Raw genomic sequence first — 41663 nt, 5'->3', positions numbered from 1 at the left:
AGCCCAGCCTTGGGACACGCGTAGCCACGCGCTGCTGTGTTCGTCATTCTTTGAATAGCGGTCCCACGGGAATCGCGCTTTTACCCGACCATATTGGTCGCAGTGAATCTCCTCGCCTTCCGGGCCGGTGACTATGGCTATCTGTGGCCCGTCCATCATGGGCTTGTGTTCACAGAGGGGGCGCCAGGTCTTATCGGCGGGAATGGCGGTGAATTCGTTGGTATAGCTGGTCGGTTCACTACCGCCCTCTTCTTCCAGTGCTTGCGGTTGTTTGCCGGTGTGGGTGATGGCGGTAAGCAACCATTCCCGGTTTAGGTTTAGGCTTTGGCTGTCGTGTTCTTGCAGTTCCACTTTGGCACCGGCGGCAAAGTCCGGGCGGTTGCTTTTACCTTTGGCGACGGAAGCGTCGTTTCTGAGTGCGTCTAATCGGGCGAGGGCAAACGGCTGGCCGCTGGCGTCGGCTTTGTAGCGACCGGGGTAGTCGTAATGTTGGTAGTCGTCGCGGTGGTTTACACCGCCGGCACTCTGCTCATGCATCAAGGCATAGGCAGGGTTCTTGAAGGTGTAATCTTTCATCGCCACCGATGAAGCCCGCACCCGTTCTTCGTAGGCGAAGCTGAACACGCAGGCGTGCTGGGTGCTGCCGCCGGCTTTGGTGTTGCATTCTACCGGGTCTAATTTGGGCGCATCACCGTGATGGTCGGCGATGACTAACGCGGGCTGCTCTTCACCGTCCACGCTGCCATGTTGGTAGCGGTAGTGCCAGCCTTCTTCCGCAGCCAGTCGTTCCATGAATTTCAGATCGCTTTCGCGGTGCTGGACGCAGTATTCCCGCTCTTCGGGGGAACGCTTTAAATCAAACACCGTATCCACAATACCCCGCTCCTCCAGCAGCGTGCGCACAATGGCATCGGTGGTCTGGGCCTGGAAAATCCGGCTATTGTGCATCATCCCCAAACGCCACACCGGGGGTTGGATCACCACTTCGTAATGGGTGCGGCGGTGGCCGGTGTTGCCCCGAACAAATTCGTTCACCACGCCAGTAAAGCGGCGCAAGGGCTGGCCGTCTTGCCACACCACCAAATCAACCGGCTGTTCCAGAACATCTGCAGCTTGCACGTCCGGGTCGGTGCTGGCCAGTTTCAAGCGGCCATGGGAAAGCGTGGATAAACCTTCGGTGAGTACAAAGCTGGCAACCACGAAGTGGTCTGAGGGGAATTCGCCAACTCGGGCGGTAAATTGCAATCCGCTTGCCTGGGGCATGACTTCGATCCCTGAAGTTTAAAAGTGAAAACCGACTCCTCCTGAGTCTGCGCCGATTATAACGGCCCTATTTTCGAATACAAACGCCGGTATATGCACCACATCTCAAACTCCAAACTTTTAACGCCAGTTGCATTTAACCACCCCGCTCTGCAATCTGTGGGGTCAGCCCCCCGATACATTTCACGCTACCATATGCACGGGGGTCTGACCCCATCATTGAATCAAGAGCCGAGTTATGAGCACGAATGCTTTCAACGTGGAACACCGCTATCTGGAGTTGCCGGACAGCTTCTATACCCGGGTGATGCCCAAGCCGCTCTCCGGGGCACAGATGGTGTGTTTTAACCACGCCCTTGCCGAGCAGATGGGTTTCCACGCCCGGAATGAAGAGGACTGGACCAACATCGGCGCGGGCGCAGAATTGCTGGAAGGCATGGATCCGGTCGCGATGAAATACACCGGCCACCAGTTCGGCGTCTATAACCCGGAACTTGGGGATGGTCGGGGCTTACTGCTCTGGGAAACCGTAGCCCCAGACGGCACTCGTTGGGACTGGCACCTCAAAGGCGCCGGCACTACGCCCTACTCCCGTTTTGGAGATGGCCGCGCGGTATTGCGCTCCACCATTCGGGAATACCTGTGCTCAGAAGCCATGCACGGCCTAGGCATACCCACTACCCGCGCGCTGTTTATGGTCAGCGCGAAAGATCCGGTGCGAAGGGAATCCATTGAAACCGCTGCCAGCCTCATGCGAGTGGCTCAAAGCCACATTCGCTTCGGCCACTTCGAATTCGCCGCACATCACGAAGGCCCAGAAGCAGTGAAAACGTTATTGGAACACGTGATCAGCCTGCACTTCCCGCACCTGATCAACCTACCGGAAGAACAACGCCATGCTCGCTGGCTGGATGAAGTGGTGGAACGCACGGCCCGGCTCATTGCCGACTGGCAAGCGGTCGGCTTCTGCCACGGCGTGATGAACAGCGACAATATGTCGATCATAGGCGACACCTTTGATTACGGCCCGTACGCCTTCCTGGACGATTTCGACGCCGGCTACATCTGCAACCACACCGACCAAGGTGGCCGATACGCCTACAACCGCCAGCCACAAATAGGGTTCACCAACTGCCAATATCTGGCCAGTGCGCTGCTGCCGATCATGGAAGAAGACACCATTCGCCAGTGTCTAAGCCGTTATGAAAGCGCCTACAACGAGCGCTTCAAACACAACATGTGCGGAAAACTCGGTTTGGAAGAAAAGGACGAAGGCGACCTCAGCGTAATCATGGAAACCTTCAGCATGCTGAACGAACACAAAGTAGACTACACCCACTTCTTCCGCGGCCTTTCCAATTTGAATCGCCATGGCCATGCACCGGTTCGGGACCTGTTCGTCGACCGCAGCATCGCAGACGAATGGCTGGAGCGTTACGAAGCGCGCCTGCAAAAAGAAACCCGCGCCCACGATGAGCGGGAATACGCCATGCGCCAGGTGAACCCGAAATACATCCTGCGCAACTACCTGGCCCAGCAAGTGATTCTGGAAGCCCAAAACGGCGATTACGGCCCAATGAAAGAATTACTGAAGGTCTTAGAAAACCCGTTCGACGAACACCCCGACCACGAACACTACGCCGCCCTGCCCCCGGATTGGGGCAAGCACATGAACATCAGCTGCTCATCCTGAGGGTGGGGTCTGACCCCGGATTATTTGGCGGGAGCCAAGGCGTCCAGGCGGGCGCCGTGCTTGAACAGGTATAGCACCAGAAGAATGGCCGGAATACCCATGGCGGCGGCCACGGCGAAGAATTCTGCGTAGCCGAAGTTCGCCACCACAATGCCAGAGAAGCCGCCGAGGAACTTGCCCGGCAAGGTCATTAGCGAGCTGAAGAGTGCGTATTGAGTCGCCGTGAACGAAGCACTGGTCATACTGGACAGCCAAGCAATCAACGCCACGTTGGCAATGCCGCCGCTGAGGTTATCCGCACTTACGACCACCGCCAAAGTCACTAGATCAGGTGGGTTCTGGGCCAGCCAAACAAATAGCAAGTTGGTCGCGGCCGTCAGCACGGCACCGGCCAGCAATATCCGTCGAACGCCGTAACGCATTACCAACACGCCGCCCACCAGCGAGCCGACAATGGTCATCAGGAAGCCAAACACTTTGGTCACATCCGCCACTTCGGTTTTGCTGAAGCCCATAAAGTTCAGGTAAAACGGATTAGCCATCACACCCATGGCGATGTCGGAAATCCGGTAAACCGCCACCAGTACCAAAATTGCAATCGCCAATTCCTTGTAGCGGCGAAAGAAGTCTACAAACGGGCCGGCAATGGCGGCATAGAACCAGCCGACGAAACGGGCAACTCGCGGTGGCAAATGAGTGCGTTTGCTCGCCTCTTCTTCAATCTTGTGGGCAATATCCTGTGCGGCGGCGTAGTGATTCACCTCGGGCTCACGGGCCAACAACACGGTTAACGCACCCACGCCCACCAGCGCAGCCATCACCAAATACGACACTTCCCACGACCAAAACGCGGCCAGGTAGAGCGCCCCGGCACCGGCGACCAACAGCGCCAGCCGATAACCAAAAATGTAAGTTCCCGCTAAGGCCGCCTGCAACCGCTCTTCCGCAATCTCGATACGGTAGGCATCAATGGCCACATCCTGTGTTGCCGACGAAAACGCCACCAGCAAGCCACACAGCGCCATCAGTTCCGGCGCTTTCACCGGGTCTACGGTGGCCATCAGGAACAAGCCCAGCGCAATGCCGGCCTGCGCTAATAGAATCCAACTCCGGCGTTTCCCCAGCAGCCTATCCAGCAACGGCAACTTCAGCCGGTCCACCACCGGCGCCCAAATCACCTTGATGGAATAGGTAATACCCAGCCAGCTGAAAAACCCGATGGTCGCCGTCTCAACGCCCACATCCGCCAGCCGCGCATTCAGCGTTGAAAACACCAGCAGAAAAGGCAGTCCGGCCGAGAAGCCGAGGAACAGCATGACAATCGCCTGCCAACGGGTATAGGTGTAGATGCTTTGCTGCAGCAGGGTCAGAAAGGAGCCGAGTTGGATAGGTTAATCTCCTGGGTGGTAGAACGAAGGCCGAGTGACAATCACCCGGCCCCCGCAATCATCAATCGCGGAAGTTATTAAACTGCAGCGGAATATCCAGCTCTGCCTCGCGCAGCATGGCGATAGCTTCCTGCAAGTCGTCACGCTTCTTGCCGGTCACCCGCACTTTGTCGCCCTGGATGCTGGCCTGCACCTTCATTTTCTTGTCCTTGATCATCTTCACGATCTTCTTGGCCATATCCGTTTCAATGCCTTGCTTCAGCGCAAAGTGCTGTTTCACCAGCTTGCCGGCTTTGCTCTCGCCGTCTTCCGCCAGCGCACGGCTATCAATGTTGCGCTTGGCGAACGCCATCCGCATCATTTCCACCAACTGCTCCAGCTGGAACTCCTGCTCGGCGCTCAACGTCAGGCGCTTGTCTTCCAGCTCAATCCCGGCTTCTACGTTTTTGAAGTCCCAACGGTTACCCAAATCACGCTTGGCCTGGTCTACCGCGTTGGTCACTTCGTGCATTTCAATTTCTGAAACAATATCAAAAGATGGCATAGTCGTTATTCTCCAAAGGCCGCCGAGGGTATACTAGGGCGACATTTTAAATTCTGGATGATAGAAACCGCCAAAGCATACCAAGAGCGGCGACTAATCGCATCTGACAATGGCCTGGTAACAAGTAGATACACAATGCCCAATCTCGACCTACCCATTCTCGTAGTAGATGACGCCAAATTCAGCAGTATGGTGGTCGGCCGCACCTTGCGAAATGCCGGTTACCGCGACATACGCGTAGCCAACAACGCGCCAGCCGCTCTGAAGCTTATGGAAGAACGCGCCGTGAGCGTGCTCATTGCCGACTGGCTAATGCCTGAAATGGACGGCTTGGAACTGGCCGACCGCGTTCGCCAGCAAGATGAACACGACAACCACTACACCTACATCATTCTGCTGACCGCCAAAGAAAGTGTAGAAGCCTTGTCGGAAGCCTTTGACAGAGGCGTGGACGACTTCATTTACAAGTCAGACATGACCAAACAGCTGATTCCCCGGATCTTTGCCGCCGACCGCATGGCCGATCGCCAGAACACCCTGTTGCGCGCCAACGCCCTGCTGGTCGAGAACAACCGGGAACTGGAAAACAGCAACATCATTGATCTGGAAACCGGCCTGTGTAACGCCAAATACGCCCGCGAGCGTTTGCAGAAAACCCTGCGCCATGCCGAATCCCGAGGTGGTGCCACCGCTTATGTGATGTGCGGCATCCGCAACTGGCAGGAACTGAAACGCAAGCACCCGCCCAGCATAATGAGCGAACTGTGCGTGGGCATTGCCCGCCGCCTGAACACTTTGATTCGCCCGATCGATGCCCTGTGCCGAGTCGGCGATAACCAGTTTGCGACCGTGTCTTACTTCCCGAACAGCGACCACTGCACCACCACCGCCTTTCGCCGTATCTTTGATGGCATCAACCACAAGGCACTGAAAACCTCAGCGGGCTATATTTCTGTGGAAGCCGGCATGGTGCTCTGCCGCGCCAGCGCAGAAGACGGCACACCAACGGTACAAGATGTCGAACGAGCGGCCGTGCAAGGATTGGTAGACGCTTACGAGACTCGGCGCTTTACCGAAACCAAACCGGAATTACGGGAAGGTGTGTAGCCAATACATTCAGTAACACTGCGACACAGTTCACAAACAGACTGACCGTTCGAAAAACCCTATTCTAAATTTGTGGGATCAAGCAGTACCCACCCATGGCGGAGGAGCCGTGTAGTACCTCCGCCGCCGTATGGGTGCTCTCCCTCAGGATAAACGAATTTTTCAGGCACTTTCGTTCTTTCCGAATACTATTTAGCCAGCTCCGATGAGCTGGCTTTCTTTTTATTGAGCCACACCTTTTCGATATTCACCCGGCGTCTGCCCTGTCGCTGCCTTGAACTTCCGGTGAAACGACGTAGTTTCGTTATACCCAAGCCGCAAAGCAATGTCCGGTATGCTCATCTGCGTATCGCGAAGATAATCTTCCGCCATCTGCTGGCGTACCTCATCCAACAACTTCTGATAAGAAGCACCCTCTTGGCTTAACTTACGCTGCAAGGTCCGGCTGGTCATTCCCAGATCTTCGGCAATCATATCCTGCCGGGTGATGCCTCGCGCCAGTTGCCGCTGAATCCCCTGCTTCACCTTGGTGGTCAGGTCCGTATCGGTTTCCAGTTCAGCCAATTGCGACAGCGCGTGCGCTTCCAGCGTCTTCCTAAGCAAGGGGTCTGGCTGCCGTAACCGTTCAGACAACAGCTCTTTGCTCAGCGACAGGGTATTTTCCTCTGCTCCGAACTCAATCGGGCAGCCCCAGCGTTTCTGGTATTCGCTTTCGAGCTCTGGCCCGGGCGCTTGCCGCTGCAAGGTCACCCGTAGTGGCGAAGCCTCGTTCGTATCGGCCAGCCACCGGGCGTAATTCACCCAAGAGGCAAACACGTTATCCACCACATGCGGCTGAACCATGGGGTCGGTGTAATTGCAGCGCCACACCAACGTCACGGTATCACCCGCCATCTGCATGCGAGTGGTCCCCATATCGCCCACCAGCTTTTCATAGGGTGCGATGCGGGTAACGGCCTCGCCCAAGGTGGCGCAGCTCATGGTGATGTAACCTAGCACACTATAAGAGCCCGGCTGTACGAAATCGCCGGTTTCCAGGCCTAGAATGGGATTGTTCGAACGCTCCGCCAGCAAGTGCAGGAAGGTTTGAAACTGCTCGCCGTCGATGCGGCCCTCGTCGCTGTCCAGAATGTCCTCAGACAGCCCGGACTGGCGCAGCAAATCGGCCACGGCAATCGAGTTGGCATCAGCGAAACGAACGTATTGACGAAGTGCGGCTACAGAAGCGGTTCCCAACGGGGTCATGGCGCATGCTTTGGTTGTTAGAGTTTTCAGCAGAGTATAACCAAAAACGCCCGGCATTGTGCCGGGCGTTTTTGATTCAGTAAGGCTGCTCTCAGAGCTTGCGGCCTTTACCGGCTGCAATGCGCAACCGCAGTGCGTTCAGCTTGATGAAGCCTTCCGCGTCTTTCTGATCGTAAGCACCGTGATCTTCTTCGAAGGTCGCGATGGTTTCATCGAACAGAGAGTCGTCAGACTTACGGCCAACAACGTCTACGTTGCCCTTGTACAGCTTCAGGCGAACGGTACCGTTTACGTATTCCTGAGTCTGGTCGATCAGCGCCTGCAGGGCTTCACGCTCAGGCGACCACCAGTAACCGTTGTAGATCACTTCGGCGTAACGCGGCATCAGGCTGTCTTTCAGATGCGCCACTTCGCGGTCCAGAGTGATGGACTCAATCGCACGATGCGCACGCAGCATAATGGTGCCGCCCGGTGTTTCGTAGCAGCCACGGGACTTCATTCCCACGTAGCGGTTCTCGACGATGTCCAAACGACCAATGCCGTTGGCACCCGCCAGCTTGTTCAGGTTTTCGAGAACTTCGTGAGCCTTCAGCTCCTGACCATCGATGGCAACAATGTCACCCTTACGGTAAGTCAGCTCAACGTAAGTCGGCTCGTTCGGAGCGTCTTCCGGAGACACACTCCAACGCCACATGTCTTCCTCGGCTTCCGCCCAAGGATCTTCCAGATTCATGCCTTCGTACGAGATGTGCAGCAGGTTGGCATCCATGGAGTACGGGCTCTTGCCCTTCTTCATCTCAACCGGAATGTTGCGCTCTTCACAATACTTCAGCAGCTTCTCGCGGGAGTTCAGATCCCACTCACGCCACGGTGCAATCACCTTCACACCCGGCTTCAGTGCGTAGGCACCCAGCTCAAAACGTACCTGGTCGTTACCCTTACCGGTCGCGCCGTGAGAAATGGCATCGGCGCCGGTTTCATTGGCAATCTCGATCAAACGACGGGAGATCAGCGGGCGGGCAATGGAGGTACCCAGCAGATACTCGCCTTCATAGATGGTGTTCGCGCGGAACATCGGGAACACGTAATCGCGCACAAACTCTTCGCGCAGGTCCTCGATGTAAATTTCCTTAACGCCCAAGGCTTCTGCCTTCGCACGCGCCGGCTCTACTTCCTCGCCTTGGCCGATGTCGGCGGTAAAGGTAACCACCTCACAGTTGTAAGTATCCTGCAACCACCGAACAATAACGGAAGTATCCAGGCCGCCGGAATAGGCCAGAACCACCTTTTTAATATCAGACATGTCTGTGCTCCAGACTGAACAGAATGGATGTAACAAAAAGAAGGGGCATATTGTACGGGATGGCGGGGGAGTTGGCTATTGGGAGGTGTACCCACCCTCTCGCTACAGGAGAGGGTGAAGCGGATCTAAAAGCTCAACCAATCTGGGCTGATTCGGCCAAGGCTTCTTCGCGGATGCCGTCCCAGCCTTCTTTGATGGAGCGGAGAAGGCTAATCACCTCGTCCAGCTTGGCCATGTCGTTCTTGGCGCTGGCTTCAAGAAGCGTTCGCTCCATGTAGTCGTACAACGCTTCGAGACGGGTTGCTAGCTCGCCGCCCTTTTCAAAGTCCAGAAAGCTTTTTAGCCCACCAATGATTTCGATGGCCTTACCGATCAGTTTGCCTTTACCCTCGTAATCTTTGGCCTGCATGCGGGCTTTGGCCATGTTGATGCGTTCGATGGCCCCGTTGTACAGCAGCTGGATCAGCTTGTGGGGGTCCGCATCGGTGATGCTGGTTTGGGTGTTAACACGTTGGTACGCTTGCAAACCGTTCATAACTAACCTCTTTATCTCTAACCGGGTTCAGCCGATCAATTGTTCTGGTTGTTCTGTTGAGCCAGCGCGGCAAGCTGTTGAGCAACATAATTGCCGGTACTCTGAAGCTGCGCGATTAACGAGTCAGCAGCGGAAAACTGCTTTACCAAACGGGCTCTCAAAGACTCGATTTTATCATCCAAACGAATGCGCTGATCTTGAATATCGTCGAGCCTTCGATTTAACCCCTCAGTTCGGTTATCGAGCCGACCGCTAGACTTCACATACTCATCTACCGCATTGAGCGCGCTAGATGCTATGCCGGAATCACCCGAAAAAAGCGCCTTCACGCCTTCCGGGTGGTCAGCAAGCTGCGTTTTGAATTCGCTCGCATCGAAGTCCAGCTTTCCGGTATCCGGGTTGGTTGAAATACCGAGATCGGCCAGCATCCGGACCGGTGAATTCTGGAGGTCTCCCGGAATGCTAGTTAGCAAGCCCCGCAATTCATTTTGAAGGCTACGAATGGTGGAGTCACCTGTGAGCACTCCCCCACGATCAGTGGCCGCATTGTACCCAGACGCGTTTTTGATCACGCCTTGCAGAGCATTGTACTTGTCAACAAATTCCTGGACCCGCTCTGTCACCGCATCCGGGTCTGAGTTGATGGCAACCGTAGACGTGCCCATCGACTTCAAATCAAACGTCACACCCTCTACGACACCCTCAACCGTATTCGAAGAGCGCGTGATCGCAATGCCGTTCACTTCCAGTTCCGCATTCAGAGCAGCAACGGTTTCACTCATACCCGTACCGCCGCCGTACGCAAACTGCGACAGCCCCGCATCACCAGAAGCCGTTACGCTAATTGCATTCGCCGTACCGCTCTCATCTGAAGTCATCACTAACCGATAGCCAGAACCAGTATCAACCACTCCAGCTGACACACCCGCACCGGCATCATTGATGGCATTCGCGATGCCCTGAAGGGTGTTATTGCTGTCATCGATGGTTACTTCAGTCGTCACACCACCCACCTCGAAGGTAAGCGTACCGTTGCCAAAGGTTGTTGTATCTTTATCTGCTTGGCTCGCAGAGGCCAATGACTGGCGCTGCGCCAACTGAGTGACATTCAGTGTATAGGATCCGCGTGAGACACTACCCTCATCAAGGGTGGCACCGGCAACCGCCTCGTTTGAGATACTCGAAGTGTAAGCGTCAAACGCCGTACCTGACTTCAACCCATCCAAAGGCGACTTCATTTCTTCGAGCGCATTCTTCAATGCGCCGAACGCCGAAATTTTCGCCTGTATCGCCTTTTCTTTACTATTCAGGCGCTCTTCCGTAGGGACACGCTCAGCCGCGACAAGCTTGTCGACCAGATCAGCACTAAAAATGCCTGAACCTACTCCGAGTGAAGAAATCGATGCCATGGTGCGCCTCCATAGGGGCTAAACTGCAAGTATGTCTACCGGTATATAAGAGTTATCGGCAGCAAGCGGAAAAACTTTGCCGCTTTTTTACACTTTTTATACATACATTATGGACCGAAACGAAAAACACCGCCGGCCCTTGCGAGTGCGACGGTGTTAGCAGCTTGCTCTCAGCCCCAAAGCCGAAGCGCTCCGAGCTAAAATGACTAGCCTCAAACCTTGATATCAAACAACGTCAGCGGCTCGTCATGCTGCAAGTTTTTTGCCAACCTTAACGCAACCTCATCCGGAATTTGACGAATCACTTCTTGGGTCTCATTGTCGACAACTCGAACGATCGTCTCGCCACGCTCCATATCGACTTCAAACTGCAAGTCTCGTTGAACATTTTGAACGTAATCATTGAGCCGCGTAACTGCGTCTCCCAACTCTTCCGCTTGAACCACAGAACGAGCCGGCTGAATGCGCTCCAAAGCTGAAGGGTCCGCTATGGAGTCGCGATTGACAGGCCGTGCCTGTTGTGTACCGGGAACCTGATCGCCAGCCTCCACAAACTTGATGCTTGGGCCGTACAACTTCATGTCATTCATAGACCACCCCGCTAACACAAAAGCCAGCCTTTCTTATGAAAGGCTGGCTTTATTATCTATCAACCGGCCCCAATTACTGAAGCAGGGACAGAACCTGGTTTGGACGGGCGTTAGCCTGTGCCAATACAGAGATGCCAGCCTGCTGCAACACGTTGGCCTTGGCCATTTTGGCGGATTCGGCGGCAAAGTCGGCGTCCAAAATTCGACTGTTTGAAGCGCTCAGATTCTCAAGGTTTGTCGAAAGGTTGTTGATTGTGCTCTCAAACCGGTTTTGTACAGCACCCAGATCAGCTCGGAATGCATTCACTTCCGAGAGCGCACCGTCAATGGTAGCCAACGCAGCGCTCGCACCACCTGCAGAAGAAATCGAAATTCCACTGATACCTAGGCCAGTAGCGTTCATGGTTGAATCGAAAGCAATATCAATGGTTTGCCCGGCGTTTGCACCAACCTGGAACGAAACTGCCGACCCCAAACTACCATCCAGAACATTCAAACCATTAAACTGGGTATCAGTGGATATACGACCGATCTCCTCTACGCGCTGATTAACCTCAGCCTGCAGTAAAGCACGATCGTCATCGGTGTTTGAGCCGTTAGCAGCCTGAACAGCCAGTTCACGGATACGCTGGAGGTTAGCAACCGTTTCGTCGAGACCGCCCTCTGCAGTCTGCACCATTGAAATACCGTCGTTAGCATTTCTTTGCGCAACTGTCAGGCCACGAATCTGAGTATCAAAACGTGTAGAAATGGCCAAACCAGCAGCGTCGTCTTTAGCCGAGTTAATGCGCAAACCTGAAGACAACCGCTCCATTGCCTGATTCGCCATACCCTGCGACTTAGAAAGCTGATTCTGAGCGTTCAATGAGGCAATGTTGGTGTTGATTCCGAGAGCCATAATGCTTCCCCTTCGATATTGTGTAGAGACACTTTAGAATGGCCAGCTCCCAGTTGATATTTAGGGAAAGCTGCCCTGATACCCTTCTTAACGGCAGCTGTTCCGATCGCTTTAGAATTCTTTTAATTATTCGTGTAACAAAATGTTATTGTGCAGACTCTGGCAGACTAGGTTCGGCATTCATAAGCCGAGTTGTCACCCAAGGATCGTCCTCAGGAGGTTGATTCGAAAGAATAACTGACGAAAAATGCACGGGCAGTTTTTCAAGAAAGGATTTAAACATCGCGACCCAATGATCTAAAAAGGGTTGCAAGTCCTTATCTTGGTGCGCAAGCCCATGACAAAGCCCGGTCTGCAGAAAGCGCTGCACTGTTCCCTTCAGAATTTGCCAGCCCATTAACTGGATAACAACGGGAGATTGCCGATCACTACCAGGCCCGACTCTATTGAGGTGATCCCGAACCTCGTTACACACAACAATGAGATCCTTACGCCCCCGAAGCCGACTGTTCTTAAGCACTAACAAAAATTCTCGAGCCCTCTCCGCAATCTCTTTAGAAACAGCCCCGAACAACTGTTGTGTATCAAACGCCGGCATACCTTCGAAGCAAGCTTCTAGCGCATCCAGTTCTCGGGTTAGATCTACCGCCTCAGGCTCGAGTCGCTTATTCAGTTCCTCGGCTGACAGCCACTCTGCCCCCTCGATTAGAGCTCCATCCGAACAATTCCTCACCGAAAAGTTAAGCCTTTGGTTCTTACGGTCGAGCAAAAAATTTTCCACGGCTCGCTTAGCCGTAAAGTAATCGCCTTGGGTTATTATCGTGGTTCCGTTAACACCTTGAGTTTCAAATTTTGGCCGAGCTTCCGTGCCTCTCGCCGTTTCTTTCTGGAATCGAGAAGCAAAGTCGGTTCGGGACTCCTGTCCATACACAGAGAATCGCGAGTGATGCTGTGACTTGTCCTGATACCCATAATCAGTTCCGAACAGGAATAAATTCCGAAATCCAAAGGCAAACGCCAGCGCAAGCGCCGCATTGGTGCAAGTTGGAGAGCAGCCAGGAATGGCGTCGGCATTCAGCCCCAAAAACGCTGGAATGTAGTACTCATTGGAGAGATAAAACTGATAGCGCTCAAACAAGGACGGAACAAGTGGATTCACACTGATCGTGCATAGCAGGGTGATGCCTTTCAGGCCATATTGCTCCTCAATATCTTTAAGCATTTCATAGATCATATAGTCGGCATCCAGCTCGACATGGAAGTCCGGCCGGATGCCATGACTAAGAAGCGCCCGAAGCCCAGTGCCTGCGCTAATGACGATCATTTTTCCCCTATTCGCTTTCAGCCCGTCGATACGCGCATCAAGCGACGGCCCACTACCAACTACCGCGACTGGCACCTGCGATTCATCTAATTGATAGGGCTTAACCTGTCCTCCTCCCATTCTCAAGTTATGAAACACATTCCGAAAGCCTCTCAGCTCAAAATCGTAGTTACCCCAGTTTGCACCCACAACCGGCAGATCCTTCTCCAAATCCTTGGCGATTCGATACAAATCGACATTGGCTAAGTGGTTGTAGTAGCAAGTCAAATAAGGGTAAAGCGGTACGATTTCTGCAAGTTTGGCACCAAGCACACGTCTAATATTTTCTTCATCGTGCTTAGTCGCTATACAAAAAGAGATAGACCGCCCTTTTTCTCGGAAACGAGCACAAATCTCTTCCCAATCGACCGTGAATAACGTCAAATAAAAACGGTCAGGGTCAGGCTCAAAAACAACGGCATCAATCACTTCCATTTGGGCCGTCAGGCTGTCTATGTGATACCCAAGACCACACCCCAGAAATACGACCGATGGCAATACCGTGCCTCGATAATAGCCTTGGAATGTAGACGGAGTCAGTCGACTCTTTACCAGGCTCTCCCGCACATATTTAGAAGCAAACCGTGCGCTCTCATTCACCTCTAGGTACAAAGGCGGAACAGTATGCATAGGTTTTTCGGGCGAATTGTTATTTATAAATTCCTGCACTTCTGCATGAGAATATTCTCGCGCAAGATGCCGATAAACAGACCGCCCGCGATCAACAAGATCAACGTCATCTCTACCTGGCGTGATGCTTAGCTCGCAATGACGCGGTTCGTAGTTAGCAAAAAACCCGAAAATCTCAGGACGGTATCTCTGAAAGTACAGTAGATTCTTTTGCTTACGTCTTAAGAACGGCGCGGCAATATCTTCATCGTTAACAGACATCAAGTATTCCTCGTTAGAGATTCCGTCACTCGGCACTGACTTGCATGCAAACACCTAAACAGCGCCTAACTTATGAGAGATCAGCATTTAATTCCCGACTCATCAAATGCATTGTCATGATGAAAATAGTCAAAGGTGACCGGCTGAACGAGCCCTTTACGCTACATATAAGGAATCAAAGACTCCCCATACAAATGCAGATCTTCCAATATCTGCCGGTTCCTGGGCGTCAGCTCCGGGTCACTCGCCAGCCGCTGCAATTCCAGCCCGTAGGCTTCCAGTGAACGCCAGCCTTTTTTCGGGTTCATCAGGCGTTCCGTTCTAAAGGCTTCCCAGCGTTCCATTTCTTCACCGCTTAGGGTGTTCGGGTAATTGCGGGCACGGTAGCGGAAGAGCATCTCGCTTAAACGCTCGTCATCAAACCGAACCTCTTGCTCGCCTAGCGTCTCTGCAGGCTGGGCGATTAGGTCTTTGAGTCGCTCTCGGTCGGCGTTACTGATGAAGCCTCCGGCGTAGATCTGCTCGTCTGGGTCGGTTAGATCACTGCTTTCAAAGCCGCGGTCGAAGGCTTGGGCAATGCGGGCTGGCAAGTCCGGGGCGTTTCGCAGTTTTGCGAGATTAGCGCGCAGCACGTCACCATCCAGCTCCAACTCCGCCAAGCGTTCTTTGGAAAGAGTAGAAAGCATGTTCGCCGGGGCCAGCACGGGGCATTTGTTCACCTGAATGCCTTTCAGGGGGAAACGCTTCACACCCTCACCCAATTCAGCCTGTGAAGTAAACACTCGCTCCTGAATCTGCTCCGGCGTGGCGTTGATGAGTTCGGTTGGGTCTTCTCGCAGGTCGTAGACGATGACCTGATTCTTATTGGTGGGGTGTTCCGCCAATGGCGCGACTAAGGCACAACAGCCGCGGCTGGCTGGGAATTTGGCGGAGATGTGGAACACCGGCTTCATGGTGACGGTATCCAGCATTTGGCGGGCTGCGTGTTTATCTTTGTTCTTCAGAACAAAATCAAACAGCTTGGGTTGTTTCTCTTTTATCAGCTTGGCCACGGCGATGGTCGCCCAAACATCCGACATCGCATCGTGGGCCGCCTCGTGGGCAATGCCGTTGGCCACCGTCAGCTCTTCCAAACGAAAGCTGGGGCTGCCGTCTTCTTTGCGGGGCCAGTTGATTCCTTCCGGGCGCAGCGCGTAAGTCAGCCGCACCATGTCGATAATGTCCCAACGGGAATTGCCGTTCTGCCACTCACGAGCGTAGGGGTCCCGCAGGTTGCGGTACAAAGTATTACGAGTGACTTCGTCATCAAAGCGCAGGCTGTTATAACCCACCACGCAGGTGCCGGGTTGGCTGAAGGCTTCGTTGATCTGCGCAATAAATTCCGCTTCGGGGAAACCGTCTTCGAGGGCTTTCTGCGGTGTGATGCCGGTAATCAAACAGGCTTCAGGAGAAGGCAGGTAGTCATCCGTTGGTTTACAATAAATCACCAACGGATCTTCGATCACGTTCAAGTCCGCATCGGTGCGAACCCCGGCAAACTGTGAGGGCCGGTCGTGCAGCGGGTCTACACCAAAGGTTTCGTAATCGTGCCAGTAAAAAGAGCGGATCAAAGGAAGACTCCCACCTTGTGAATTAATAGCAGGAGTCTAACAAAATCAAAACAACTTAGTCCCCATATCCACCTGATGGGTGCGGCGGCGGTCGATGCCGGGGCCGATCAGTTGTTGAACATCAACCGTCATGTTCGTAGGCAGGTTAAGGTACACACCTTTGCCAACACTGATTGAACTCATGCCATCCAGCGATTGCCAGGCCACACTGTCATCCCGCTGAAAGCCGATAAAGAAGCCATCTGTAAAACCAGCCACACCGACCTGCCCGGAATCTTCGCCGATATCGATCGAGCGGAGCTGAGTTAGCGGCGCACAATTGGTCGCCACATCACAACTGGCCACGGCATTCGGATCATTAGGCTTCAAGCCAATATGCGTGGCGCGGTAATCGGTTGCCGCACCTCCGGCACCGTCAAACAACTGAGCGTCATACACCTGGCCACCGGATTCAATCTTCATTCCGATGTTGCCGCTAAAACTGGTGGTGTTGGAGGAAACCGAGCCACGGGCTTCATGAAAGCCCATGCGAAAGCCAGCCAAACCGGCAGCATCTTCAGCCAGTTCGATATAAGGGCGGTGAGCTTCAAAGGGAACGTCGTCTCCTGCATTGTAGGTAACGCCGTTATAGACCTCCCCATCCACACGCGCGATGTGCCCAAGAGCAAGGTGAGTGGCCGCGAAGTCTGTGCCAGCATTGATTTCGCCGACTTTTACTTCATCCACGTTCGCACGGGTTACTACATCCATACCCAACGTCATCCGGGTAAAGTTGTGGTTCTGGCCGGGGATATTTTCAATTTGCATAAACGCCTGCCCGGTCACCTCACCCATTGCATGATCAGAAATGGGTGCCAATTCCGCTTGGGAAACGGGCGACATACCCAAGCAAAATAGAGTAAGGGCAGCGTATCCGTACGCATACTTAGTCATAGATTGTGTCTCTGAATTATTTTTTGTGAGCCAGTTTCGACGCCCAATGAACCCACTATAGCCGAGAGCCGGAGGAGAATAGAGTGAGACACCTCACAATCCAGCCCTCTCCCTCCAAACGTAGTGTATATCTACACATTTAATTAAGTTACTGTTGCCACTTCACGATTCGGGCACCAAACTACCCACCATGAGCACCAAAATCCTAATATGCGACGACTCCGCACTGGCCCGAAAACAAATGGCCCGCGCACTGCCCGCTGGCTTAGCTGACCAAGTGTTATTCGCCCAAGACGGCGAAGAAGCCCTTACCATTCTGCGTAAAGGCGAAGCGGAGCTGCTGTTTCTGGACCTAAACATGCCGGGCCTAGACGGCTACCAGGTACTGGAACATATCCGCAAAGAAGACCTTCCCGTGCTTACCATCGTGGTATCCGGTGACATACAGCCCGAAGCGCGAGAACGAGTGCGCAAACTCGGCGCCATCGACTTCATCAAAAAGCCTACGAGCACCGAACTGGTCGAAGATTTACTGCAGGAATACGGTTTTTTCCGGCCCGAAGAGCTCTCCGCTCTCGCTACGCAAAATAGCTCATTTCTAGAGCCGAGCCGCACGCCGGAGATTTCGATCAGTTTGGCAGAATACCTTCAAGAAACCGCCAACGTCGCCATGGGCCGGTCGTCTGACCTTCTTGCCCGGCTGCTGCGTGTGTTCGTCAAACAGCCCATCCCGAAAGTTGCCTTTATTGCCAGCTCAGAACTGCACATGGCGATCTCGTCGGCAGACGCTGGCAACACTTTCTCAGCCGTATGCCAAGGCTTTACAGGTGCGGGCTTAGCCGGTGAGGCACTGCTTCTATTCGACGATGCCTGTTTTAAAGAAATGGCGGAGCTGCTGCATTACGAAGGCGTAGAAGGCGATGCCATCAATGTTGAAGTGTTAATGGACATGTCCAGCATACTGTTTGGCGCCTTCCTGAACGGCGTGAGCGATCAGCTCGACATCAAATTGGGGCTTGGCCACCCGACCGTGCTGGGCCAACACCGCCCTATCAACGAATTATTGGAACATCACAGCAGCCGGGAAGAGCAGTTACTGTGCCTGGAAATTTGCTACACCATCGAAAACCGGGATATTCGCTGTGACATGCTGGTGCTGTTTACCGAAGACTCTGTACCCTTTCTGGAAAAACGTCTCGAATATCTGGTGGACTGACCATGGCTTTTGAATCGCAAAACGCAGACGCCTTCCATTGGTTGGCTGACATGATCGAAACCGTGGAGGTCGGCCTGGTGGTGCTAGATCTCGATTTTCGCGTGCAAGCGTGGAATGGCTTTATGGAAAATCATAGCGGCATCACCGCCACACAAATTCGTGGCCAACAGATTTTTAACGTCTTCCCCGATATCCCGAAAGCCTGGCTCACGCGGAAGGTGGATTCCGTCACCACACTGAAAACCCGAGCCTTCACCTCATGGGAGCAGCGCCCTTACCTGTTCAAGTTTCGCAATTCCCGCCCTATAACGGGCACCGAAGAATTCATGTTTCAAAACCTGACCATCAGCCCACTCACCAACTCGGCAGGGAAGGTCGACAAGGTCTGCCTGCTGATTTACGACGTCACCGAATTCGCCAGCAGCAGGCGCGCCTTGGAACGCGCGAACGAACAGCTGGCCAAACTGAGCATGACCGACCGGCTCACGGGGCTGCTCAACCGGGGCACCTGGGAAAACCTGGTGGATGCAGAATTCGAACGCTACGGCCGATATGGCCAAACCACCACCTTAGTGATGTTCGACATCGACCACTTCAAAGCCGTAAACGATACATACGGCCACCTCGCCGGCGACGATGTGATTCGCCACACCGCACAAGTTACTCGCGACAGCATTCGCCAATCCGATTCCGCAGGCCGTTACGGCGGGGAAGAGTTCGGCATTATCCTGCCTGAAACCGATGCAGAGAACGCACGCATTCTGTGCGAGCGTATACGGGAAACCATTGCACAGAGCACGGTCAACACCACCGCGGGTGATGTCCAATACACCATCAGCATGGGTATAGCGCAATTAACGGGTGAGCCGGAGAATTATATGCAATGGATGCAAGAGGCGGACAAGGCTTTGTATAGGGGTAAAAAAGGGGGGCGGAATAAGGTAGTGATTTATTCATAACCCCTTCCCCATTGCGGGAAAGGGGTTTATTAAAGCGATTTAGTCCTGCTGCTGCCAGCTCTGAACCGCTTCTTTACCGTACTTTTCACGCCACTCGTTCAGAGTTTTGTGGTTACCGCCACGGGTTTTAACCACTTCACCGGTATGCGGGTTTTTATAGGTCTTCATCGGGCGCTTAGCACGAGTACCTGTTGCAGTTTCTGCTTTAGTACCGGCAATAGAAGGATCAATCGCTGCCAGAATCTGCAATACATGCTTTGGTGACTTGTCGTATTCAGTCATTAACTCACGAACTTTATTTTCAAACTCCAACTCACGCTTCAGCGCTTGGTCGTTTTCGAGCTGCTCCAGCTCTGCCGCAAGCTTTTCCATAAGCTGTTTTTTCTGATAGTAATCGTTGATCTTCGCCATGAAAATAAGACCTTATATCTGATGATTTAAACAAAAAAAACATGACCGGAAAGTCAGGCTGCATATTAATAAATAAATTGGGCACTCGTAAAGAAGTTTAATTAAAGATTATAAAAAAAGCCGACACTATGGTCGGCTTTTAAAATGATATCTGACTCGGTTATTACAATCGGATATCAGCTTCACCCAAGGGCAAAACGCCTTTCAGATCGAAAAGAATACCCTTATCTTTCGCATAGGCCCTCAACTGCTGCGCACTCATTGCCGAATACTCGTTATGAGGTACCGCGAGGAACACCGCGTCGTAATATCCGTTTTCAGGATTATCCACCAACGAAATACCGTATTCCTCCTCTGCCTCAGCATTGTCTGCCCAGCAATCGGTTACGTGCACTTCGCAGTTATAATCTTTTAGCTCTTCGATTACGTCAACAACCCGGGTATTCCGCAAATCCGGGCAGTTTTCTTTAAACGTAAGGCCCATCACCAACACTTTCGCGCCGGAAACCGCTTGGCCATTCTTAATCATCGCCTTAACCAACTCAGAAGCCGCATAAGGCCCCATATTGTCGTTTACCCGGCGGCCAGCCAGAATGATTTCCGGATGATAACCAATCGCCTGAGCTTTATGGGTCAAATAATACGGGTCGACGCCAATACAATGGCCACCTACCAAACCTGGCTTAAACGGCAGAAAGTTCCATTTAGTACCGGCCGCTGCCAATACTTCATGAGTATCAATACCCAGCTTGGCGAAAATCATAGACAACTCATTCATCAACGCAATGTTCAAATCGCGCTGAGTGTTTTCAATCACCTTCGCGGCTTCTGCTACTTTAATGGAACTGGCCTTATGAGTGCCGGCGGTAATAATATCGGCGTACAGCGCATCCACTTCATCGGCAATTTCCGGCGTGGAGCCAGAAGTCACTTTCATAATGGTCGTAACACGGTGCGCTTTATCACCCGGGTTAATACGCTCAGGGCTATAACCGGCGAAGAAGTCTTTATTGAATGTAAGGCCAGACACCTTCTCCAAGACAGGCACACACACTTCTTCGGTAGCACCTGGGTACACGGTGGATTCGTAAATGACGATATCGCCCTGCTTCAGCGCCTTGCCTACGGTTTCGCTGGCTTTGACGAGTGGGGTCAGGTCTGGAGTTTTAAATTCATCAATCGGAGTCGGTACGGTCACGATATAAACCTGGCAATCCGCAATACCTTCTACCGAATCCGTGAACGACAACTGAGTTGCGGTTGCCAACTCCTCGCTGGACAGCTCGCGGGTGAAATCCACGCCATCTTTCAGCTCTTCGATGCGCTTGGTGTTGATATCAAAACCCACCACCTCGCGTTTTTCACCAAACGCCGCTGCCAGTGGCAAACCCACATAGCCCAAACCCACAACTGCAATTTTCTTCATCACTCCTCCAAACCATGGAATGGGGTCAGACCCCAAATACATTTTAATTGGTCAAATGCCCGGGGGTCTGACCCCAGGTATCAAAATCTGTGTATTGGGCAACCGAGCTTCTAGTTCTCGTTTAAACGTTGCCTTTGCGTCGTCGTCACCGTGAACGATACGAATTTCTTTGGGCGGTACAGGAATACCTTCAATAAACCGCAACAAATCTTCCTGCCCGGCGTGAGCGGAATAACCGCTTACCTGATGAATCTTGGCGCGGATGTGAGCGATGGAAAAATCTATGGCTAGGTCTTCGGCGGAGGAGCGCCCCTTCGCCTCTGTGCCCTGGAATAAGCCGCAGTCTATGAGGACTGCGCTTTTAGAGCGGCTGTCGTCCGAGGTTAAAGAAAGTTCGTGGCAAGAGCCGGTAACGCCGTTCACCGCGCCATGGTGATTAATCTCAATCATGCAACAATCCTTGTTGAACGAAGCGTTCCATGCACCTACAGAACCAAACTCAGTGCGGATTAACGCCAGGCAAATGATGAACCTTCGCTATACGAGCATCTAGGTCATTCTGGTCACGGCTGCTAAGGCACCACACCAGATCAACCACATCCCCATTCGGCGAGTACCCGGTCGGCGCTTCACGCAACATCGACACAACGCTACCACAATCAAACTCGCGACTAGCCTCAGCAAGCTTATCCAACAAACCACGCACCTCATCCCACGGCATTGAGACCTCCTTAGCCATCATAATGCGCGGATGTTCAGTACCCTGAGGGTCATCACCAATCAGCAGTTCTTCAAACAGTTTCTCGCCCGGGCGTAGCCCCGAATAAACAATTTCAATGTCACCCGAAGGGTTCTCGTCGGTTTTTTCTTCCAGCCCCATCAAGTGAATCATCTTGCGGGCCAGATCGGCGATCTTCACAGGCTCGCCCATGTCCAGCACAAACACTTCACCGCCCTTGCCCATACTGCCAGCCTGCAGTACCAACTGGCTTGCTTCCGGAATGGTCATGAAGTAACGAATAATATCTTTGTGCGTGACGGTCACCGGCCCACCGTCACGGATCTGATCGCGGAACAACGGAACAACCGAGCCAGAAGAACCCAGAACGTTGCCGAAACGCACCATAGAAAATACCGTCTTGCTCTCGCGCTGCGCCAAGCCCTGCAGCACCAACTCAGCCAAGCGCTTACTGGCGCCCATAACATTGGTCGGGCGCACTGCTTTATCGGTTGAGATCAGAACAAAGCGCTCAACGCCCGCCGCTACCGCCGCTTCCGCCGCGTGCCAGGTACCAAATACGTTATTTTGAACACCTTCAATTACATTGTGCTCAACGAGCGGCACATGCTTGTAGGCTGCTGCATGATAGACTGCCTGAACGCCAAACGTGCGCATAACGGTCTCACACCGGCGACGATGTACGACGTTGCCCAGAACTGCCTGCAACGAAACATTCAATCCTTCAATCTGGTTAATTGTCCTGAGTTCGCGTTCAATCGAGTACAGTGAAAACTCAGATTGCTCGAACAACACCAAAGTTTTTGGCTTGTGCTTCAGAATCTGCCTGCACAGCTCCGAGCCGATAGAACCTCCCGCGCCTGTCACAAGAACTGACTTCCCGAAAAGACTCTGAGTAACAGCAGCAGCATCAGGGCGAACCGGGTCTCGCCCCAAGAGATCTTCAATTTCCAAGTCTCGAATATCATTAATCCGGGCCTGCCCTGCCACTAACTCCGACATGGAAGGAACGGTTTGAACGGGTACCGATAACTGCTCAAGCACCTGCATTAACTGCTTACGGTTAACCGGTGCACTGTCTTCCAGAGCAAGCAACACACGAGAAGCGTCCTGTTTGCGAACCGCCTTTTCAATATGTGCGATAGAGAAAACGGGAAGGTTTCCAATTAGCGATTTATGATTTGATTCAACCAACGAGACAAAACCAACAGGCCTAAACTCAACGCCTTGAGCAAGCGCGGAAGCCAGCTGCATCCCCTTCGGTCCGGCCCCTACAATCAGCACCGCCTCCTTGGAGCTCCGCCCCGGTTGGCGGACAATACTTCTCACTGCAAACCGCGTTCCGGCAACCAATAAAAATGCAAACGCGCCGTATAAAACAGGCACCGAACGCGGCACCAAGGCCTGAAATAGAAACCCAAAAACAATCAATGAAATGCTGGATATAACCACCCCAAAAAGGATGGCGAGAAAGGCGTACTCACTCAGGTATCGAATGACAGCGCGATACAAACCGAGTTTCACGAAAGCCACAACAGTGAAGAGCACTGTCGCGCCCGATACCCACAACTGATGCCAACCAGGCACCCAAGAAAGGCTCTCAAACCGTAAAGCAAAGGCTGCCCATATCGCCACTAACAACAGCACAATGTCCGTGATCACGGAAATCGCTCGTTTTGTTGGCCGTGAAAAGTGCAGAACTTTATTAATCATCCTATTTCTCACACTCCACACTCCTTTAAACCACACCAACTCATTCAGATGCTTCTACCATCACATCCTGCAATACGCGGCAGGTTTTCTCTATTTCCTGCACCGTAAGCGTGGGATGCACCAAAAACATCAAGCTGGTTTCACCCAGCTCCTGAGCAACAGACAAGCGCTGCTCGGGGCGTAATCCGGTATTGTCGAACGCTTTCTCTAAATACACTTCCGAACACGATCCAGAGAAACAAGGTACGCCAGCATCGACGATGGCTTGCTGGATTCGATCACGGCTCCAGCCTTCTGACAATTTTTCAGACTCTACGAACACATATGTCTTATAGGCTGCATGCTCGACATACTCTTCAACCTCTGGGACTCGTAACCCCGGAAGCGCACGAGCGGTGCTCCAGATTTGTTCGGCATAACGAATGCGCTGCTGATGCCAGTGCGTCATCCGCTGCAACTGGATACGGCCAATCACAGCCTGCATTTCGGTCATTCGCCAGTTCGTACCAAAACTTTCATGTAACCATCTAAAGCCAGGTGGATGCTCACGTTCGTAGACGGCATCCCAGCTTTTTCCGTGATCCTTGAAGGCCCACATACGCTTCCACAACGCCTTGTCATTGGTCGTCACCATGCCGCCTTCGCCGCCAGTCGTCATGATTTTGTCCTGACAGAACGACCAGCAACCCACGTGGCCAAGTGCTCCCACTGATCGGTCTTTGTAACGAGCACCGTGGGCCTGGGCACAGTCTTCAATCACAAGAAGGCCATATTCATCTGCTAACGCCATAAAGCCTTCCATGTCACAAGGCCAACCCGCCAAGTGAACACATACGATAGCCTTGGTACGCGGGGTTATCACATCACGCACAGTTTCAGGCGTAATGTTCTGGCTGTCCCGATCAACATCCGCGAACACCGGGGTGGCTCCCGCAGTCACAATACTTGAAACGGATGCCAGAAAAGTTCGTGGCGTAACCACAATCTCATCCCCCGGACCAATGCCCAGCCCCCTCAACGCCAGGTCCAGTGCCACCGTACCATTCGCCACCGCAATGGCGTGTCCTGCGTCTGCAAAAGCCGCAAATTCTCGCTCGAACTCACGACACTCCTGCCCAGTCCAGTAATTAACCTTATTAGACAACAGCACATCGCGTACAGCATTGGCCTCTTCTTCGGTAAAAGATGGCCAAGGGGAAAACGGTCCATTCAGCATGATTAATTAGTTCTATTTCGAGATTGAATAATAAGACAACCATTTAAGATTGAATGCAGAGGCGCGCTTTACGATTTTCGGGGCGCAAATACCTTAGCAGGGTTGCCAACCACAGTAACCCCCGGCGGGACATCCTTTGTAACTACTGCCCCCATACCAACAACCGAACCTCGGCCAATTACCAGAGGTTTATCGGGGGTGCCCTGTTTGATGATAGCCCCTGTTCCAATATATGCGTGATCTTCAATAATTATGTTGCCATTACAGCGAACTGATGGCGCAAAAGTCACATAATCGCCAATCACACAGTCATGGGCTACATAGCTGTATATGTTCGCGTGAAAATGCTTACCAATGCGAATATTGGAAGTAAGCTGAGTAAAATGAGAAAGAATCGCTCCCTCATCGATTGATACGTCGTCAAGCACAACCACATTGTCAGCTCTCACTGAAAGCACAGGGATACCATCGTTGGAACACTTTTGCGCGAGCGACTCTCTGACTTTACCATCAGCTATCGCGAAAACAATCTGCTTAACCGGCGAATCAGAAGCCAAAAACTGTTGGTAACTCAGAACCCTATAGCCATTAACCGAAGCACCAACGTCACCATCGTCCACAAAAACGAAATCAGTATCGACTGCCAGCAGCTGGGCGCGGACCAAGGGCAAGACTTCGCGTCCTAGCCCGCTTGCACCGTAAATTCCTACCAGTGTTTGGGCCATATCACTTCATATCCTTTTTTTCGCTACCGGTAAAAGGTGCCATAGTAACTTCCCCCTCACCACTAATTCCATCTCGCACGAGAACCTTTTTCACGGTCAAAAACAGTATCTTTAAATCCAGCCAGAACGACCGGTTGTCCACATACCATACATCCAGTTTGAATTTCTCTTCCCAAGAGATCGCATTACGGCCATTTATCTGTGCCCAACCCGTCACGCCAGGGCGAACATCGTGGCGACGGTATTGCTCTTCGGAATACAGCGACAAATAGCTCATCAACAGCGGCCTTGGCCCAACAAGACTCATATCACCTTTCAAGACATTCCAAAGTTCCGGAAGCTCATCAAGGCTCGTCGAACGCAAAAACCGGCCGAAGCCGGTCATACGCTCCGAATCCGGCAGCAACTCGCCATTCGCATCCCGCTGATCCGTCATCGTGCGAAACTTCACCATACGAAAAGGCTTGCCCCCCAACCCTGGGCGCAACTGCGAAAACAACACAGGTCGGCCTAACTTAGAGGCAACAACAACCGCAAGAATCATTAGAAGAGGAAACAGAACCAGCAGGGCTCCCCCAGAAACAACAACATCAAACACACGCTTAATCACGACTCAACTGCCTCTCCAAGTACGCCGATTAGGCGCTTGGCCAGTATATCCCTAGAAAACTCAGCCTCAGCTAGCTTAAATGCCGCTTGCCCGGCAGACTCAACCAGCGCGGGTTGCAGCAAAAACTCATTTAACTTTATAGCCGCCGCATCACTGACTTCAGTCGGCAGAACCACGCCAATGCAGTGATCTTCAATGAGTTGTTTTTGCCACCCTCCGTGGTTTATAGCAACGGGTTTGGCTGCGGCCATGGCATCAAAAACCTTGTTCGCACTATTCTTCCAAAGCTCCTCCATCCCGATCACCCAAGAACAGCATATTGTCGCCGCAGAGAACATTTGAGCAACCTCTTTCTTAGGCACCGCGCTTTCCATGAAGAAATTGACATCGAGCACACCGGAAGCACTCGCCAGGTTCCGCACGCTATCCCATTCAGCTCCGGCTCCAACCGCGAGAAAACGCACGTCAGAGTTAATGCCCAGCATCTTCTCGGCAAGCTTCACCATGTAATCTACCCCGTTTACACGGCCAAAAGTCCCGGCGTACAAAACAAGGGGGCGCTCTCCAAGCCAAGGGCGACAGGCCCTAAAGCCCTCACCAACCGACGGGGCGCAGTTAAACAAATCAATATCCGCACTATTGGGTATGCAAGAAACTTTGGCGGGATCAATGCCCGCGTTGATCACCCCTTCGCGCATACCGGGTGATAAAGCAACAATCCTCTCAGAATTCTCATACGCCCAATTTTCAAGCCGCTTAGCGAGGAAAGCGCTCCCTGGTAGACGAAGTGCTCCCATCGCAATCGGCACTTCCGGCCACAGATCCCTGACTTCAAAAACCAGCGGGACTTTTCGCTTTCGGCTGGCGCGCACGCCTGGAAGCGCTATCGTGAGAGGCGTACTGGATGCAAAAACAACATCAGCCTCTAACTTCGCCGCATAAGCTCCGGCCTTTCGAGCAAACTCCGTAAATGCGAGAAGTCGCCGCGCAATACTCATTGAATTGTTGTATTGAACCGGCAACCAATGAACGTTAATACCCGAAATGCTTTCCCGCACCCACTCGTTACCCGTGAAAGCATTGTCAGTTCTTGAAGTAACCATGTCCACTTGATGGCCGGCCATCACCATCCGGCGAGCCATTTCATATGACCGGGTGCCCCCGACCATATCCGGAGTATTAAAATATTGATGTAGGTAAACAATTCGCATTTATCTAAACCTATCCGGTAATTTAGCACCATCTGTAAGACAGCACTTTCATGCATTATTTAACATTTGCAGTTTTTCATAACGTAGGAGGTTCGAAGAATAACTCCCAAAAATCCAAACACGTAAACGAACCGAAGATAGCCTATATCGCCACTAAACGACGTACACAACACAAAGAACAAAATATAGCCTCTGTACTCTACGTTACTTTTCACCAGCATCCACATCACAACCAAAACGTGAAAAAAACCCGCAAATACACCCAGCTCTAAAAACACTTCCAAATGTTCATTGTGTGGATAAAACAATACATCGTACTGATAATTTCCCAAACCAATACCAAGCAGAGGGAACTCCAAAACTTTAGCTAATGAATCAAACAACATCGCCTGCCTGATTCCAATAGAGCCCCAGTCAGACTGAGTTACATCCGCCTGGGCCAGTCTATACACGCCGGAAAATCTTGAATCCAAAAACGCCGTCCATAACACATCAAAGAAAACGGCTGCGACACCTATCGCCAAAAAACCACCGAGTAGCAGATAACGCCGGCCAATACGATGGGTCACGGAAAAATACAAGAAGACAAAAGCCAAGGCTACAAGCGGGCCCTTCGACGCTGTCCAGACTACCGCCAATGAAAACAACGCTGTTGCCAGCAACAGGTGCAATTTCTGTCGCCGAAGAAAATTTACGTAGGACACCAGCGCGGCAAACCCCATTAGCCAACCAAAAACTATCGGACCGTTCAGAAAGAAACGAACGTCACGATCCATTAACCCGAACTTCAACTTGAACAGGACGGTCATCGCGAGAATCGCCAGCGAAACAAAGAGATAATAATGCCAGAATCGATATTGGCCGTAATTTGATATGAGTTTTCCGGATAAAATACTCGCTATTAAGGTCACAACAATGAACGCATCGAATTTCTCTAATGCGTAAACGGGCTCATAGCTCCGAATTGTTCCGATCAGCAAAAAAACACTAAAGACAAGCAACACATAAAAGACGAAACCAAACTCAGATCCACGAGACTTAAGCAGATAAAAAAACACCGATGCAAAAAAAATCAACAAGACAGATAATGAAAAGAAAACATACTGCGACAAAAACGAGAAAAAACCGCCAAATGCCATGAGAACATAAAAAAAGAAAGCCCCCAGAAAAACCAGCACACTATCCCGTTCAATGAGCATCATGCTTTAAGTACGCCCTAGATTGATTGCAACGCAGCGCTTGGTGATCCCCCAAAAATCTCGAAAACTTGGAACGACTCTGATACTTACCAGCTTAGTGGCGTAATATAAGGCAACAACATTGGGAAGAGCGATGAACAAAAGCAACGCAATCGCGCCACCTTCTACAGAAAACGCCTCCATCAACGGGACCATAACGGAGAATGACAAAACGTAAGAAGCAATCGAAATATTCCGCATCCGACGGGAGTAATCGGTCATTCCCAAGAGTTGCGTTCCAGGGCCCGTTAACACATTGACCATCTGCCCTGTGGCCACAAGAATCAACACCCCCCCGCCTTGTGCCAGGGCCTTATCAAGCAAACTCAACACCCCCCCTGGCCACAAAGTAATCACAACATAAAATGGGAAAGCGCCCCAAAAGCCCAACACAAAACAACTATGCACCAACGATCGTAGCTCAGCGGTATTACGCTTAGCCCATGCACGAGCGAACTTCGGCGGATAGATGGCATTCAGCACCATTTGCACGAACTCAACGGCAACCGCCACCTGCTGAGCCGCCTTTAATAAACCAACGTCCTGTTTACTCAGATATAAACCTGCCAGGATAAAGGCGCCAGAATGCATCAGGAGACTGCTACAATTTACGTACAGGAAATCTTGGGCAACACTTTTATAGCGTTTATAGTCTTCACGATGCACCCCCATACCGACGGCACCCCCGTCGGCTGAAGCGGCCAACAATTGCTTCCAGTACCCATGAAGTCCAACCAGGCCGAACACAAGAAACGCGAGCGTCGCAATTCCGTAAGACACCGCAAGCGTGTTCGCAAATTCACCGCTTAACCAAACGCTCACCACCGACAATAACGACATTGCCAGCAAAACGCCGCCATTATCCAATAGGCACCCGATGTCTGCGCGGCCCAGCCCCTTGTATATACCCGAAAGCACCCGCACCAATCCCATCAGCGGTATAGAAACAGCGACACCAACCAGAATTGGGGACAACTCCACCATATCGAAACGGTCGGCTAACCAAGGGGCTGAAGCGGCCAAAACCGCCCCCAAAACAACCCCAACCCACATTGCGCGCTTGAATGCGAAAACGACAATGCACAAAGTGCCGGCGCTTAAACGATCTGCACCCACAAACTTCATTAACGCGTTGCCCGCGCCCCAAGTGGCGACCAGTGAACCAGCGACGAAAAACGCATGGGCAACCGCAAAAACCCCTAACGCTTCTACGCCAAAAAACTTGGCCAGAACCAATACGATAACCAGACTGCCGCCAGCCGAGATCACTCTGGCGCCAAACGCCCTAACGAATCGAGCCACGATTCTCGTCTCTAATGACTAGCAAGGTTCACCTGACCTCAATCGAGCCTTAACGGCGCTACCAAACTCTATAAACAACACCGTCAAAACGCCAACGACAAGACCGAGGAGGATGCCAACCGCAACAATAAACAACCTATGCGGCCCTTTAGGTTGAAAGCTACGCTTACTGACCGCGATAACTTCCGCTTCAATCAATGCATCCGCATCGACTTGCAACTCTGCAATACGGGCAGCCAAGGACATATCAGCATCGGCACTTGGTCGGTCTTCCCCCAATGAGCTCCTAAGTTCTTGTAACGATTGAATCTGTCGAGCTGCTACCTGCTGCTTTCTCTTAACCAGTAACTCCTGCCTCTTCATAAAAACAGCGAGCAGTTCAGAGTGCGCTTCTTCCACATTGCTACTCAATTCGTCAGTAGCCAAAGTAGTCAATCGAATGACCCCGCCCGACTGGGAAGCCTTGAAGTTCACTTCGAAAGGCATCTCTCCAAATTCCGTTTCGTACGAGCGTTCCACCTGCGGAAGCCATCGCCTCTCGAAGGTTTCAACCAACGTATCTACAGACTCTATTGTCTCACCTTCAGCATCCTTTGCGAGTTGCACCAAGCTCGTATATTCGTACTCGTCGGCAGGCAAAACAGCAAAACCAAGGGCCGCAAAAAATACAACTATCAACGCCACCAGAAATGCTCGACGTCGCCGAATAATCGTGACCGCCATATCCACGACCGAAAGCTCGCTGCGGACACACGGTTGCTGGTTCTCTAGTTTGTCTACCATAAACTGCAATACCTTATTGAAGATGGTTGCGCCAATGCCCATGGGTCAGGCATTTTACGCGTTTCGGCGGCGGTTTTCAGGTTCGCACGGTTACACTTCGCCTAAAAAAAGAAAACGGGGACAACGCCCCGTTTTCTTAACCTCGACCAAATACCTTTTCAAATCGTGCCGCGCCCTCGAAACACAACCAAAAGCCGCCAAACATGCCGCAACGACCAGTCATACACTGCAAACAAACCCAGAAACGCCAAAAACATAAACCACTCCGGCACCTGGTAGACCTCACCCAATAGTCCGGTAGTGGCCAAAATCAACGCAACCAACGTGATGGCCACCAATGCTTCACGATCCGTAAAGCCCGCACGCATAAAAATATGATGCAGGTGATCCCTATCCGGCTTCATCACAGACTGCCCTTTACGGGCACGCCGAAACATAATCGCGACCATGTCCATCAACGGAACCGCAATAATCCACAACGCGGTCACCGGGCGCATGGCCGTATGGCCTGGCTGGGTAGCATTCACCAGCATCCACACCACCGCAAACCCGATAAACATCGACCCGGCATCACCCATGAAGATGCGGCGACGGAAAGGCGGAATTCTCAGGTTTGCCATCAAATAAGGCACTAAGGCGCACCCGATACCCATGGCTAGCGCCAACTCAGGAGTGAAGCCAGAGGATGAGCCAAACAAAAACGCCAGAGACCCGAGCGCAACCAAAGACAAGCTTCCGGCCAGGCCATCTATGCCATCCACCATATTAAATGCATTCGTCGCACCGATAACCGCTGCAATGGTTACCAGCGGCCCCAGAAGCCCTAACTCAATGGGGCCAAGGCCCAGCAAATTTCCAAACGTGGTTAACGACGTGCCAGAACCAAACGTCAGCACAGCCCCAAGAACCACCTGAATAGCCAATCGCAACTTAGCCGGCAGATCGCGGGCATCATCCACGGCCCCCACAATCACCAGTAACGCAGCACATAGCAAAAACAGCCCATGAGCATTAAGCATGGGCATCCATATCACCCACGCTATGAAAACACCGAGGAATGCGCTTAAACCACCCACCAAGGGCACCGACCCTTTGTGCAATTTTCGATGGTCTGGCGTGTCCATCAACCGCAAATGATGTGCTACAGGGCGAAGTACGAAAAGGGATACATAAGAAAAAAGAACAGCCATAAGGCCGATCGGACTAGCCGCTTCCATGGACAACTCTCCTGAATGACATCTGCATCGCCTACTAAAACATCACGTTAGACGACATTTACATTCGATGTACCGGTGATGGCGGCACAGAATAACACTTGTTAAATCACAATATGATGACTATCGACTAAAGTACGCCGCCCTACCCTTCAAACGCCCAAACCAACGGTATCAACGCAATCGCCACACACGCCACCAGCACCGACAAAGGCGCCCCAATCCGCACATAATCCATAAACTGATAGCGCCCCGGCCCGTACACCATCAGGTTCGTTTGATAGCCCAACGGAGTAATAAACGAAGCCGATGCCGCGAACATCACGGCGACCGCGAACGGCAAAAAACTAACCCCCAAATACTCCGAAACCGCCAAGGCGATAGGAAACATCAAAACAGCCGCCGCGTTGTTGGTGATCACTTCCGTAAACAGCGCCGTCAACACATACACCATGGCCAAGGCCATCCAAGGGGTCAGAGGGCCAAAACCGAGCAAGCCTCCCACCACCCATTGAGCTGCCCCCGTTTCCGTCATCGCATTGCCCAACGCAAAAGACGAAGCAATCACCACCAACACTGGTAAATCCACACTCCGACGGGCCCTGCTTGCGGTTATGCAACCGGCGGCAATCATCGCGCCAGCTGCCAAAAAGGCAGATTCCAAAATCGACAGTAGTCCGGAAGCACTCAGTACCACCATCAACGCGAGAATACCCAACGCTCTTGGGGCCTTCCGAAAATCAGGCGGCGTAGAATCGTTGAGCGCACTCACCAGTAAAAAGTCCCGCCGAAAGCGGTACTGCTCAACAAACTGATGACTTGCTTCCAAGAGCAGCGTATCGCCCATCCGAAACGTGATATCACCCAACTTACCCGGCACCCGCTTCCCTTCTCTGGACACCGAAAAAATGACGGCATTAAAGCGGGTACGAAAACGGCTGTCACGAATCGTCTTGTTCAGTGCTGGGAACTCTGGCCCCAGAACCACCTCCACCAAGCAGCGCTGGTGATTCTCTACTTCTAACTTGTGCACACTGCCGTTAGCAGGCTTTAACCCCTGAATCCGACGCAGTTCGCTGGCACATTCCGGAGCACCCACGAAATACAGTTTATCGCCCGCCTGCAATGTTCGGTCTGGCTCCACCGCCGTGATCAAACGCCCCTCACGGTCAATCTCCGTCAGGTAACCATAAGTCAGTGCTCGCAAACCCGCCTCAGCAATCGTCTTACCCGCCAGCGGCCCGCGCTCCTCTACCTGAACCTCAACGCCATACTCCCGAACCTGATCGAGCTCCTCGCTCAAACCACCTCGGTCGGGCAGTAGTCGATGGCCAATAAAAACCAAAAACGCACCGCCAACAACTAACAACGGAACGCCCACCCAGGCAAGTTCGAACACCCCTAGGTTAATCCCCAGCCGGCTCTGCAACATGCCATCAACAACGAGGTTGGTGCTGGTTCCGATCAGTGTGCAGGTGCCGCCCAGAATGGCTGCGTAGCTCAGGGGGAGCAAAAGTTTAGACGCCGGCACACCCAAGCGCTGAGCCCAATCCTGAATGGCCGGGATAAACATAGCCACAACCGCCGTGTTGTTCATAAAACCGCTCAATACGCCGGTCGGCGCGATCATTCGCAACTGTGCACCGCGCTGCGTTTTTGGATGCCCCAACAATAACCTCGCGATCCACTGAACTGCTCCAGTTTCCTTCAACCCCGCAGCCACCACATACAACGTAGCAATGGTGATTACCCCGGGGTTCGCGAACCCAGAAAGCGCCTCAACCGGCCCCAGCACACCACTCACCAACAACAACGCCAACGCAGCCATCAGCACCAAATCCGCCGACAACCGCGTTAACGCCAACGTACCCAACACCCCAGCCAACGTGATCAGCGTAAAAACGGCCTGCCATTCCATGCGTTCAAGCACTCCAGAACGGGGTCAGACCCCCAATACATTTGGCCCAGCCAAATGTTCGGGGGTCTGACCCCATAGCGTTACTATTTTGGGGCGATCATTCCACGGTCCAGCAAGTACGCGATTAGCGAATCCACGCACTCCTCCACCGTGTTCTGAGAGGTGTCCAGGCGAAGCTCGGGGTGGGACGGCACCTCGTAGGGTGAATCGATCCCGGTGAAATGCTTGATCTCACCGGAGCGAGCTTTTTTATAGAGCCCTTTGGGATCGCGGGATTCGCAGGTTTCCAGCGGGGCATCCATGAAAACCTCGATAAATTCACCGGCCGGGAACAGTTTGCGTACCATGCGGCGGTCGCTGGTGAAGGGCGAGATAAACGCGCTCATGACAATCAGCCCGGCATCGGCGAACAATTTGCACACTTCACCTACCCGGCGGATGTTTTCCTCACGATCATCGTCGGAAAAGCCCAAATCGTTGCACAAGCCGTGGCGCACGTTGTCGCCATCCAATAGGAATGTATGGTAACCCCGCTCGTGCAGGGCAACATCCAAGGCATTGGCAATGGTGGATTTACCGGAACCGCTCAGCCCCGTAAACCAAAGCAAACAAGGCTTCTGGTTTTTGTTTGACGAGCGCTCTGCGCGTGTTATTTTATGATCGTGCCATACGATGTTGCTCATACTTCTTTACACCCCCACTCCGGGAAATTCTCACGAACGTATCGGTTCAAATTCCGCTCCGCTTCGGTGTACTCACGCTTGGGCAACTCGCCTGCACTATCCAGCGCACGCTCTACCATGCCGGCCGCAACGGTCACGTTGGTTAAACGATCAATCAAGATGAAGGCGCCCGTCCCCGGGTGATCCTGATAGCCTTCCACGACAACCGGCTCAGCCAGTTCAATGTCACACACACCAATGCCATTCAGCTCAAGACCACTGGCTGTTTGGGCACTCCGCTCCAGGCTGTTTACGTCAATCTCTTCTAAAACCTTGTTAACGAAACAACCGGTCACCTTGGTGCCGATTTTAATACCGTACTCACGCCCCGGAACTAAAGCCTTCTCACTCATCCACACCACGTTGGCGGCAAAGCGCTGGCCCATCTCTGGCTGCTGATTGGCGTGAACCAATAAATCACCCCGTGAAATGTCGACCTCATCTTCCAACGTGATGGTCACCGCGTCGCCCGGCCACGCCCGCTCAAGCTCACCGTCATAGGTATGGATGCCTTTCACACGAGAGGTCATACCAGAAGGCAACACCGCCAGCTCATCGCCCTTGTGAACGACACCGCTAGCCACCGTGCCGCAGTATCCACGGAAATCCAGGTTTGGGCGGTTCACAAACTGCACGGGGAAACGAAAATCCGTAACGTTCTGGTCTGTGCGCAGCTCAACCTGCTCCAGAATATTCATCAAGGTTTCGCCGTGATACCAAGGCGTGTTCTCGCTGCGGTTCACCACGTTGTCGCCATTCAGTGCCGAGATCGGCACGTAGTACACGTTTTCAAGGCCAAGCTGCCGAGCCAGCTTCTCGTATTCTGCTCGAATGTCGTTGAAGCGTTCTTCGCTGAACTCCACCAAGTCCATCTTGTTGATGGCGACGACCACGTGCTTCAGGCCTAACAGAGAAACAATAAAGCTGTGGCGGCGAGACTGTGTCAGCACGCCTTTACGGGCATCAACCATCACGATGGCGAGATCACAGGTGGAGGCACCTGTGGCCATGTTACGGGTGTACTGCTCGTGGCCCGGGCAGTCCGCAATAATAAACTTGCGCTTGTCGGTAGAAAAATACCGGTAGGCCACATCAATGGTAATGCCCTGCTCCCGCTCGGACGCCAAGCCATCTACCAACAACGCCAAATCCAGCGCCTCGCCCGCGTTACCCTGGCGCTCATTGTCTTTGTGCAGTGCTGCCAAATGGTCTTCAAATATAAGCTTGGAATCAAACAACAATCGACCGATCAGGGTGGATTTACCGTCATCTACACTGCCGCAGGTCAAAAACCGCAACAAGTCTTTGTTTTCGTGCTGATCCAGGTAAGCGAGGATATCTTCTTCAATTAAAGCCGATGCATGAGACATAACAGTTCCTTAAAAGTACCCTTCGCGTTTTTTCTGTTCCATCGATGCAGCCGCGTCGTGGTCAATCACCCGGCCCTGGCGCTCCGATGTGGTGGTCAGCAGCATTTCCTGGATAATCTCCGGCAACGTGGCCGCTTCAGACTCCACCGCTCCGGTGAGCGGGTAACAGCCCAAGGTACGGAAACGCACCTTCTTCATCATCGGCTTCTCACCCGGCTCCAATGGCATTCGGTCGTCATCCACCATAATCAAGGTGCCGTCACGCTTCACCACCGGGCGCACAGCGGCCAGGTACAAAGGCACAATGTCGATGTTTTCCAAATAGATGTACTGCCAGATATCGAGCTCAGTCCAGTTCGACAACGGGAACACGCGAATACTCTCGCCTTTACTTACCTTACCGTTGTACAAATTCCACAATTCGGGGCGCTGGCTCTTTGGGTCCCAGCGGTGGAATTTGTCGCGGAAGGAATACACACGCTCTTTGGCGCGGGATTTCTCTTCGTCCCGGCGGGCACCACCAAACGCAGCATCGAAACCATACTTGTCCAACGCCTGCTTCAGTGCCTGGGTTTTCATCACGTCCGTGTGGGTCGCACTGCCGTGGGTGAACGGCCCAATGCCTTGCTCCACACCTTCCTGATTCGTATGCACGATCAGCTTCATACCCAGTTTTTCGGCCATCTTATCCCGGAAGGTAATCATCTCCTTGAACTTCCAGGTAGTGTCTACGTGCATCAACGGGAACGGCGGCTTACCGGGTGCAAACGCCTTCATGGCGAGGTGCAGCATGACCGCAGAATCCTTACCGATGGAATACAGCATCACCGGGTTATCAAACTCGGCCGCCACTTCGCGAATAATATGAATCGACTCCGCCTCAAGCTGCTTGAGGTGAGTTTTCTTAGGGGGGGTTAATGTCATTTCTTAAATCCAGATTGTATTCCAGCTTATAGGGGTCAGACCCTACGGGTCTGACCCCACCCAAGTCCTGAACCTACCTCCAAAACCCAGCCATCACGCCAACAAACTCGTCCAACTGACCAGCGGGCAACTCATTAATCCCGGCTGCCGCCTTACGCCCACCACCGGTAGGAAACTGTCTTGCAACTTCGTCTGCGCCAGTACGATTATTCAAAGGCGCCCGAATGCTCACCAAATAATGATCGCTTTCTGTCTCCGTAACGATCGCACAAGCCTTATCCGGGTTGCGGTTGGCCAGCTCATTGCCCAACACTCCACTAACTCGCCGCGCCCAAGCTGCATTCGACAACTTCACCACCAACGACGTGTCGGTTTCTGACAGAACCTGCGCAGCAAGGCCTTTTGCCATATCGGCGTCATAACCATCTCGCAACTGTTGCCAGGCAGCAGGTTCAGAGGCAATCAAATCCAGCGGGTCCGCAAACTTCACAAACTCCCGCAACAAATCGGCGGGGTGGAAGTGCAAATCCTCAACCGTAGAACCGTAACCGTTGTAGTTAATACACACGCCAAGGGTTTTCAGCAGACCTGCCTGCTCAGACGTCAAGCCAGCCTTCTGGGCCAACTCCTTAGCCACCGTATTCAGGTTGTCTCCGAATGCAGCAGCAATCGCCCAGTTATGAAAACGGCCGCATAAATGCTGGTCCACCAACAAGCTGGTACACGTAGTAGGCTGTGTATCAATGAGAGCCGTAAAACCCGGTGCATCCGGCAAGGTCTCACCGGGGAAGTGGTGGTCCACATAAAACACGGAGCTGCCAGCTGCCAAGAGGCTATCGACCGCAGCGCGATTCTTATCCAGGCTGATATCGAGAATATTCACTTTGGCGGGAGAATCGAGTGGTACCTGCTTAGCCAATGCGATGTCGCGCTTTACACCGGTAATGAGTGTGGATTCGCAGGGCTCCGCTAGGCGAAGTTGAATCAGCGCACAAATACCATCGGCGTCGCCGTTGAATACGTCAAAAACGTTCATAAAACCTACTTTATTTGATGTTGGCCCGATACCAAGGCATGGCTTTCGCAATTCCTTCCTGAATCCGGTACTCAGGCTCATAACCCAGCTGATCTTGGGCCTTCTCAATACTGGCTTGTGAGTGCCGCACATCGCCATCCCGGAACTCCCTGTGCACCGGCTCCTCGTCATAAGGACAACCAATGCCCGCCAGCGAATCTCTCAGGGAATCAAACAGAATATTCAGAGAGGTTCGGTCGCCAACGGCAACATTATAAACCTCACCTCTTTCCGACTCGGGTGCGGTAGCCGCCAGCAGGTTTGCTTGAACCGCATTCTCGATAAAACAGAAATCCCGACTGGTTTCGCCATCACCATTAATGTAAACCGACTCCCCCGCGATCATCGCAGCAGCCCACTTTGGAATCACCGCCGCATAGGCTCCGTTCGGGTCCTGGCGCTGGCCAAACACATTGAAATAGCGCAGCCCCGTGGCCTTGAAACCGTAGGTACGTGCAAACACATCTGCGTACAACTCATTCACATACTTGGTGACCGCGTAAGGCGATAGTGGGTTACCGATCACGCCCTCTACCTTGGGCAAAGCCGGATGATCGCCATAGGTAGAACTGGATGCCGCATAGGTAAAGCTCTGAACCTTAGCATCCCGCGCCGCCACCAGCATATTCAGAAAACCAGATACGTTGGCCGCATTACTAGCAATCGGGTCATTAATAGAACGCGGCACCGAACCCAACGCGGCTTGGTGCAATACATAATCCACACCAGCACAGGCACTCTGGCAATCAGTAAGATTTGCAATATCCCCTTCCATAAAGCGGAATCGTGACCACTGTTCCGCAGTAACCAAAGACTGAACCTCGTCCAAATTGTGCTGATGACCAGTAGCGAAGTTATCCAGGCCGACGACGGTTTGATCCAGCTTCAGCAAATGCTCGAGCAGATTGGAGCCAATGAAGCCGGCGACACCAGTGATTAGCCAGATTTTCGGGGTACCCGTAAGAGAACTTTTTAATTCTTGGTAGGCCGACATAAAATCCTCAATAGGGGAGACAATTCAGATAAGACTGAACAACGCGATCTTCACTAAAATGTTCTTCCATCCGCCGACGCGCTGCATCACCTGCTTGCTGCCGCTCGAATGGTTTTAATTCATAAACCCGCTTCATTTGCTGGGCTAACGACTCCGGGCTGCGCACCTCGCATAACCACCCTGTCACATCAGGCTCTATTGCATGCCGGCAGCCTGGAACATCCGTGACAATTGCGGGCCGCCCCATAGCAGCCGCCTCCAGCACGGTGCGAGGCATGCCCTCACGATAGGAAGGCAGCACCAGCACATGAGCTTTTTTAATCAACGGCCGCACATCATCGGTTTCACCCAAATACTCAAGCCAGCCAAGAGCCGCCCAATGCATCACTTCTTCCTGGGTGATGGCAGTACGGTTACTAACCCCCAACGGCCCGACTAGCATACAGCGCACGTTCAAGCCTTGTGCCTTCAATTGCCCGCAGGCCTTTGCATATTCTCGAACACCTTTGTCCCCCAGCAACCGGGCAATCAGAATGAACTTAATCGGGTCAGATGGCGGTAAAGGGAAGGGCTGAAAACGTTGTAAATTGACGCCGGATCCAGGCAGCAATGTAAAAGGCGTTGTCCCTAGCATCCCTTTCCCCCGGAAAACAGAAAGGTCTTCGTCATTTTGAAAAAACAGGTGCCGCGCCCGCTGATTCACCAGACCATAAATTTGTCGGACACGCCGGAATAGCCAAGAATCGTGAATGAATGCAGTGCCCAAGCCCGAGATATTGTTGGCAAACGGGATTTTCTGAAGTGCACATACCAAGCCGCAATAGATGTTCATCTTCACGGTGAAGTTGAACACAAAATCCGGTTTATTCTTTCGCATCACCTTCCAGATATATCGCAGGCTACGAAGCTCCTGAACCGCACCGGTACCCTTACCATCCAATGGCAAGGCGATATGCTCAGCGCTTAACTCATCTGTCAACCGCCGACTAAAGCCATCCAGTGGTGACAGGCATATGACTAGACACCCTCTCTCGCGTAGCGCTTGAATAGTAGTGCGACGAAAATTATATAGATACCAAGAGGTATTAGATGTAAGAAAAACGACCGGTTTCAAACGTACTCCTATAACTCTTTCCCAAGCAACACGCGAAGAAATATTCCCGCCCCCAATCGCATTACCATCTCCGCTGCCGCCTCTTGCTGACTAGCTAACAGCGGCACTGCAAGTCCATAACTTCCTAAACAGAAACAACAAGAAAAACCAGAACCGGCCATATGAGCGAAAAATAGAGAGACGACACCATCTAACGATTAGATCGTCGCCAACCTCCAAAAAAACAAGGAGCAACTATAATGAGCATGCAAAGATAGAATTTGGCTCGATGGCGTATCGCCGTACCAAAATTAGACGTTCCAAATGAAAATGCCAAAGACATCAAGAGGAGAATCAATAAAACTTGAAGCAAAACTGGATTATTAAATATCTCCTTCCGATACTTAAAACACATAGCACTAATAACTATATAAAAAACACCATCTAGCATACCCAACACATGAGCAGGGCTCGAAATATTCCATGGGAAAGGTGAAAAAAGAAAGTAAAACATTCTAATCGGAATTTGCCAGAGAAAATCGAACAATCCATTCATCTCTAACCCTGTCAAATAGGCAGCATTCCCTTTTGTTCGACTTGAGACAACGGCTGAAATTTGATCAACATCTAATTCATCCAAGCTACCCAGCTTATGCAACGAAACTTGACTATAGACATATACCATGCCTAAACAAAAAATCGCTAGCATGACCAAAAAGAGAACGATATTAAAACCAAACTGTTGTTTTGTCTGAATTGGCGCAAGCATTGGTTTGAGCATTATACCCATAAAAACACCGCCTATAGCCAACGCCATTGCGCCATGGAAAAGCGACGAAAGACCGAAGGAGACAAGGCAAAGAATTAACCAGGAATTTCCCTTTCCATAGCTATACTTTACAAATGAGAAAATGCCCAGAGAAAATAACGAGAAGATAAAAGACTCCCGTAGACCTACGGCCGAGAGCATAACCAAAAACGGAAAGAAAGCCAAAACATATCCAACTCTCTTAGCATACTTAATTCCCCAGACAGTTTTTGTAGCCGACATCAAAAAGATGACACCGAAAACACCTACCAACACATTCAGCACCTGAACAGAAAAAGGAACATAATCAATGCAACTATAAGCAACTGCCATTAAGGAACTATAAACATAAGAAGCAGATGGATTGAAATGGTCAAAGAAGCCAGAGCACCCATATTCCGTCGCCCAAGCAACTGCCACTCTGTCAAAAACCAGCGCGTCGGAACTACCCTCTGGTAACGGCTGAACATACCGATGAAAGATAGCAGCGGAAATTCTCGCCCCAAAAGCGAACGCAATCGGTAGCACGGCCCAACGACTTCCCAACAAAACCGGAGAAACTGCAAAAAATGCAAAAAGAACAAGAAAAAAAGCTATAAAAAGGTCCATCGCTACCCTTCAGCCGGAAGGTATTCACCAATCAACGACTCAACCATTCGATTTTGGGAATACTTCGCAACCGCTAGGCTATGAGCCTTCGCGCCCATCGACGCCCTTAGCGCCGGATCAAGGAACAGTTTTTGAAGAGCCTTTTCATAACCAGATGAATCTGCTGATGAAACAACAAACCCAGACTCTCCATCAACAACTGCAGAACCCATTCCGCCAACATCGGTAACAATAGCAGGAAGACCTACCGCCATACTTTCAAGCAGCGCAATCGGCAACCCTTCATAGAACGACGACAAACAGAATACGTCCGCATCCGGAAGTAACTCGCTCGCATTTGGATAGGGGCCCATGAAGTGAACTCTACTACTCATATCCAATGTTTTTGCGAATTGCTCTAGAGACTCCCTTTCAGTTCCATCTTGACCAACCAAAACCAAATCGACGTTAGCATTTTCCAAATTTCTAAACGCATTATCGAACGCGCCTATCAAAAGCTTGTGATTTTTCTTAGGCCAGAGATTAGCTATACAGACAAATAATACAGAGTCTTTTTCGATACTTAATCGACTCCTCAGAAGATTGGTAATAGGTTTTTTTTCTAAACTTTCTGGA

37 protein-coding genes (1 of these 37 cut by a window edge) are annotated in these 41663 nt (G+C 52.1%); 4 read left to right on the top strand and 33 right to left on the bottom strand.

Annotated features, from left to right (window positions below; translation table 11 throughout):
• Positions 1–1263: type VI secretion system tip protein TssI/VgrG (gene tssI / locus ACNQ6O_RS05085; RefSeq protein WP_418052148.1), on the bottom strand; the 1263-nt coding region annotated here is incomplete at its 3' end.
• A 238-nt stretch (positions 1264–1501) separates the two neighbouring features.
• Between tssI and ACNQ6O_RS05080 the strand changes: the two genes are divergently transcribed.
• A complete protein-coding gene (locus ACNQ6O_RS05080) occupies positions 1502–2956 on the top strand; it encodes a protein adenylyltransferase SelO (protein WP_418052147.1) in 1455 nt (484 codons plus the stop codon).
• A 20-nt stretch (positions 2957–2976) separates the two neighbouring features.
• On the opposite strand, the gene ACNQ6O_RS05075 is transcribed toward ACNQ6O_RS05080, so the two are convergent.
• Together ACNQ6O_RS05075 and ACNQ6O_RS05070 are read right to left on the bottom strand one after the other, a co-directional pair.
• Positions 2977–4305: an AmpG family muropeptide MFS transporter gene (locus ACNQ6O_RS05075; protein WP_418052273.1), complete on the bottom strand. Its 1329-nt coding sequence runs from the start codon at positions 4303–4305 to the stop codon at positions 2977–2979.
• A 100-nt stretch (positions 4306–4405) separates the two neighbouring features.
• The gene (locus ACNQ6O_RS05070) at positions 4406–4888 is read right to left on the bottom strand and encodes a YajQ family cyclic di-GMP-binding protein (RefSeq protein WP_247064945.1); all 483 of its coding nucleotides are present in this window, start codon (positions 4886–4888) and stop codon (positions 4406–4408) included.
• 135 nt (positions 4889–5023) lie between these two features.
• Between ACNQ6O_RS05070 and ACNQ6O_RS05065 the strand changes: the two genes are divergently transcribed.
• Positions 5024–5995: a response regulator gene (locus ACNQ6O_RS05065; protein WP_418052146.1), complete on the top strand. Its 972-nt coding sequence runs from the start codon at positions 5024–5026 to the stop codon at positions 5993–5995.
• Positions 5996–6217: 222 nt separating this feature from the next.
• Here the strand turns inward: ACNQ6O_RS05065 and ACNQ6O_RS05060 are convergent, their stop codons facing one another.
• The 9 genes from ACNQ6O_RS05060 to ACNQ6O_RS05020 form a co-directional block, all read right to left on the bottom strand.
• Positions 6218–7240: an AraC family transcriptional regulator gene (locus tag ACNQ6O_RS05060; RefSeq protein ID WP_418052145.1), complete on the bottom strand. Its 1023-nt coding sequence runs from the start codon at positions 7238–7240 to the stop codon at positions 6218–6220.
• Between the two features lie 91 nt (positions 7241–7331).
• A complete protein-coding gene (locus ACNQ6O_RS05055; RefSeq protein WP_418052144.1) occupies positions 7332–8543 on the bottom strand; it encodes an argininosuccinate synthase in 1212 nt (403 codons plus the stop codon).
• A 133-nt stretch (positions 8544–8676) separates the two neighbouring features.
• Positions 8677–9078 (bottom strand): flagellar export chaperone FliS, encoded by a 402-nt coding sequence (gene fliS / locus ACNQ6O_RS05050; protein ID WP_418052143.1) that lies wholly within the window; start codon positions 9076–9078, stop codon positions 8677–8679.
• 35 nt (positions 9079–9113) lie between these two features.
• Positions 9114–10487: a flagellar filament capping protein FliD gene (gene fliD / locus ACNQ6O_RS05045; protein WP_418052142.1), complete on the bottom strand. Its 1374-nt coding sequence runs from the start codon at positions 10485–10487 to the stop codon at positions 9114–9116.
• A gap of 212 nt (positions 10488–10699) precedes the next feature.
• Positions 10700–11077, bottom strand: a complete 378-nt coding sequence (locus tag ACNQ6O_RS05040; protein ID WP_418052141.1) for a flagellar protein FlaG — start codon at positions 11075–11077, stop codon at positions 10700–10702.
• A 73-nt stretch (positions 11078–11150) separates the two neighbouring features.
• On the bottom strand, positions 11151–11975 hold the full coding sequence (locus tag ACNQ6O_RS05035) for a flagellin domain-containing protein (RefSeq protein WP_418052140.1): 825 nt from the start codon (positions 11973–11975) through the stop codon (positions 11151–11153).
• A 145-nt stretch (positions 11976–12120) separates the two neighbouring features.
• Positions 12121–14229, bottom strand: a complete 2109-nt coding sequence (locus ACNQ6O_RS05030; protein ID WP_418052139.1) for a motility associated factor glycosyltransferase family protein — start codon at positions 14227–14229, stop codon at positions 12121–12123.
• Positions 14230–14390: 161 nt separating this feature from the next.
• On the bottom strand, positions 14391–15839 hold the full coding sequence (gene sbcB, locus ACNQ6O_RS05025; protein WP_418052138.1) for an exodeoxyribonuclease I: 1449 nt from the start codon (positions 15837–15839) through the stop codon (positions 14391–14393).
• Between the two features lie 45 nt (positions 15840–15884).
• Positions 15885–16772, bottom strand: a complete 888-nt coding sequence (locus tag ACNQ6O_RS05020; protein ID WP_418052137.1) for a hypothetical protein — start codon at positions 16770–16772, stop codon at positions 15885–15887.
• 190 nt (positions 16773–16962) lie between these two features.
• Here ACNQ6O_RS05020 and ACNQ6O_RS05015 point away from each other — a divergent pair, with 190 nt between their 5' ends.
• Together ACNQ6O_RS05015 and ACNQ6O_RS05010 are read left to right on the top strand one after the other, a co-directional pair.
• Complete coding sequence (locus ACNQ6O_RS05015) at positions 16963–17988, top strand: response regulator (RefSeq protein ID WP_418052136.1); 1026 nt, start codon at positions 16963–16965, stop codon at positions 17986–17988.
• Positions 17989–17990: 2 nt separating this feature from the next.
• Positions 17991–18947, top strand: a complete 957-nt coding sequence (locus tag ACNQ6O_RS05010; RefSeq protein WP_418052135.1) for a diguanylate cyclase — start codon at positions 17991–17993, stop codon at positions 18945–18947.
• Positions 18948–18986: 39 nt separating this feature from the next.
• Here ACNQ6O_RS05010 and ACNQ6O_RS05005 read toward each other — a convergent pair whose 3' ends face one another.
• The 21 genes from ACNQ6O_RS05005 to ACNQ6O_RS04905 form a co-directional block, all read right to left on the bottom strand.
• Positions 18987–19358: a histone-like nucleoid-structuring protein, MvaT/MvaU family gene (locus tag ACNQ6O_RS05005; protein ID WP_418052134.1), complete on the bottom strand. Its 372-nt coding sequence runs from the start codon at positions 19356–19358 to the stop codon at positions 18987–18989.
• A 163-nt stretch (positions 19359–19521) separates the two neighbouring features.
• Entirely contained in the window at positions 19522–20784 is a 1263-nt protein-coding gene (tviB, locus tag ACNQ6O_RS05000) for a Vi polysaccharide biosynthesis UDP-N-acetylglucosamine C-6 dehydrogenase TviB (protein WP_418052133.1), read from the bottom strand.
• Between the two features lie 51 nt (positions 20785–20835).
• Positions 20836–21234, bottom strand: a complete 399-nt coding sequence (locus ACNQ6O_RS04995; RefSeq protein WP_418052132.1) for an MBL fold metallo-hydrolase RNA specificity domain-containing protein — start codon at positions 21232–21234, stop codon at positions 20836–20838.
• A 49-nt stretch (positions 21235–21283) separates the two neighbouring features.
• On the bottom strand, positions 21284–23236 hold the full coding sequence (locus ACNQ6O_RS04990) for a polysaccharide biosynthesis protein (RefSeq protein ID WP_418052131.1): 1953 nt from the start codon (positions 23234–23236) through the stop codon (positions 21284–21286).
• A 40-nt stretch (positions 23237–23276) separates the two neighbouring features.
• A complete protein-coding gene (locus ACNQ6O_RS04985) occupies positions 23277–24452 on the bottom strand; it encodes a DegT/DnrJ/EryC1/StrS family aminotransferase (protein ID WP_418052130.1) in 1176 nt (391 codons plus the stop codon).
• Between the two features lie 68 nt (positions 24453–24520).
• Entirely contained in the window at positions 24521–25177 is a 657-nt protein-coding gene (locus ACNQ6O_RS04980) for a NeuD/PglB/VioB family sugar acetyltransferase (RefSeq protein WP_418052129.1), read from the bottom strand.
• A gap of 1 nt (position 25178) precedes the next feature.
• The gene (locus ACNQ6O_RS04975) at positions 25179–25787 is read right to left on the bottom strand and encodes a sugar transferase (protein ID WP_418052128.1); all 609 of its coding nucleotides are present in this window, start codon (positions 25785–25787) and stop codon (positions 25179–25181) included.
• Positions 25784–26998 carry a glycosyltransferase family 4 protein gene (locus tag ACNQ6O_RS04970; protein ID WP_418052127.1) on the bottom strand — a complete coding sequence of 405 codons (1215 nt, stop codon included), beginning with the start codon at positions 26996–26998 and terminating at the stop codon, positions 25784–25786. Before ACNQ6O_RS04970 ends, ACNQ6O_RS04975 begins: the two co-directional genes overlap by 4 nt.
• A gap of 59 nt (positions 26999–27057) precedes the next feature.
• Positions 27058–28200, bottom strand: a complete 1143-nt coding sequence (locus ACNQ6O_RS04965; RefSeq protein WP_418052126.1) for an O-antigen ligase family protein — start codon at positions 28198–28200, stop codon at positions 27058–27060.
• 3 nt (positions 28201–28203) lie between these two features.
• Positions 28204–29538: a lipopolysaccharide biosynthesis protein gene (locus ACNQ6O_RS04960; protein ID WP_418052125.1), complete on the bottom strand. Its 1335-nt coding sequence runs from the start codon at positions 29536–29538 to the stop codon at positions 28204–28206.
• Between the two features lie 18 nt (positions 29539–29556).
• The gene (locus tag ACNQ6O_RS04955; RefSeq protein ID WP_418052124.1) at positions 29557–30321 is read right to left on the bottom strand and encodes a hypothetical protein; all 765 of its coding nucleotides are present in this window, start codon (positions 30319–30321) and stop codon (positions 29557–29559) included.
• A gap of 158 nt (positions 30322–30479) precedes the next feature.
• Positions 30480–31538, bottom strand: coding sequence for a UDP-N-acetylglucosamine--undecaprenyl-phosphate N-acetylglucosaminephosphotransferase (wecA, locus tag ACNQ6O_RS04950; RefSeq protein WP_418052123.1), 1059 nt, complete (start codon positions 31536–31538; stop codon positions 30480–30482).
• Between the two features lie 142 nt (positions 31539–31680).
• Positions 31681–33453, bottom strand: coding sequence for an SLC13 family permease (locus ACNQ6O_RS04945; protein ID WP_418052122.1), 1773 nt, complete (start codon positions 33451–33453; stop codon positions 31681–31683).
• Positions 33454–33536: 83 nt separating this feature from the next.
• Positions 33537–34136: an adenylyl-sulfate kinase gene (gene cysC / locus ACNQ6O_RS04940; protein WP_418052121.1), complete on the bottom strand. Its 600-nt coding sequence runs from the start codon at positions 34134–34136 to the stop codon at positions 33537–33539.
• Positions 34133–35545 carry a sulfate adenylyltransferase subunit CysN gene (cysN, locus tag ACNQ6O_RS04935; protein WP_418052120.1) on the bottom strand — a complete coding sequence of 471 codons (1413 nt, stop codon included), beginning with the start codon at positions 35543–35545 and terminating at the stop codon, positions 34133–34135. Before cysN ends, cysC begins: the two co-directional genes overlap by 4 nt.
• Positions 35546–35554: 9 nt before the next feature.
• The gene (gene cysD, locus ACNQ6O_RS04930) at positions 35555–36469 is read right to left on the bottom strand and encodes a sulfate adenylyltransferase subunit CysD (RefSeq protein WP_418052119.1); all 915 of its coding nucleotides are present in this window, start codon (positions 36467–36469) and stop codon (positions 35555–35557) included.
• A gap of 73 nt (positions 36470–36542) precedes the next feature.
• Positions 36543–37505 carry a DHH family phosphoesterase gene (locus ACNQ6O_RS04925; protein WP_418052118.1) on the bottom strand — a complete coding sequence of 321 codons (963 nt, stop codon included), beginning with the start codon at positions 37503–37505 and terminating at the stop codon, positions 36543–36545.
• A gap of 10 nt (positions 37506–37515) precedes the next feature.
• Entirely contained in the window at positions 37516–38538 is a 1023-nt protein-coding gene (locus tag ACNQ6O_RS04920; protein ID WP_418052117.1) for an NAD-dependent epimerase/dehydratase family protein, read from the bottom strand.
• Between the two features lie 7 nt (positions 38539–38545).
• Positions 38546–39652, bottom strand: coding sequence for a glycosyltransferase family 4 protein (locus ACNQ6O_RS04915; protein ID WP_418052116.1), 1107 nt, complete (start codon positions 39650–39652; stop codon positions 38546–38548).
• A 190-nt stretch (positions 39653–39842) separates the two neighbouring features.
• A complete protein-coding gene (locus ACNQ6O_RS04910) occupies positions 39843–41048 on the bottom strand; it encodes a hypothetical protein (RefSeq protein ID WP_418052115.1) in 1206 nt (401 codons plus the stop codon).
• 2 nt (positions 41049–41050) lie between these two features.
• Positions 41051–41663 carry the 3' portion of a glycosyltransferase family 4 protein gene (locus ACNQ6O_RS04905; protein ID WP_418052114.1) on the bottom strand. The gene runs 476 nt beyond the window's last position, so 613 of the gene's 1089 nt are visible here — the last part of the coding sequence; the start codon falls outside the window, past its right edge; the stop codon is at positions 41051–41053.

Origin of the sequence: Marinobacter sp. SBS5 (assembly GCF_048285575.1) — a bacterium.
Taxonomy (GTDB): domain Bacteria; phylum Pseudomonadota; class Gammaproteobacteria; order Pseudomonadales; family Oleiphilaceae; genus Marinobacter.
The sequence above is the reverse complement of the archived record's forward strand: the minus strand, read 5'-3'. Positions and strand labels throughout refer to the sequence as shown.

Excerpts from the sequence above, each read along its gene's own strand:
- ACNQ6O_RS04985 (WP_418052130.1), bottom strand. The coding sequence starts at position 24,452 with ATGCTGAATGGACCGTTTTCCCCTTGGCCATCTTTTACCGAAGAAGAG.
- ACNQ6O_RS04910 (WP_418052115.1), bottom strand. The coding sequence starts at position 41,048 with ATGGACCTTTTTATAGCTTTTTTTCTTGTTCTTTTTGCATTTTTTGCA.
- ACNQ6O_RS04925 (WP_418052118.1), bottom strand. The coding sequence starts at position 37,505 with ATGAACGTTTTTGACGTATTCAACGGCGACGCCGATGGTATTTGTGCG.
- ACNQ6O_RS05035 (WP_418052140.1), bottom strand. The coding sequence starts at position 11,975 with ATGGCTCTCGGAATCAACACCAACATTGCCTCATTGAACGCTCAGAAT.
- fliS (WP_418052143.1), bottom strand. The coding sequence starts at position 9,078 with ATGAACGGTTTGCAAGCGTACCAACGTGTTAACACCCAAACCAGCATC.
- ACNQ6O_RS05080 (WP_418052147.1), top strand. The coding sequence starts at position 1,502 with ATGAGCACGAATGCTTTCAACGTGGAACACCGCTATCTGGAGTTGCCG.
- ACNQ6O_RS05030 (WP_418052139.1), bottom strand. The coding sequence starts at position 14,229 with ATGTCTGTTAACGATGAAGATATTGCCGCGCCGTTCTTAAGACGTAAG.
- ACNQ6O_RS05040 (WP_418052141.1), bottom strand. The coding sequence starts at position 11,077 with ATGAATGACATGAAGTTGTACGGCCCAAGCATCAAGTTTGTGGAGGCT.
- wecA (WP_418052123.1), bottom strand. The coding sequence starts at position 31,538 with ATGGAAGCGGCTAGTCCGATCGGCCTTATGGCTGTTCTTTTTTCTTAT.
- ACNQ6O_RS04955 (WP_418052124.1), bottom strand. The coding sequence starts at position 30,321 with ATGGTAGACAAACTAGAGAACCAGCAACCGTGTGTCCGCAGCGAGCTT.
- ACNQ6O_RS04965 (WP_418052126.1), bottom strand. The coding sequence starts at position 28,200 with ATGATGCTCATTGAACGGGATAGTGTGCTGGTTTTTCTGGGGGCTTTC.
- tviB (WP_418052133.1), bottom strand. The coding sequence starts at position 20,784 with ATGAAGAAAATTGCAGTTGTGGGTTTGGGCTATGTGGGTTTGCCACTG.
- ACNQ6O_RS04980 (WP_418052129.1), bottom strand. The coding sequence starts at position 25,177 with ATGGCCCAAACACTGGTAGGAATTTACGGTGCAAGCGGGCTAGGACGC.
- ACNQ6O_RS05065 (WP_418052146.1), top strand. The coding sequence starts at position 5,024 with ATGCCCAATCTCGACCTACCCATTCTCGTAGTAGATGACGCCAAATTC.
- ACNQ6O_RS05020 (WP_418052137.1), bottom strand. The coding sequence starts at position 16,772 with ATGACTAAGTATGCGTACGGATACGCTGCCCTTACTCTATTTTGCTTG.
- ACNQ6O_RS05005 (WP_418052134.1), bottom strand. The coding sequence starts at position 19,358 with ATGGCGAAGATCAACGATTACTATCAGAAAAAACAGCTTATGGAAAAG.
- ACNQ6O_RS05060 (WP_418052145.1), bottom strand. The coding sequence starts at position 7,240 with ATGACCCCGTTGGGAACCGCTTCTGTAGCCGCACTTCGTCAATACGTT.
- ACNQ6O_RS05055 (WP_418052144.1), bottom strand. The coding sequence starts at position 8,543 with ATGTCTGATATTAAAAAGGTGGTTCTGGCCTATTCCGGCGGCCTGGAT.
- ACNQ6O_RS04920 (WP_418052117.1), bottom strand. The coding sequence starts at position 38,538 with ATGTCGGCCTACCAAGAATTAAAAAGTTCTCTTACGGGTACCCCGAAA.
- ACNQ6O_RS05015 (WP_418052136.1), top strand. The coding sequence starts at position 16,963 with ATGAGCACCAAAATCCTAATATGCGACGACTCCGCACTGGCCCGAAAA.
- cysD (WP_418052119.1), bottom strand. The coding sequence starts at position 36,469 with ATGACATTAACCCCCCCTAAGAAAACTCACCTCAAGCAGCTTGAGGCG.
- ACNQ6O_RS04990 (WP_418052131.1), bottom strand. The coding sequence starts at position 23,236 with ATGATTAATAAAGTTCTGCACTTTTCACGGCCAACAAAACGAGCGATT.
- cysC (WP_418052121.1), bottom strand. The coding sequence starts at position 34,136 with ATGAGCAACATCGTATGGCACGATCATAAAATAACACGCGCAGAGCGC.
- ACNQ6O_RS05070 (WP_247064945.1), bottom strand. The coding sequence starts at position 4,888 with ATGCCATCTTTTGATATTGTTTCAGAAATTGAAATGCACGAAGTGACC.
- ACNQ6O_RS05010 (WP_418052135.1), top strand. The coding sequence starts at position 17,991 with ATGGCTTTTGAATCGCAAAACGCAGACGCCTTCCATTGGTTGGCTGAC.
- fliD (WP_418052142.1), bottom strand. The coding sequence starts at position 10,487 with ATGGCATCGATTTCTTCACTCGGAGTAGGTTCAGGCATTTTTAGTGCT.
- ACNQ6O_RS04995 (WP_418052132.1), bottom strand. The coding sequence starts at position 21,234 with ATGATTGAGATTAATCACCATGGCGCGGTGAACGGCGTTACCGGCTCT.
- ACNQ6O_RS04970 (WP_418052127.1), bottom strand. The coding sequence starts at position 26,998 with ATGCGAATTGTTTACCTACATCAATATTTTAATACTCCGGATATGGTC.
- ACNQ6O_RS04945 (WP_418052122.1), bottom strand. The coding sequence starts at position 33,453 with ATGGAATGGCAGGCCGTTTTTACGCTGATCACGTTGGCTGGGGTGTTG.
- cysN (WP_418052120.1), bottom strand. The coding sequence starts at position 35,545 with ATGTCTCATGCATCGGCTTTAATTGAAGAAGATATCCTCGCTTACCTG.